Genomic DNA, 54519 nt, shown 5'->3' on the forward strand with positions numbered 1-54519 from the left:
GGCAGTCATGACCATGATCTCCGTTCAACAGTTCTGCAACCATGCCGTTTCGACTGGCGCGATCAGCGACGAGGACCTCCTGGTCCTCAAGCGCGAGGTGCTGCCGGAGGGGATCATGAGCCGCGACGAGGCGGACATGCTGATCGCCCTGGAGCGCGCGGTGATCGGCTCCGACGCTTTCGCCGACTTCCTGGTCGCTTCGGTGGTCGACTTCGCCGTGTGGGGCCTGCGCCCGACCGGCTATATCGACCGCGACGTCGCCGCCTGGCTCGCCAGCTCGCTCAGCGGCCGCGACGGCCCGACCCCGGTCGGCGCCCGGATCGCCATGGAGATCGTCCGCGAGGCGCAGGGCAGCGCCGAGGCCCTGATGGCCTTCGCCCTCGACGCCAACCGCTGGACCCGCGAGGCGACCCAGGCTCCGCGCGTCACCTTCGCCCTGGCCGCCTGAGACTACGACCAAGGCGCAGCTTCCGTCCGCGGCACATCTGATCTATCGGGACAGTCAAGCCGGTGTGCAATCCGGCGATCTCGAGAGCGATGCGCCAGCGATGTTCGATAAGATCCTGATCGCCAACCGGGGCGAAATCGCCTGCCGGGTCATCAAGACCGCCCGGAAGATGGGCATCAGGACGGTCGCGGTCTATTCGGATGCCGACCGCGACGCGGTGCACGTCGCCATGGCCGACGAGGCGGTCCATATCGGCCCCGCCGCCGCGGCGCAGTCCTATCTGGTCATCGAGAAGATCGTCGAGGCCTGCCGGCAGACCGGCGCCCAGGCGGTCCATCCCGGCTACGGCTTCCTGTCCGAGCGCGAGGCCTTCCCGAAGGCGCTCGAAGCCGCCGGCATCGTGTTCATCGGTCCCAATCCCGGCGCCATCGCCGCCATGGGCGACAAGATCGAATCCAAGAAGGCGGCCGCGGCCGCCAACGTCTCCACCGTCCCGGGCTTCCTCGGCGTAATCGAGAGCCCCGAGCACGCCGTCGAGATCGCCGACGGGATCGGCTACCCGGTGATGATCAAGGCCTCGGCCGGCGGCGGCGGCAAGGGCATGCGCATCGCCCATTCCTCGGGCGAGGTCGCCGAGGGCTTCGCCCGGGCCAAGTCGGAGGCCTCCTCGTCCTTCGGCGACGACCGGGTCTTCGTGGAGAAGTTCATCACCGACCCGCGGCATATCGAGATCCAGGTAATCGGCGATAAGCACGGCAACGTGATCTACCTCGGCGAGCGCGAGTGCTCGATCCAGCGCCGCAATCAGAAGGTGATCGAGGAGGCGCCGTCGCCGCTGCTCGATCCCGAGACCCGCCGGAAGATGGGCGAGCAGGCCGTCGCCCTCGCCAAGGCAGTGAACTACGATTCCGCCGGCACCGTCGAGTTCGTCGCCGGCCAGGACAAGTCCTTCTACTTCCTGGAGATGAACACCCGGCTCCAGGTCGAGCATCCGGTCACCGAGATGATCACCGGTCTCGACCTCGTCGAGCTGATGATCCGGGTCGCGGCCGGCGAGAGGCTGCCGCTGACGCAGGAGCAGGTGACGCTCGACGGCTGGGCCGTGGAGAGCCGCGTCTACGCCGAGGATCCGACCCGAAACTTCCTGCCCTCCATCGGCCGGCTGACCACCTACCGGCCGCCGGAGGAGGGCCGCCAGGGCACCGCGATCGTGCGCAACGATACCGGCGTGGAGGAGGGCGGCGAGATCGCGATCCACTACGATCCGATGATCGCCAAGCTGGTGACCTGGGCGCCGACCCGCGCCGAGGCGATCGCCGCGCAGGGCGATGCCCTGGACGCCTTCGCGATCGATGGCATCCGCCACAACATCCCGTTCCTCTCGGCGCTGATGGCCCATCCGCGCTGGCAGGAGGGCAATCTCTCGACCGGCTTCATCGCCGAGGAATTCCCGAACGGCTTCGTCGCGCCCGAGCCCGCGGGCGCGGTGGCGATCCGCATGATGGCCGCCGCGGCGGCGATCGACCACAAGCTCAACCAGCGCAAGCGCGGGATCTCCGGCCAGATGCGCGCCCCCGGCCTGTTCGCGTTCGAGCGGGACCGGGTCGTGATCCTGGCCGGCCAATCCTACCCGGTGACCATCGAGCCGGAGGGCGAGGACCTGATCGTCACCCGGGACGACGGCACCTCGCTCTCGGTGGCGAGCGCGTGGCGCCCGGGCGAGCCGGTCTGGATCGGCACGATCGGCGCCGAGCGCGTCGCCATCAAGGTGCGCGGCCTGCTGAACGGCGTGTTCCTGCAGCATGCGGGCGCGGCGGCCGAGGCCCGGGTCTACACCCGCCGGGAGGCCGAGCTCGCCGCGCTGATGCCCGTGAAGGAGCAGGCCGGCTCCGGCAAGCAGGTGCTCTGCCCGATGCCGGGTCTCGTGAAGCAGATCTTGGTCACCGAGGGCCAGGAGGTGAAGAACGGCGAGCCCATCGCGGTGGTCGAGGCGATGAAGATGGAGAACATGCTCCGCGCCGAGCGCGACGCGACGGTGGCGAAGATCCACGCCAAGGAAGGCGACAGCCTCGCGGTGGACGCGGTGATCCTGGAATTCGCCTGATCGTAGCCGACGGCCGTCGTGAGTGCGGTCCACAACGAGCAAACGAAGCTTCTGGCCACCGCGCTGAACAACATCGCGGTGGCTTACGTCGTCATCGGTTTCGTGACGCCGATGACGGCGGCGAGCTTCGGGGCCGCCACCGCTCCGATCCTGCAACTCAACCGAGCGATCTTCACGGTGGTTTGGTTATGTACCGGCGCGGCACTACATTACGGTGCGAGGCGCTGCCTGCGGAGCCTGAAGCCATGAACTACGATTGGCTTTTCATCACCTTCGGTATCCCGGCGATCACGCTTGCCATGGCGTATGCGGCCGTGCGCGCGAATGAACGTTCGGCGCGCCGCCTCGATCATCCGCCCGGCGAGTAGTGATCCGTCTGGCCGGATCCCGGACGCGTCTACAGAGAGCATGCCCCTCTACTTCGCCTACGGCGCGAACATGGATGCCGCCGCGATGGCCCTGCGTTGCCCGGTCTCGCGGCTGATCGGCGGCGGGCGGCTGCCGGCGCACCGTTTCATCATCATGCGCGAGGGCTATGCCTCGGTGCTGCGCGATCCTGGCCGGGCTGTTCACGGTGTCCTGTGGGAGCTGGCGCGCGACGATATTCCGGCCCTCGATCGCTACGAGGGCGTGGCCGGCGGCCTCTACACCAAGGCGACATTGCCGGTGACGACGGCCGGCGGGGTCAAGCGTGCGCTGATCTATCTCGGCCGGTCCACCGCGCCCGGCCGGCCGCGTCCGGGCTACCTCGAATCCGTGGTCGCGGCGGCGCATGCCGCGCAGCTGCCGCCCGCCTATATTCGCGAACTCAGGACCTGGATGCGCGGCCCGCCCGCCTGACCATCCGGCAATTGGTACGCAACCTGCTTGCTCGCGATCGACCGGGGCGGCGACACCATCATGCGCCTCGGCCAGCTGTGATGTTTGCGCAGCGTGCCATTCGGTCAACGGCGATCGGCGGCCGCGTGCGAGGGAGAGGTTCGCATGTCCTATCTGGCGCCCGCCGATTTCGTGAAGAAGGCCGTCGATGCCGGCGAGTCGAAGGTCTTCATGGCCACCAAAGACACGTTCATCCGGGCCTACATGGCCGGCGCGATCCTGGCGCTCGCCGCGGCTTTCGCGGTGACCATTAACCAGACCACCGGCCAACCCCTCGTCGGGGCGCTGCTGTTCCCGGTCGGCTTCTCGATGCTGTACCTGCTGGGCTACGACCTCTTCACCGGCGTCTGCGTGCTCACGCCCCTCGCCCTGATCGACAAGCGCCCCGGCGTCACCGTGGCCGGCATCGCCCGCAACTGGACGCTCGTGTTCTTTGGGAACTTCGCCGGTGCCCTCACCACCGCCCTGATGATGGCGATCGTGTTCACCTTCGGCTTCGCCACCGAGCCGAACGCCGTCGGCAAGGCGATCGCCGGTATCGGCGAGGCGCGCACCCTCGGCTACGAGAAGTACGGCGCGGCCGGCATGCTGACCCTCTTCGTGCGCGCCATGATGTGCAACTGGATGGTCTCCACCGGCGTCATCGGCGCGATGCTGTCCACCTCGGTCCCCGGCAAGGTGATCGCGATGTGGATGCCGATCACGGTGTTCTTCTTCATGACCTTCGAGCATTCGGTCGTGAACATGTTCCTGTTCCCGTCGGCGATCCTCATGGGCGGCCACCTGACCGTCATGGATTACCTGCTGTGGAACGAGATCCCGACGCTGCTCGGCAACATCGTCGGCGGTCTCGCCTTCACCGGGCTGATGCTCTACTCGACCCATGTCCGCACGGGTGAGACGCGCTCGGCCCCAATCGGTGCCGGCGTCCGTCGTCCGATGGCGGCCGAGTGAGGTTGAGCGGCCCGTGCTTCCGCACGGGCCTTTGGGGACGGTGCCGATCCGATGAGCGCGACGCGTACCGTCTCCGTGATCGTCAAGGGGCGGGTCCAGGGCGTTTCCTACCGGGCCTGGACCCAGGCCGAAGCCCGCGCCCGGGGCCTGTCCGGCTACGTGCGCAACCGGGACGACGGCTCTGTCGAGGCGCTGTTCAGCGGTCCGCCCGAGGCCGTCGACCACATGGTGGCCCTGTGCCGGTCCGGGCCGCCGGCGGCCCGGGTCACCGACGTCACTCTGCGCGAGGGCGGCGAGGCTCCGGAGACGGGCCGGTTCGAGATCCTGCGCGGCTGAGGCCGTCGCGAGAGGCAGGACGGGTTCTGCGGGGCGAACGGGACTGGTATGGCCTCGGGCCGCTACCGGTTCCGATCCCCGGCACTCCGAGACCATGACAGACCTGACCGCAGGCAGTGCCGCCTTCTCGCCCCTCGATCTCGGGGCGCTGGCCTATTTCATCGTCGCCTGGGTCGCGTACGGCCTGTCGGTCGGCCGCCTGCGCGGGCGCATGATCTCGCTCAGCCAGATCATGAACGTGCACCGGTCGAACTGGGCCCGGCAGATCATCGGGCGCGAGAACCGGGTCGTCGACACGCAGATCAACGCCTCCCTCCAGAACGGCACCGCCTTCTTCGCCTCGACCTCGCTGATCGCACTGGGCTCGGTGCTGACCCTGTCGCGCTCCGGCGACGACGTGCTCAACCTGTTCGCGACCCTTCCGTTCGGGACGGTGGCGAACCGCACGACCTGGGAGCTGAAGGTCGCTGGCCTCGCGGTGGTGTTCGTCTACGCCTTCTTCAAATTCGCCTGGGCCTACCGGCTGTTCAATTATGCGGCGATCCTGCTGGGCGCCGTGCCGCCGAAGGGCTCGGGCGTGAGCGACACCGAGGTGATGCGGGCGGTCCGCCGGCTCGCGGCGATGAATGTCAGCGCCGGCCGGCACTTCGCCCGCGGCCAGCGCGCCTTCTTCTTCGCGCTGGCCTATCTGGGCTGGTTCGTGAGTCCGTATGTGCTGATCGCCTCGACAAGTGCGGTGGTCGTCATCATGTGGCGTCGACAGTTCGCCTCGGAGATCCGCAAGGCGCTGCTGGAGGCCGGTGAGGGGCCGCACGAGGGACCGCTCCTGGCCCCCGCCGAGGAGGCACGGACATGAATACGACCAAGGCGGACGAGGCGGCGATCGAGGAGACTCTCCTCGGGCTGGTGGCCGAGCGCGGCGCCGGCAAGACCATCTGCCCGTCGGAGGTCGCCCGCGCCTTGGGCGGCCCGCACCCGGACGGATGGGGACCGCTGATGCAGCCGGTGCGGCGGGTCGCGGTGCGGCTCGCCCATGCCGGCCGGGTCGCGATCCTGCGCAAGGGCAAGCCGGTCGATCCGGACGATTTCCGCGGAATCTACCGGCTGACGCTGCCGGGCGAAGCGACCGGTTCTGGCCCGGGCAGCCAATCCGGCGTGTAGCCGGCGAGCCGGTAGACCACGAGGCCGATCCACTCCTTCACCGCGAGATCGAGCTGGAGGAGCCCGTCCGAGGCGAATCCGTGGAACCGGGCGGCATCGCCCCAGCCGCGGGTTCGGTAATCGACCGGGAAGGCGTCGACCGTGAAGCCGGCCTCCCGGAAGCAGCCGATCGCGCGGGGCATGTGCCAGGCCGAGGTGATCAGCAGCCAGCGCTCGCCCGGCTTCGGCTGGGCCAGAGCGGCGGTAAACGCGGCATTCTCCTGGGTGTTGCGTGACCGGTTCTCGAGGATCAGCCGGGTGCGGGGCAGGCCGAGGACGTCGGCATGGCGGCTGATGATATCGGCCTCCGCAATGCCGCCGCCGACGAAGCCGCTTCCGCCGGAGAAGACGAGCCGGGCCTGCGGAAACCGGCGCGCCAGGTGGGCGAGGTAGACCGGCCGCTCGCCGGCATCGTTGCCGAGCACCTGATCGCGCGCCTCGGACAGCCCGGCCTCGATGCCGCCGCCGAGCACGATGATGCCCGCGGGAGCCGGCCCATCCTCCGGGTAGGGCGGAAACCGCTCCTCCAGCGGCAGGAGGGCGATCTCCGATACGGGGGTCAAACCGCCGACGGCCAGTCCCAGCAGCCCGAGCGCGGCGAGCGCGAGGCCGGTTCGGCGCAGGCGCGTCGCAGCCAGGATGACGAACCCGGCAAGTGCCGAAAAGATGAACAGGTTCGACGGGGTGATCAGAAAATAGACCACCTTCGAGAGCGGGAAGAACACCGGGCCGCCTCAGGCCGGCTTTGTCTCGGCCTCGAACCGGGCCAGGGCGGCGGCGTCCGGCGGCAGCAGGCTGGCGAGGCTCTCGCCCCTCTCGACCTCGCGCTGAATCCAGAGATCCAGGCGCTGCTGCTCGACGGCTTCGAGGGCGATGCGCTCGGCGAGCTCGGCCGGCAGCGCGACGATCCCGCCGGATCCGCAGACGACGATGTCGCCGGGATGGATCGCGGCGCCCCCGCAGGAGACCCGTTCCTGGGTGCCGACCAGGGCCAGCGTCTCGCTCCCGGCCTCCGGCGCCGACCAGACCGGCAGACCGACCGCCTCCGGAAGGGCGCCGTCGGTGACGAGGCCGGCGACACTGCGCTGCGCGAGCCGCGCCGCCACGATTGAACCGAAGGGGAGGGCAAGGCCGGAACGGGCGGCGTCGATCACCAGGATGGCACCTTCCGGGACCGCATCGATGGCGGCAGCGAGGTCACCGGCCGCGTCGTTGCGGGCCGGGACCATCCGCATCGTGTAGGCCGGGCCGATGGCGCTCTCGCCGGGGCCAGTCAGACCGCGCGGGCTGAACGCCTTCACACCCGCGCGTGACAAGGCCCGGGCCAGGCTGGCCGGAGTCACGGCGGAGAGCGCGTCGCGCAGGGTCGGATCGATCGCCATCAGAGGCTCCGGGAAAGGCGGGCGCCGGACGGATCGGCGAGTTGGCTCAAGGTGGATCGCCCGGGCCCGCCGACAAGGCCGCGCTTGCCGCCTCGCCCCGAAAGATGCTCGCCAGCGTCCGGGGATAAGTTCGCGAACTCAGGAGATCGGCTCGCCCAAAGCCCGCGCCGCCCCGGGCCGGGCCGCGAGCCGGTCGTACCAGCGACGCAGGGCCGGCCGCTCGATGCGCTCGGCCGGCAGGTTCAGCCAGCGATGCGCCGCGCAGCCGAGGGCGATGTCGGCGATGCTGAAACCACCGCCGATTGCGTAGTCCCGACCCGTCAGATGCGCGTCCAGGATGGCGGCAAACGCCTCCGTGCGCTTCACCGAAGCGTCGATCACGGCGCGGTCCGGATTGGCCGACCGGTAGAGCTGCCAGAACGCGTCCCGCATCGCGGGCGTGAAGGAGGTGGCCTGCCAATCGAGCCATTGCTCGATATGGGCGCGCGCCCGCGGATCGGCAGGCGAAGTGAGCGACGGAGCCATCGCCGCGACGTAGCGGAGGATGGCGTTCGATTCCCAGAGGACGAACCCGTCCTCCTCCAGGGTCGGGACCAGCCCGTTCGGGTTCATGGCGCGATAGGCGGGATCGTGGACGACGCCGTGCGCACCGCCGGCATCGATCCGCTCATAGGCGAGGCCGGCCTCGTCCAGCGCCCAGACTGCCTTCTGCACGTTGACCGAGGTGAGCCGGCCCCAGAGTTTACGCATCGTCACGAACCGTCTCCGCTACGCCTTCGGCGGGTAGGCGTGCTCACACCCGTTGGGATCGGTCACCCGCGTCTCGCCGTCCGCGTCGCGCAGGTAGCCCGGCCCGACCGGCACTTTGCCGTGGCCGCCGGGGATGTCGAGCACGTAGGTCGGCTGCGCGAGCCCGGAGAGGCGCCCGCGCAGGGCGCGCATGAGCGCCTGCCCCTCGGTCAGGCTCGTGCGCAGATGGCCAGTCCCCGGGGCGAGGTCGCCGTGATGGAGGTAATAGGGCTTGATCCGATTCTCGACGAAGGCCCGCATCAGCGCCTCGAGGGTCGCGGGGTCGTCGTTGATGCCGCGCAGCAGGACAGATTGGCTGACCATCGGGATGCCGGCATCCACCAGCCGGGCACAGGCGGCGCGGGCCGCCGGCGCGAATTCGCGCGGGTGATTGGCGTGCAGGGCGACGAACACCGCCCGGCCGAAGCGCTTGAGCGCCGTCACCAGATCAGCGTCGACGAGATCGGGCTTCACCACCGGCACGCGGGTGTGGATCCGCATCACCCGGACGTGCTCGATGGCCGACAGGCGCTCGGCGATGGCGCCGAGGCGCCGGGCGGAGAGCGCGAACGGGTCGCCGCCGGTGAGCACCACCTCCCAGATCCGCGGATCCTGCGCGATGTAGGCCAGCGCGCCGTCGAGCTCGGCCTCGGTCAGCGAGCCGAGGCCGTCCGGCCCGACCATCTCGCGCCGGAAGCAGAAGCGGCAATAGACCGGGCAGATGTGCAGCGGCTTCAGCAGCACCCGGTCGGGGTAGCGGTGGACGATGCCTACCACCGGCGCGTGCGCCGCATCGCCGATCGGGTCGGCCCGTTCCTCCGGGGCGACCACGGTCTCCGCACCCTGCGGCACGAATTGGCGGGCGATCGGATCGGCCGGATCGGCCAGATCGATCAGCTCGGCCATGTCCGGCGTGACCGAGACGGCGTAGCGCGACAGCACAGCGTGCAGGGCGTCTGCCTCCGGGCCGGAGAGCAGGCCGGCGGCGGCGAGGTCGGCGGCGTTGCGCAGGGTGCGGTTCACGGCAGGGTCTCCGCGACCGGGGTCCAGAGGACGTCGTCGATCCGGTTCGCTCCGCAGGCCAGCATGGCGAGGCGGTCGAAGCCGAGGGCGATCCCGGAGGCGTCGGGCATCACCGCCAGCGCGGCGAAGAAATCCTCGTCGATCGGGTACGTCTCTCCGTAGACGCGCAGCTTCTCCGCCATCTCTCCGGCGAAGCGCCGGCGGAGGGAAGCGGGATCGGTCAATTCGCCGAAGGCATTGGCGAGTTCGACCCCGCACGCATAGAGCTCGAACCGTTCGGCCACTCGCGGATCGTCCGGGGCGGGCCTAGCGAGGGCGGCCTCGCTGATCGGGTACTCGCACAGGATGGTCGGGCGCCCGATGCCGAGATGCGGCTCGACCCGCGCCACCAGCACACGGGAAAACAGATCGGCCCAGGTGTCATCCGGCGCGACCCGGAGGCCGGCCTCCGACACCGCGGCAGCGAGCCCGTCGCGGTCGGTCTCCCCGGTGGGCGAGATCGTGGCCAACAGGTCGATGCCGGCAAAGCGCGTGAAGGCCTCGGCGAGGGTCAGGCGCTCCGGCTCGGCGAACGGGTCGGCCTCCCGGTCGCGATAGCGGAAGCGGCGGGTGCCGGCGGTCTCGGCGGCCAGCGCGAGCAGATCGGCGCAATCGGCCATCAGGTCGGTATAGGGTACCCCGGCGCGGTACCATTCCAGCATGGTGAATTCCGGATGGTGCAGCGGGCCGCGCTCGCGGTTGCGAAACACCCGGGCGACGCTGAGCAGCCGCGTCTCACCGGCCGCCAGGAGCTTCTTGCAGGCGAATTCCGGCGAGGTGTGCAGGTAGAGCGGTGTCCGCGCCCCGCTCGCGCCGATCGCCGCGGTGGCGAAGGCCGAGAGATGCGCCTCGTTGCCCGGGGAGACCTGCAGGCAGGCGGTCTCGGCCTCGACGAAGTCGCGCGCGGCGAACCAGGCCCGGAAGGCGGCCAGGATGCGGTTGCGCAGGAGCAGCCGCGGCCGCCGGTCGGCGTGGCGACCGGGCGTCCACCAGGGCGAGGGCGCGCCGTTCAAAGCCCGATCCCCGGGCGGGGGCGGTCTCGGCCGGGCAAGGCAATCCTCGGAGTCGTCATCGCACGATCCTGACAGGCTCCCGGTCGGGCCTCACGATGTCCGGGCCTCCGAACGGGCCACGGGTTCCCCGGATTGGGAGGCGCGCGCATCGAGCCCACGCGCTTCGGTTGAGGCCCGCCCGCTGGCAACGGCGCCGCAGATGCGATAGTGCCGGGGCCTAGATCCCGTGCACGCGCTTGGCGCGTGCCGACCCGCCTTGTCAATGCAGGACCTAATTCCGTGAAGGTGATCGCCTCAACGCTCCGTAAGGGCAACGTCGTCGAGAAGGACGGCAAGCTCTACGTGATCCTGTTCGCCGAGAACATCCACCCCGGCAAGGGCACCCCGGTGACCCAGCTCGACATGCGCCGCATCACGGACGGCGTGAAGGTGTCCGAGCGCTACCGCACCACCGAGCAGGTCGAGCGGGCCTTCGTGGAGGATCGCGAGCACACCTTCCTGTACAGCGACGGCGAAGGGTTCCACTTCATGAATCCCGAGAGCTACGAGCAGGTCGCCGTGCCGGCCGACGTGGTCGGCGACGCCGCCCCCTATCTCCAGGAGGGCATGGCCGTGATGCTGTCGAGCCATAACGGCGTGCCGCTGACCATCGAGCTGCCCCAGCGGGTGACGCTGGAGGTCGCCGAGACCGAGCCGGTGCTCAAAGGCCAGACCGCCTCCTCGTCTTACAAGCCGGCCACGCTCTCGAACGGAGTGCGCACCACCGTCCCGCCGCACATCGCCGCCGGCACCCGCGTCGTCGTGATGACGGCCGACGGCGCCTACGTCGAGCGCGCCAAAGACTGATTTTTTTGGGGGTTTCTCGCCGCGGGACGACAGTCGCGCGGGCGGGAAACTCCATCCCACCCGCGCTCTCAGCCTGACGGTCTGTGAGGCTTTCGATCGACAGGCGGGCCTGGATGGCTAGGACGAAGCGCGGGTCCCCTCTCCCGCACGGGAGAGGGGGCCTGTCACGCTCCATCCTCGACGGATTGGACTACTCACAGCCTCTCAGCTGCCGGAGCGACGCGGAGGCCTCGAAGGACGCCTCCAAGCATCGCGAGCGGCCTGAAGACCTCCTTCGCGGCACGCTGCCCTCGCAAGTCAGGATGAGGGCGTGGATGAAGGAAGGCGACGCAAACCCCTCCTTCACCGCGGCGCTCGAGACGCCGCCTCGATCGCCCCGTAGCAGCCCTGGGACACGGCCTGCGCCCGCAGCCGCTCCTGCGGGCTGAAGGGCCGTCCATCCTCCCGGAAAAGATCCTCTTGGATCAGCGCGTCCGAGGTGCAGCGGGCCGCGATTCGGCAGAGCGGTGGCTCGCCGCCGGTGCGGGTGCAGATCGTGACGTAATCGGCGCGGAAGGCCCGCACCCCCGCGCGGGGGTTCGGTCCGGTCAGGGCGACGAGGCCGGTGAACAGCGCCAGTAGCACCGGCTGGTGGACGAGATAGACGACGAGGCTGTGGCGTCCCGCGAAGGCTGCGACGCGGCCCAACGCCGAGCGCGGCGCCCAGGCGCCCAGGCGCGAGCGCGCCAGCCAGGGCAGGCCGAGCCGCCCGACTAAGATCCCCGTCACGACGAAGCCGAACCACGGGAACAGCGGCACGTAGTCGTTGGTCCGCGGCGTCCCGGCACCGAGCCCGAGGAAGTACAGGACCGGCGCGTCGAGCACCGGCGCATGCACCAGGACGGGGGCGGCGAAGATCGCGGCCGCGGCCAGGGCCGTCACCGGAACCGGCAGGAACAGGAACGGCAGGCCCAGCACGCTCGACACGGCGATACAGTGCAGGATCCCGAAGAACACGTAGGAATCCGGGAAGGCGAACCAGGTCCCGATCGTGACCAGCAGGGCCGCCCCGCCGATCCGTGCGAGCCGCATCAGGGTCGGGCGCAGGCGGATGCCGCGCCCGTTCATCAGCACCAGCCCGACGCCGACCAGCGTCAGGAACGTGCCGGCGATCGCCTCGGCCGCGCGATGCCCGGTCGGCGTCAGGGCGTAGTTCTCGGCGGTCAGCCGGAGATATCCGACGTCCCACAGCGAATGGTAGCTCGCCATCGCGAGCAGGGCGCCCCCCCGAACCGCGTCGATGATCGGGTATCGGGCCCGCGCGGCGTTCGGGGCGGCGTGTGACGGCTCGGAGCGGAGAACAGCTGACACCATGGCGAGGGCTCAAACCACGCCGGAGCCCGGGACGCCACCGGGGGGCGTCGGCGCCATGGTGGCGCCGGGCGGCATTCCCGAGAGCTCTCGAAAACGTGAAGGGGCGTCCGGGCCGGTCGCGAAAACCTGACTGGACGGCGTGGCTGAGGAAATCCAAACGGCTCCATCGGCGTGAAAACGTCGTAACCCCGCTCCCCCTGCGACCGATCGACTGTTGCGAGCCTGCCTCCCCCGGGCAAGATTGCAACTCGGGATGGCTCCGATGCCGGTCATATGGGCTTTCCGGGAATCAGGACTTCGTTAATCTTGCTGCGAGAGCGCGCGGCGTGATTCGGTGTAGGTTGCTCGGCCATGTCTGACGAACGCGCTTCCGGGCCGCAGAACCCCAGTCGGATCGAGGATGCCCGGACCGCCGACGGGGCGCCGGGCGACGACGAGGCGCTCGACCTCGTCGAGGTCTCCGGCCGCATCAAGTGGTTCGACGTGTCGAAGGGCTTCGGCTTCATCGTGCCCGATGACGGCGCCCCCGACATCCTGCTGCACGTCACCTGCCTGCGGCGCGACGGCTTCCAGGCCGCCAGCGAGGGTGCCCGCATCGTCGTGGAGGCGGTGGAGCGGCCGCGGGGCTGGCAGGCATTCCGGGTTCTCTCGCTCGACCAGTCGGCGGCCCTGCATCCCTCCGAGATGCCGATGCCGCGCACCCATGTCTCGGTAACCCCGACCAGCGGCCTCGAGACCGCGGTGGTGAAGTGGTTCAACCGGCTGCGCGGATTCGGCTTCCTCACCCGTGGCGACGGCACGCCCGATATCTTCGTGCACATGGAGACCCTGCGCCGCTACGGCATCGCCGAATTGAAGCCCGGCGACGCGGTGCTGGTGCGCTACGGGGACGGCTCCAAGGGCGTGATGGCCGCCGAGATCCGCCTGATCGACGACGCGCTGCCGACCTCGCACTGACGGCGCGCCGCGAACCCGCGCCGATCGGGTGGCCTCGTCTTTTTCGCAAAAGCCGGTCCCCCGCTCCGGGCGCGATGCGCTATCTGCACCCGCGGCGGATGTCCCCGTCCGCAATCGCGTTTCCCGAGAGGCCAGTGCCCGTGAGAATCCTGACCCGTGCCGCGCAGGCGGCCACGATCGCCTGCCTGGTCCTGACCGCGTCCGCGCCCCTCCGTCCCGCAATCGCCCAGGAGGCGGCACGCGAGAGCGCCGCCAAGACCGAGCCGCTCACCATCGTCACCAAGGCCGGTCCAAAGCGGTTCGACGTCGAGGTGATGCGCGACGATGCCGGGCGCACCCGGGGATTGATGTTCCGCCGCCACATGGCGCCCGATCACGGCATGCTGTTCGATTTCGAGCGCAGCGAGCCCGTGACGATGTGGATGAAGAACACCTACCTGCCGCTCGACATGCTGTTCATCCGCAAGGACGGCACCGTGAGCCGGATCGCGGCCGATACCGAGCCGCTGTCGACGGCGATCATAGCGTCCGGCGGCCCGGTCTCGGCCGTCCTGGAGCTCAATGCCGGCACCGCGGCCAAGCTGGGCATCCAGTCGGGCGACCGGGTCGAGCACCCTTTGTTCAAGGGGCGTTGAGTCGACGGGCCCTTTCGCGAACGCAGCGGGAACAATCGCCTTGACCGCTGCGATGTTCCGCGCCAATGTTCCGGCATTGTTCCGGTGCTTCGGAATGCCGGCACAGCGCGGAGGACCCGATGAGCGACGTGGCCGATGCCGAGCTGTTCGGCAATGACGATTGGTCGGTGAGCGCCGACGGGCTCGAGCACCGGGGGACGGGCTATTTCATCGGCCGGGACGCCGTGGCTGCGCGCCGGGCCGAGGGCCTTTGGGAATGGCCGCTCCAGATGGCGGAGAAGAGCTGGTGCCGGCCCAGCCTGTTCCGCGAGGCGTTCCTGAACGCGCTGGCACAGTTCGGCATCGCCCGCGATGCCGGCCTCACCCGCTCCTTCGCGCTGGGCTACGGTATCCGGGCCGTCGAGGCGCCGGCACCGGACACGTTCGTCACCCTGGCCGACGTGCTGAGGCCTCGCACCGCCCCGGAGACGGTCCGGGTCGCCGCCCGGGCTCCGGCGCGCGCGCTGGCCGCGGCCGGCGCCTGATCCGTCCGGTCATTTGACCGCGGCCGTCTTCGCCGGATAGCCCTCTTCGCGAGAATGCGGGAGAGATGATCATGGCGAATGCTGATAATGCCGGGCTGGACGGCCTGATCACGTCACCGCTGTCGCGACGCGGCTTCGTGATGACCAGCCTGATCAGCGGCCTGACCGTCGCAACGACCCGCGTCGAGGCGCAGGTGATCCACACCGATGCCACCGGGATCGAGGCCGGGGAGGTGAAGATCCCCGCTGCCGACGGCCCGATGCCGGCCTACCGGGCGGTCCCAGAGGGCGCCGGCCCGTTCCCGATCGTGCTGGTGATCGAGGAGATTTTCGGGGTCCACGACTATATCAAGGACATCTGCCGACGCCTGGCCAAGGCCGGCTACTGCGCGGTCGCCCCCGAGCTCTACGCCCGGCAGGGCGATCTCTCGACCATGACCGATCCCAAAATCATCATCCGGGACGTCATCTCCAAGACGCCGGACGCGCAGTGGATCGGCGATCTCGACGCCACCGCGGCCTGGGCGGCTTCCGCGGCCAAGGGCGATCCCGCCCGGCTCGGCGTTATGGGCTGGTGCCGAGGCGGCCGCGCTGCCTGGCTCTACGCGGCGCATCGTCGCGACCTGAAGGCGGCGGTGGCCTGGTATGGCCCGATCGGGGGCGAGCGGACCGACATCCAGCCGCGCACAGCCGGGGATGTCGCGGCCGAGATCCACGCCCCGCTGCTCGCGCTCTACGGCGGCGCCGATACCGGCATTCCGCCGGCCTCGGTGGAGGAAGCCCGCGACAAGGCGAAGGAAGCCGGCATGACCGTCGAACTGGTGATCTATCCGGATGCGCCGCACGGTTTCCATGCGGATTACCGGCCGAGCTACCGCAAGGAGCCGGCCGAGGATGGCTGGAACCGCGCGCTTGCCTTCCTGAAAGCCCACGGCGTCGGCTGATTCAGGGGCTCTCGCCGGTCTTGTCAGGATGTTCTCGGGTGGCTGTGCTTCCCGGGACACGGCCACAACTTGTCGAATATGCAAGGGTCGCGGGTGGATCTGTGCCCGCGCGGGTCCGGCCGATCGTCACGACCGGGGCATTGAACCGATCGTCGCGACCGCCGTTCAGCCCCTGTAGAGTGTCCCGGCCCATGAGCGATTCGGTACAGCCCGGACAGAAGCCCGTGATCCTCGTCGTGGAGGACCAACCCGACGAGCGCTTCCTCGCGGCCACGCTCCTGGAGGATACCGGCTTCACGGTGATCGAGGCCGAGACCGCCGACCGGGCGCTCGCCATCCTCAACGACCGGGCCGACGAAGTCAGCGTCGTGTTCTCCGACGTGCGGACGCCCGGCCCGATCGGCGGCTTCGAGCTGGCGCGGATCATCGGCGTGACCTGGCCGCGGGTCCGGGTGCTGCTCACCTCCGGGGATGCCGGCGACCAGCCGAGCGACCTGCGCATGTCGGCGACCTTCATCCCGAAGCCGTGGCGTGCCGAGGATATCCTGGCCTGGGTCGAGCAGGCGGCGGGTCGCCCCTCGGGGACGACGGGTCCTGCGGTGATCGGGCCGGGTGGTAAATTAATTACGCCGGGCCTGGAAACCTGAGGCCAACTCCGGGTTGTACGGCACTTCAAGGGCGCGCGACGCCCGAATCCCTGCAACGCCAACAACCCCGAAGACAATCATGCGCATCGTGGCTGCCAACCACGCCGATTCTCTGCGACGGAACCTCTCGGACGACCGGAACGCGATCCGCGTCGTCGATAGCGTGACCGATGAGCTGCGCATCCACTACGAGTCCGCGACCGACGACGTGCCCGCCGAGATCCTGGCTTTGGCGATGCGGCTCGACGGACACGTGGCGCAGCCGACCTTCGCCGGCTGAGCGACCCGGGCGAGTCGCCAAGGCGAGGGAATCTGCTATTCAGCGGGCCCTGACCTGCCGGCGCATCGCGTCTCTCAGCCGAGCCCCTCATGCGTCTCAACGTTCTTCGCGGTTCGCTCGCTGCCGGCCTGATCCTGGCGCTGGCCGGGATCACCGGCGCGCAGGCCGCCACACCGCCGGCGCAGCCGGCCGAGGGCCCCGGCGGCGTCGGCGACCGCAAGGCGACGATCGTGAAGCGCCTGCTCGGGCGCGGGACCGCGACCACCTTCGCGTTCCACGCGGGCGGCGCAGCGCCCGAGGCCGGCCGGCCCGTGGCGGTGTTCCTGCACGGCTGGGGCGTGGTCAATCCGCAGAGCTACGGCGGCTGGATCGACCACCTGACCCGCCAGGGCTGGCTGGTGCTCTATCCCCGCTTCCAGGAGGTGAACCGGACCCGCCCGGCCGACGCGCCCGGCATCGCGGACACCCTGGTCAAGGCCGCGCTCGCCGACCTCGCCTCCGATCCGGACGCCAAGCCCGATCTCTCCCGGGTCGCGCTGATCGGTCATCTCGCCGGCGCGCCGATCGCCTTCGACATGGCCGCCGGTGCCAAGCAGCAGGGGCTGCCGGTCCCGAAACTGATCTTCGCGGCTGCGCCGGGCGGCATCGCCAGCGGCCCGAAATCGCGGGGCATCACGCTCAGCGAGCTGTCCAGCATCGACCCGTCGACGCTGCTCATCACCATGGTCGGCGACAAGGACACGCGCGCGGCCGATCTCGCCGCGAAGCGTCTGCTGCGCGAGGCCAGCGCCGTCCCGATCGAGCGCAAGCTGTTCGTCCGCGCGCTCTCGGACGACCACGGCTTCCCGGCGCTCACCGCCACCCTCGCGGCGCCCGCCGGCACCGACGCGGCCTATGACGGCGGCGCGATCAAGCCGGGACCGGAGCCGAAGGACACGGCCAAGGATGCCCCCAAGCCGCCGCCGTTCCGCTGGTCGGCCGACATGGCGCTCACCGGCGAGCAGCAGACCCTGGTCTCCCAGATCAACATCGCCCGCGTCGACGCGCTCGACTATCTGGGCTTCTGGAAGACGTTCGACATCGCGGCGGCCGCGGCCTTCGCGGGGTCGGACGCGAATGCGATGAAGAACAACCCGCGGCTCGCCGACATGGAGCGCTGGAGCGACGGCTGGCCCGTGAAGCGGCTCTCGGTCGAGACGCCCCGGCTGGCGGCGCCCGCCGCCCAGGCCGGGACGCCGGCGGCGAATACCCGCAAGCGCTGATCGGCGCCCCGGGCGGGCTTCCCCCTGGCGCAGGGCTTGCTACGCTGCCCGTGTTCGACACGGGGGATGATGCCATGCCCGAGTTCGTCGCCAGCCTGCTCGCCGCAGCGGCCTTCTGCCTGACCCTGCTCGCGCTGAACGCGCTGACGCGGTTGCTCATCCAGGCGCATGGTGCGCCGCCGGATCTCGGTGAATCCGGCTTCCTTCAGATCGGCGGCGCCCTGGTCGCCGCCCGGGTGGCCTATCGCCGGGCTCCACATCGCCAGCTGGACTGACCGCGCGCCTCGCTCCGGCGAGCCCCGTGTCGCGCTTGCGGGCGCTATTCCGACGCCTCGGCGGCCTCTTCGCCGTCCTTCACGCCGAGCGCGGCTTTCTCGGCCAGCAGGGCAGCGAGGGCCGCGCGGATCCGGTCGCCTTGCGCGCGATGCGGGTGATCGAGGGCGGTGATCAGGGCTCGGCGGTAGCGGTCCTGGATCGCGGCCAGCTGCGTGGCCTTGCCGACCTTGGCGGGCGCTTTCTCGACCGGCTTCGGCTTGGCCGCTCGTTTCTTCTTCGGGGGCTTCGTCTCGGGCATGGCGGAGCAAGCGGCCCGACGGTTCCGCGGTTCCCGAAATCGCCATGACGACCGCTCGCGGTCGCAGCCTTGCCGATCGTCCTGGCACGACATCTCGCCCTTGTGAGGTGACACCCGGTGCCGTCGCGATACGATCCGCGCATTGGGATCGCCCGATCCGATCCACCTTCAGCCCGCCCGGTTCGCCGGCGCGGGTTTTTTCGTTGTGTGCGACGCCTGCCTCCCGAGACGGGCAGTCAATCCGGTGCGCCGCAGCGGAGGCGGGATGGAAAACGCGGCTGGAGCCGGTGCTATCGTTGGCCGTTACTGGCGGCGGGTCCCGCCTGATCTCTCAAGGTTGCTAATGGCGGTGCGTTACATTGCTTTTGTCCGCGCCTGTTGAGCATTTACGACAGTATAAAATCGAGTTGCCGCGCCATCCAAGTTGGAATATGGGAGCGATAAGCTTGAGGGGCATCGCATGAGACGCATCGGGGCCGCACTTCTTCTTTCGCTGGCATGCGGGACGGCCGCCGCCCAGAGCGACGGCAAGAAGCCTTCGGCGCCGCGGCCTGTCTCGAAGTTCCTCCCGTTCTCGGAAGGCTCCATCGACGGTGTCCCCTCGGTCCAGATCGACGGGGTTCTGAAACTCACCCAGAGCGGCAACCAAATCACGGCATCGGGTCTCGATGTCTGTTTTCCGTCCGACGGCCTGTCCCTCAGGCTCGACCGGCTGGCGATCCCGCTGCAGGTGCAAGGTTCGACCCTGTCGGGCTCGGGGGTCAGCGCCGGCGGGCGTCAGGTGGCGGTGGCGTTGAAGCGCACCGGGCAGAAGGACTCTCTCGGCCTTGAGGGCACCCTGACCCTGCCCGGGCATACGATCCGGATCGCGCAATCCGATCTCGTCGCGCTGAACGAGGATCCCACGGCGTCGACCGCCCAACCGGATGGGACCGGGGAGGAGGATCCCGACGATGGTGCTTCCGTCACCGATCCGAGCAAGGTCCTCGCGACGGTCAAGATCGCCAACCTCACCGATCTGATCCGGACGGTTCGCGCCGAGGGCGGACGGCTCGATCCGGTCGGCCTCATCCCCCAATGCAGTACGTTGAGATCGGGACGCGCGACGGCCTCGATCGAGGTCGATCCGAGCCGCTCCGCCGCCCTGTTGGACAAGGTCCGGGCCGGCCCGGGCGTCACCAACGCGGAGTTCGGGACGGTGCTGGATCATGCGCTGCTGATCCGGCTCAAGGCGAAGCCGAACGAGGCCGATTTCGCGTCGATCCTGAGCAAGGCGGCGCAGAAGGCGATTCCGGGCCTGTCGACGGTGTCGTCGGAGAAGGATCCCAACCGGGGCGAGGTCCGCGTGGCGTTCCGGAGGGCGCTGCCCGACTTTGCCGCCGTCGGGATCCAGGAGGCCATCACGCTGCGTGCCTTCGTCTGGCAGGACGTCCGCGACACATCGAAATACTACATCCGGCTGCGACCGCTCGATGCGAAGCTCGTCGACGCCGATCCGAAGCCGGTCCTGCTCTCGGGCCGCGCCGATACGGAAGGCGAGGACGACAGCACCGCCTCCGATCTCAACACGGAGGCGGCGCAGCAGGCCATCGGCAATGCTTTGGCGTCCGAACTGCACGGGGAGGTCTGGGCCGACGAACGCTGGATTGCGAAATAGCGCCGCCCCCGCCGAAACCCCGATCGTTACCGCAGGAAGTCGCCGAAGGCCCGCGGGCCGTTGCCGGTGGGGATGGTCGTCAACACCTTGAGCGTGCGGCCGTCGAGGACGCTGAGCGAGTTGTCGCCCCAATTGGCGACGTAGAGCCGGCCGTCCGCATCGGCCGCGATGCCCTCGGGATGGTCGCCCACATCGATGTCGGCGATCGGCTTGAGCGTGGCGAGGTCGAAGGCCGTGACGCTGCCGGCATATTGGTCGGTGACGAAGCCGCGGCCTTGCGTCAGCGCAATCACGTAGGGCCGCCGGCCGGTGGGGATCCGGGTGATCTCGCGCCCCGCCGCGAGGTCGATCACCGAGACGTCGTCGCTCGTGACGTTGGCCGTGTAGGCGCGCCCGGCCGCGGCATCGAGCGTGATGCCGAACGGGTGCTGGCCCACCGGGATCGTCTTCGTTTCCTTGCGGGCCTTGGCGTCCACCACCGAGACCGTATCCGCCTCGCGGTTCGCGACGTAGAGCGTCGCCCCATCGGGCGAGACCGCGATGCCGGAGGGCGAGGCGCCCACCGCGATCTCGCCGTCGGGCACCAGCGTACCGTCGCGCTCGGTCAGCACGAACAGGCGGTGGCCGTACCAATCCGCCACGTAGACCGTGCCGCCCTTCGGATCGGCGGCGACGCCGAGCGGTCCGCCGGGCAGGGGCACCTCGGCGACGACCCGGCCGGCCTCGAGGTCGAGCACGGCGAGGCCGTGGCCCTCGGGCCGGGTGACGTAGGCGCGCCTGCGGTCCGGCGACAGGGCGATCCCGGCCGGGGCCCCGTCGAGCGCGATGCTGCGCACCACCTTGCCGGCGGCGAGGTCGACGATCTCGACCGTGCCGCCGAGCTGGGCCGTCACGATCGCCTCCCGCGCCGGTTCGGCGCGGGCCAGCGTCGCGACGAGGGCGAGGGCGGCGGCGAGCGCCGCGCCGCGCCTGTTCAGGCTCACGAGCCCTTCTCGACCTTGGCCTTCAGGTTGGCGAGGCTCGCCTTGATCCAGGCGCCGACGCCTTTCTCGGAGGCCTCATCGTTCAGCTCGGGCGGCGGATCGTTGTTCATGTAGCCGCGGTAGAAGGCGGCCTTCCACTCGACCTTGGACTTGGCGTCGCCCGCCGGCTCGACCGTGATCGTTGCGGAATAGTCGTTGGCCGGCAGGTCCTTCACGTCGACCTTCTCGATGTAGTACGAGAACAGCTTCTCGTCCGGCTTGTACTTGTTGCTGGTCTCTTGGATCTGGTTGCCGTTCTTCAGCGTCAGAGTGCGCTTGAACTTGGTCGGCACGTCGCCGCTGACCTCGGTCTTGGTGACGTTCTCCATCCAGTCGGCGTTCTTGACGTCGCCGACGACGGCCCAGACCTTGTCGGCCGGCGCGTTGATCTCGATCGACTCGGTGATCTTGCGCCGGGTCGGGCCATGGGCCTGCGCGGTCGCCGCCACCAGGGCAGCCGTGGCCGCCAGGGCCAGGGTTATTTTCTTCATCGTGTCCTGCTCCTCCCGCCTCCAGGGCGCATTCCGGTCAGGGGAATACCGGTTTGGCGCTCCAGAGCGTGTCACAAGTGAGTGTCAGGCCCGCATCCGAACGCCCGGATACGGGTCTAGCGTGCGTCCCGATCGAGAACCCGTGCCTCGGGGCCGAGAGCCTCCGCGACCTTGTCCTCGATCCAGCCCCAGGCCTCGCGCTCGCGCGGGCCCGCGGTCTTGGCGATGGCGATGGCGAGGTAGGCCATCTCCGTCAACACCTTGTCCGGCTCAAGCATGTGGAGCCGGGTCGAGAGGATCGCCGCCTCCAGCACCGCGGCCTGGGCGCGGTTGTAGCCGATGAACGGCGCGTGGGCGGCGGAATGGACCATGCGGCCGCGGAAGCGCGGCCTCGTCTCGCGCTCCTCCACCGAGGCAACCGCGAACTCGGCATGGCCGAAGCTGTCGGCCAGCCGCCGGCCGGGAATGGCCGTGCAGGCCACGGTCGGCCAGTCGCGCCGCCCGGTCACCGCGCCGGCGATCACCCGGATGTCCCGCGGGCTCGAGGCTGCAAAGCACGGGTTGGCCTCGAGATTGGCGATGGTCGGCGAGGGCCGGAACGGCGCCAGCACGTAGCCGTCCGCCTCGCCGATCAGCCCGAACGGCACGAGGTGCAGCTCGCCAGAGGGCGCGAGGGTGGTGACGATGGTCTCCAGGATCAGCGGCATGGCTCAGGCCTCGTCCGCCGGCACCAACCGGCCGCAGACCAGCTTGGTCGCGGGCTGGGCCGTCTCGGGCGCCACCTCGTCCCGGGCCTCGGATTCCGTGATCGTCTCGGGGGCGTCGGCATCCGCCTCCGGCTTCACCAGCCGGGCGTCGCGGGTGCCGGGCGGCGGCGCGTCGGGGCCGGAATGGCGGGTATGGCCGGCCTTCTTGAAGGCGGTGGAATCCTCGACATCGGAATCGGCCGCGCAGCCCCAGTCGAGGGGCTCGTCCTGGACATAGCGCTTGCCGAGCCGCCAGGCGGTCTCGGCCTTGGCGAGCTCGGCCCCGAGATAGAAGGCGTGGGCGCCGTCGCTCTTCACGTCGAGGTCGGGGAAGAAGGCCATCGCGTCGGTGCCGACCCTGTGGACGTCGCGGTTGTAGACGTGGATCCCATCCTCGGCGACGGCGATCCGGTAATTCGGGTCGCGGATTTCGGCGGCGGCCTGGGCGACCTCCGCGGCGGTCTGCACGAAGGGGCGCTTGTCGTGAAGGGCGAGCAGCGCGCGTCCGTAGCCCTTGGGCAGGGCGGAATCGACTTTCGCCGCGTACATCACCCGGCGGGCGGCGTCGTGCTCCTCGACGGTGCGGCGGGTGTGGTTCGAGACCTGCACGATCAGCACGTTGCCGATCGACAGTTCCGAGCACATCCCGACCAGAAGGGCGGTGACGCCGAGCGAATCCGCCTCGGTCAGCTCCGTGAGGTTGCCGGTGCCCATCATCATCTGGATGTCGGGCCAGCGGGCGCGGGTGTCCCGGTAGCGGCTGATCGAATCCACGAAGCCGTGGTGGATCGGCTCCAGGATCGGATCCGCCAGGAACGGACGCCCGGCCTTCAGCATCCGCTCGATCGCCCGGTCGAGCGACGGCAGGTCGTCGGGGCGCAGGGGCACCAGGATCGGCACCGCGTCGGTCTCGAAGGCGAGATCGAGCGTGTCGATATTCAGGCTGAGCAGGTAGTCGGCCCCGGCGCGGGCGCCCCGGGCCAGCTCGTCCCGGTTGAAGGAATCGACACTGACCTTGAGGCCCGCGCCCTTCAGGGCCGCGACGGATTCTTCCAGATGCGGGAAGGTCGTGTCCGGAAGGCCGCCGAGGTCGATCACGTCGGCGCCGCGGCGGGCGAGGTCGAGGCCCTTGGCCAGGATCTCGTCGGGCGTCATCTTCGACGCGTCGACGATCTCGGAGAAGATCCGCAGATCGTGCTTCGACAGATCGACCTTGCGGCCGGCGAGGCCGAGCCAGGCCGGCAGATCCACCACCTCGTCGGGCCCGCGCTCCACCGGCAGGTGGAAATGCTCGGCCAGCCGGGCGGTATCGGCCCGGCAGCGGCCCGGCAGGACGATCCGGGTCGCACCTTCGGGGATCTCGACCCGGCGGCGGATGATCTCCTCGGTCATCAGCGCGGCGACCTTCACGCCGGCATCCGCGATGCTCCAGCGGATCGTTGCCGGCAAACCGGCCGCGACCTTCTCCAGCCGCGCCCGGGCGAGGCGGCCGGTGACGAAGACGATGTGCTCGGGGGCGCTCACGCGGCCACCCGCTGCTGCAGCGTCACCCGGCGGGTCGGCCCCCAGATCGCGATCGGGCCACCGTAGCGCAGCGCGAAATCCGGGACGGCGGCATCGACCAGCCCGCGGCCGGCCAGCGCGTCCAGGGTTTCCTCCGGCGCGGCATCGGCGGACTTCACCAGCACGCAAAGGCGGGCAGGCAGGCGCGCGGCCAGCCAGAGCGCGAGGCTGTCGGAGGTGACGTCCCAATTCTCGGGGATATCGGGATGGCCGGCGCGCAGGCTCGCCGGGTCCCAGATGCAAGCCGCGGCATCGTCGGTCCAGGGTTCGATGCTACGGATCAGTCGCGGCTCCTGCTCACAAAAAAACCTGGCCATGCGGCTCATCGCGTCGAGGGCGCGGCGGTGGGCCTCCGCATCGTCGAAGCCGTCGCGGATCTGATCCGCCCGCACGGCATCCGCGAAGGTCCCGCCGCCCGGCACGACGACGCAGCGCCCGTGGGCGCCGTCGACCGCTTCCGCCAGCAGGGCGCGCAGCCGCGCCGGATCCGCCTCGAGGCTGCCGCCGATCTTGAGGACCGTCGTCACGCGGCGTCCCGATGGTTCGGCCGCAGGGCGCGCACGGCCTCGGCGACCCGCAGGGGATCGATGCCGTTGCGCCGGTCGAAGTCCCGGCACAGTCCGCCGCGGAAGCCGAAATAATCCGGTCGGTGGGCGCTCAGGACCGGGATGTCGGTGATCCGGAGGGAGCCCGCCAGCCCGCTCATCAGCCCGTGCGTCCGGCAGGCCGCCGTGAACGCCGCCAGCGCCTCCGGCTCGGCGAGATCGGTCAGCCGCGCGCCGGACTTGCCGGCGGTGTCGATCATCGCCCCCGCGAAGCCGGCCTGGGCCAGGGCCGGGACCAGATCGGCCGCCGGGCCGTCCTCGGCGAACAGGACCGCGATCAGGCGGCCGGGGGCGGCCGCCGCCAAGGCGGCCATCGCGGCCTTGTCGCGCCGGTCCCGGGCGTCGAGGCCCGTCTTCACCCAGTCGATCCCGGTCGCGGCCATCGCGGTGACGGCGTCGGGCGCCGGGTCGGCCACCGCGCTGGTCACGGCCGCGCCGGCAATCCGGGCGACGATCTCCGTCACCACGCCCACGTCGAGGGCGCCGAGCGCCCCGCGCTCCGGATCCTTGGCGTCGATCAGGTCGGCCCCGGCGAGCTGGGCCGCCTCGGCTTCGGCCGGGTCGCGGACGCTGACGAGGAGGCTGGGCAGGGGGGCTGGCGGAACGGGGAACGCGGACACGGATCTCTCGAAGATGTGCGGCACGCAATCACGACTTGCCGGGCAGCGGCTCGGCGAGCAGGCGGTTCTTCACCACCCAGCGCATGGCATGCGCCCAGGTGTCGTCGGTATCGGCCCGGATCGTCACCTGGCCGCCGCGCACCATCTTGCCGGTCTCGGCCTCGGCGATGGTGACGTTCAGGTTGAAGATCTGACCGGATCCCTTCTCCACATAGCCGGTCACGACGAGATCCGCACCCAGGCTCTTGGCGATGTCGGCCGCGCAGCCGTTGCACTTGTAGAGCGGCCCTTCCTTGGCGACCACGTCGGCCTTCGGGGCGGTATCGACGATCTCCAGGCCGGCCTGATTGTGCAGGGCGTTGCGCAGCTCGTCAGTCACCAACGCCAGCTTCTTCGTGTCCACCGGCCGAACCCGCGTGCCGTAGCTGGCGCCGGGGTCGAACAGCTCGACGGGGAAGATCGCAGCCTTCTCGGCGGCGACGGCGGGGCCGGCGAGGAGGCAGGCGGTCACCGCACAGGCGAACAGGTGGCGCATCCTCGGGGCTCCCTCACGATGATCGATGCCGTGTCATCCGGCGCATTCGCGTCCCTATAGCTCGGGCGAAGGGACAAATTGGCAATGTACATCGTCGCGTGCTTGGCCCACGACGCGAACGTGATCATTCGCCAAGAAGCCGCGGTTGAGCGGCCGGATCGGAAGCTGCTAGAGCCCGCGCACATGCACGATCCTGCACACGCCCCGGTCCAGCGCATCACCCGGCCCGCCCGGTATCGGGCCCGCCTCCGGGCCGTTCTCGCTGGTTGCGGGGTGCTGGCGCCGCTCGTGGCCCTGGCCCAGCAGCCCGCGCCGCCGCCGATCGACACGCATATCGGGCTGATCTACCGGCCCCAGCCGGCGCCGTCCTCCTACGATGCCGAGGCCGCCCCGGAGGACGAGGGGCTGGCCGGCGCCAAGATGGGCATCGCCGACAACAACACCACCGGCCGCTTCACCAAGCAGACCTTCGCGCTGGACGAGATCGCGCTCAGCGACGAGAAGCCCGACGCCGTGGCGGCCGCCAAGGAGCTCATCGCCAAGGGCGTGAACTACCTCGTGCTTGCCCTGCCGGCCGACGCGGTGCTGGCGGTGGCCGACGCGGTCAAGGAGACCGGCGCGGTGGTGCTCAATGCCGGCGCCCCGGACGACCGTCTGCGCGGCGCCGATTGCCGGGCCAACGTGTTCCACATCCTGCCGTCCCGGGCGATGCTGACGGATGCCGTCGCGCAGTACCTGACGGTGATGCGCTGGCGGAAGATCTTTCTGATCGTCGGCCCGACCGACGCCGACAAGGCCTATGCCGACGCGGTACGAAACTCCGCCCGCAAGTTCGGCCTCAAGATCACCGCGGAGAAGCCCTGGACCTTCGGGCCGCTTGCCAAGGCGCGCGGCGATACCCCGACCCGGGCCGAGGCGATGGTCTTCACCCGGGGCCTCGACTACGACATGGCGATCGTGGCCGACGAGGAGGGCGACTGGGGCGACTACGTCTCCTACCGCACCGTCGATCCCCGCCCGGTGGGCGGCACCCAGGCGCTCACCTCCACGAGCTGGTCGCCCGTCCTCGAGACCTGGGGCGCCGCGCAGGCCCAGAACCGCTTCCGGCGGCTCGCCTCCCGGCTGATGCGCCCGCTCGATTACCAGGTCTGGGCCGCGGTCCGCACCGTCGGCGACGCCGTCACCGCCAAGAAGACCAACGATCCGGCGGTTCTGGCCCCATACCTGGTCGACCCGGCCTTCAACCTGCCGGCCTACAAGGGCGTGTCGCTGACCTTCCGCCCCTGGGATCACCAGCTGCGCCAGCCGGTGATCGTGGTCCAGCCGAAGGCCCTGGTCTCGGTCGCGCCCGAGCAGGGCTTCCTGCACCAGCGTACCCCGCTCGACACGCTGGGGGTCGACCTGCCGGAGACCACCTGCAAGTTCAAATGAGGCTTGGCGCCGCCTGCGGCGTTGGCGAGGGGCCCGCGCCCTCGCAACGCGCGGGCGATGCTCTACAATCCACCTCCGAGAACGTCCTCCGAGGACGCCGGGACGTCACAAGGGAAGGAATGCGTATGCGCCGCCGCGTCGAGGCAGGTCTGAGTGTGGTCGCCCTCGGAGCGTGGTTCGCCCTCAGCGGGCCGGCCGTCGCCTTCACCGCCTACGTGACCAACGAGAAGGGCAATTCCGTCAGCGTCATCGACACGAATACGATGGCCGTGACCGCGACCTGGAAGGTCGGGCGCCGGCCGCGCGGCGTCACCGTGTCGAAGGACGGCAAGGAGGTCTTCGTCTGCGCCAGCGACGACGACCGGATCGACGTGCTCGATACCAGCACCGGCAAGGTCGTGCGCTCGCTGCGCTCCGGCCCCGACCCCGAGCAGTTCATCCTCGATGCCTCCGGCAACCCGCTCTACGTCGCCAACGAGGATGACAGCCAGGTCACGATCATCGACATCGAGAAGAATAAGGTCCTGGCCGAGGTGCCGGTCGGGGTCGAGCCGGAGGGGATGGGCCTGTCGCCGGACGGGAAGATCCTGGTCAACACCTCCGAGACCACCAACATGGCGCACTTCATCGACACCAAGACGTTCCAAGTCATCGACAACGTGCTGGTGGATGCCCGGCCGCGCTTTGCCGAGTTCACCGCCGACGGCAAGTTCCTGTGGGTCTCGGCCGAGGTCGGCGGCACGGTCAGCGTGATCGATGTGGCCCAGCGCCGGGTGATCAAGAAGATCACCTTCAAGATCCCGAGCGTGAACGACGAGGCGATCCAGCCGGTCGGCATCCGCATCACCAAGGACGGTACCAAGGCGTTCGTGGCGCTCGGCCCGGCCAACCGGGTCGCGGTCATCGACGCCAAGTCCTACGCGGTCGAGAAGTACCTGCCGGTGGGCCAGCGCGTCTGGCAGCTCGCCTTCACGCCCGACCAGAAGATGCTGTTCACCACTAACGGCACATCGAACGACGTCTCGGTGATCGATGTAGCCGCCGAGAAGGTGGTGAAAAGCATCCCGGTCGGCCTGCTGCCCTGGGGCGTGGCCATCTCCCCGAACTGATTGTCACGCGAGGACGGGCGGCAGATCGGGGCCTGTAACCCGATCGAAGGCCCATGACGCAAGGCATCGCCACGTGAACGGCGGCACAGGGATAGGAACGACATGACGCGAACGCTTCGGATCGCAACCCTCGCCCTGGCCGGCCTGTTCGCGGCCGGTCCCGCCGCGGCCCTCGACCTGACCAAGAAGCGGGAGAACCTGCCCGACCTCGTCCTCGGCGACGATCAGGGCAACGATTTCGCGGTCGAGAACAAGGATATCACCCTCGAATCCGGCAAGGCCTACCGGCTGCGGATCGTGGCCAAGGGCCGCCAGGAATACAAGTTCTACGCGCCCGAGTTCTTCCGCTACATCTGGCTCAACCAGATCGTCATCGAGCACAAGGAGATCCACGGCGGCGGCGCCCCCGATCACCTGGAGTTCGACGATCCCGGTGAGATCGCCGTCGAGTTCGTCGCGATCAAGCCGGGCGCCTACAAGTGGGAGGCCCGCGGCTTGGAGGCGAAGGGCATGACCGGCACCCTGACGGTGAAGTGATGGGCGCCGAATTCAGAATTTGGCGCGAGGCTGCCGCCGCATCTCCCGCCCCCCTCTGCGGGGGGAGGGGGTTCGCGCTCGCACTCCTCAGCATCTTTCTAACCACGCCCGCCTACGCGGCCGATGACGCGTCCTCCTGCGCGGAAGGCATCACGATGATCCGCGATGCGCTCGCGGCGAACCCGTCCGAGGCTGCTCTGCCAAAACTGAAAAAAGCCCTCCGGGTCGCCGAGCGCGAGCAGAAGGAGGGCGAGTTCGACGAGTGTCTCGACGCGGTCGCGGATGCCCGCCGGGCGCTCGGCCGATGAGCGAGGCGGCGCTGCTGGTCGAGCATGTCGGCCACCGCTTCGGCGCGCGGGCGGCGCTCGATGACGTCTCGCTCACCGTCGAGCGCGGGCGGTTCGCGGCCCTGCTCGGGCCCAACGGCGCCGGCAAGACGACGCTGTTCTCGGTGATCACCCGGCTCTACAACAACCAGAGCGGCCGGGTCTCGATCTTCGGCCACGGGCTCGACCGCGAGCCCTCCCGGGCCCTGGCTCGGCTCGGCGTGGTGTTCCAGGCCCGGACCCTCGATACCGACCTCACCGTCGAGCAGAACCTGCTCTATCACGCCAGCCTCCACGGCATCGCCCGCAAGGCAGGAAAGCTCCGAGTGGGGGAGTTGCTCGACCGCGTCGGCCTCGCCGACCGGCGCCACGACAAGGTCCGCACGCTCTCGGGCGGCCAGTCGCGCCGGATCGAGATCGCCCGCTCGCTGATTCACCGGCCGGACCTGCTGCTGCTCGACGAGCCCACGGTGGGGCTCGATCTCGAATCCCGGGCCGACATCGTCGCGATCGTCCGCGCCCTGGTGCGCGAGGAGGGCCTATCCGTCCTTTGGGCGACCCACATCTTCGAGGAGATCGCGCCGGAGGACGACGCCGTGGTGCTGCACCGGGGCCGCATTGTCGCCCGGGGCCGGGCCGGGGATATCGGCGCGCCGGGCGAGAACCTCGCCGACGCCTTCCGCCGCCTCGTCGCCGAGCCGGGGAGGGCGGCGGCGTGATGGACGACCGGACGATACGCGCGCACTCCCTCCCCCCTCTGCGGGGGAGGGTGGGCCGGCCCCCGCAGAGGGGGGAGGGGCAGGCGCGTGTTTCCGGCCGTAGCCCTCGCTACGAGATCGAAGGCGCCTGCCTGTGCATGGGTCAGCTCACATGACGCCTCCCCTCGCCACGGCCGTCCCGGCAACCCCGTCCCAGAAAACCGCCCGGATGGGCCGGCTCGATGCGGTCGGCTACCTGATCTGCCTCGGCGGCATCGTCCGGCGGGAATTGCTGCGCTTCTTCAATCAGAAGGAGCGGTTCTTCTCGGCCCTGGTCCGGCCTTTGGTCTGGCTGTTCATCTTCGCGGCGGGGTTCCGCAACACGCTCGGGGTCTCGATCGAGCCGCCCTACCAGACCTACGTGCTCTACGAGGTCTACGTGGTGCCGGGGCTGGCCGTGATGATCCAGCTGTTCAACGGCATGCAATCCTCGCTCTCGATGGTCTACGACCGCGAGGTCGGCTCCATGAAGGTGCTGCTGACCTCGCCCTATCCGCGCTGGCTGCTGCTGCTCGCCAAGCTGATCGCCGGTGTCTCGGTGTCGATCGTGCAGGCCTACGCGTTCCTGGCGGTGGCGTATTTCTGGGAGACCGACATTCCGCCGCTCGGATACCTGGCGGCGCTCCCGGCCTTCCTGGCCTCGGGGCTGATGCTGGGCGCGATCGGCCTGTTCCTGTCGTCGCTGGTGCGTCAGCTCGAGAACTTCGCCAGCGTGATGAACTTCGTGATCTTCCCGATGTTCTTCGCCTCCTCGGCGCTCTACCCGCTGTGGCGGATCCGGGAATCCTCGGAAACGCTCTACTGGATCTGCGAGTTGAACCCGTTCAGCCACGCGGTCCAGCTCGTGCGCTTCGCCCTCTACGTCCAGTTCGAGCCGGTCGCCTGCGCGGTGGTCGTGGGCGTGGCCCTCGCGTTCTTCGGGATGGCGGTCGTCGCCTACGATCCCGGTCGCGGCATCATGGCCCGCCGCGGCGGTCCGGCCGGCGATAACACCTAGCTCCCATGATCGCGTGATGATTTTGGAAACCCTTCGATGACCCGTATTCCCGCCCGCCTTCTCGCCACCGCCCTCGGCCTCGCGCTGACGGCCGGGCCGGTCCTCGCCCAGCCGCGGCAGGACCCGGACTGGCCCTGCGTCCAGCGGAAGGTCGCGACCCTGAGCCCCGGCCAGTTCTGGACCGGGCCGGATATCGCCGCGGCCGGCGATTGGGGCAGCGACAACGACGCGGCGGTGCTCGCCCAGAAGATCGCGTCCCGCCGTACCGAATTGTCCGAGGTCGGGCCGCTGCTCGATGCCTTCGTGGCGAAGCTCGGGGCCGACAAGGACGCGAAGGCCAAGTCGCTGACCCATGTCTACGCGGGCGTCTTCGAGGTCATCAACGGCGAGCGCGACAAGGTCATGGGCGGGATCGCCCGCTACGCCCAGGGCCAGCGCCGGATGGCCGAGCGGATCCGCGACGAGGCGGACAAGATCAGCCAGACCAAGGACGCGCCGAGCGCCACCGACGCCACCGAGCTGCCCAAGGACCAGTCGGAGCTGGAGACCAAGTTCGCCTGGGATCGGCGGATCTTCCAGGAGCGCAGCCAGTCGCTGACCTATGTCTGCGAGGTGCCGCAGCTGCTCGAGCAGCGGCTCGGGGAGATCGCCCGGATGATTCAGGCGCGGCTCTGAGGGCGGCGCCGGACCGGCATGCGCGGATTGCCGATTCATCCCAGGATGCTTGCCGAAACTTCCCTAAGCCTCTGAAATCGTTATCGAAACTGTTGCCGTTAAATCACGTGCACCGGCGTTCGATATCGGTATTTCCGAAAGGTTGCTGAAACCGGCCGCGCGTGGTGTCCGATCAATTGTGTCCTTTTCCTTTGCCCGCCAAGAGTGACCTCAAGCTCGGCTGAAACGAGCGCGGGTTCACGGCAAGGGGATTGGGATGTCACTGAGGGCGCTTCGGAGCAGCCTGGTCGCGTCGGCGTCGGTTCTGGGCGGGGCGATGCTGCCCTGCGCCGCGCAGGCGCAGAATGCCGTGACGCTGGGTGAGATCAGTGTCGTCTCGACCACGCCGGTGGGGTCGGGCGGCGGCAATTCGAGCCGCGTCCAGAACCTGAACGGCCCGGGCGGCCTGGAGCCCGCCGGCTCGGCCCCGCCGCCGATCGGCCCGGTCCGCCTGCGCGGCAGCGAGCAGCCGCTCTACAAGATCCCCAGCACGGTCGAGACCGTCACGGCCAGCGACATCACGGTCGATCGCGGCACCGACAACGTCGTGGCGACCCTCGCCCGGCGCACCCCCGGCCTCAACCTGTCGGATTCGCAGGGCAACTCGAACCGCCCCGACGTCACCTATCGCGGCTTCACCGTCTCGCCGGTCCAGGGCGTGCCGCAGGGCCTGGCCGTCTACCAGAACGGCGTGCGCATCAACGAGGCCTTCGGCGACACGGTCAATTTCGACCTGATCCCCCCGCAGGCGATCCAGCGGATCGACGTGGTGACCGGCAACCCGGTCTTCGGCCTCAACGCGCTCGGCGGCGCGGTCAACATCCAGATGAAGAACGGCTTCACCTGGCAGGGCACCGAGATCTCGGCCTGGGGCGGCTCGGATGCCCGCACCGCCGGCTACGTGGAGTACGGCAAGGTCTCCGGCCCGTGGAGCGTCTACTTCACTGGCGACGGCCTGAACGACCGCGGCTGGCGCTACGAGAGCCCGAGCACGATCGGCCGGCTCTACGGCGATATCGGCTACCGCTCGCAGGATTCGGAGTTCCACCTGATCGGGCTCGCCGCCCGCAGCTTCTTCGGCGCCGCCGCCGCGACGCCGGTGGACTTCACTCACCGCGACCCGCGGGCGATCTTCACCTACCCGCAGACCACCACCACCGAGGTCGGCACCCTCCAGCTCACCGGCCGGGTCGACGTGTCGCCGACCTGGGATCTCGCCGGCAACGCCTATTTCCGCCGCTTCAGCCAGACCTATGTCGACGGCAACGACGGCAACTTCGAGAATTGCAGCACCCGCTCCAGCTTCCGCGGCAACCTCTGCTTCGAGGATGACGGCTTCAGCCCGGCCGCCGGCCAGACGCAGCTCGCCTTCCGCAATCAGTTCCTGATGCTGGGCCAGCAGAATCAGCGCATCCCGTTCCGGTCCGGCATCCCGTACGGCACGCTCGACGTGACCAACACGGAGGCCACGGGCTTCGGCGGATCGATCCAGGCGGCCAACCGCGACCGGGTGTTCGGCCTGCCGAATTCCTTCGTGGTCGGCGGCAGCATCGATGCCGCGAACTACTCGTTCAAGTCGTCCAGCACCCTGGGCGTGATCAATCCGAACCTGTCGATCACCACCGATCCGAGCAACCCGTTCTACGGCAACATCCCGGGCCTGGGCACGACCCAGCTCCGGACCGCCGGGGCGCTCGGGATCGCCCCGAGCTCGGTCAACGGCTCGAACCTGTATATGGGCCTCTACACCCTCGACACCCTCGACGTGACCGATCGGCTGTCGCTGACGGCGGGCGCACGGCTCAACTTCGCCCGCATCCAGAGCGAGGACCTCACCGGCTTCTCGCCGGACGTGACCGGCACGCATTACTACAACAAGATCAACCCGGTCGCCGGCCTGACCTACCGCTTCACCGACGCGCTGAACCTCTACGGCAGCTACTCGGAATCGAACCGCGCGCCGACGCCGCTGGAGCTGGCCTGCTCGAACCCGGACCGGCCGTGCCTCCTGCCGAATTCGCTGGTGGCCGATCCGCCGCTCAAGCAGGTGACCGGGCGGACCTACGAGGTCGGCTTCCGCGGCGCGCTGCCGAACACCTATGACGGCGGTGTGATCAGCTACAAGATCGGCGCCTTCCGCACCGACCTGTCGAACGACATCCTGTCGCTCGCCACCCCGGGCAACACCGCCCGCGCCTACTTCGTGAACGTGCCCTCGACCCAGCGTCAGGGCATCGAGGTCGGCAGCGAGTACACGGCCGATTACCTGCGGGTCTACGCCAACTACGCGCTGATCGACGCCACCTTCCAGTTCAACGGCACGCTCTCCTCGCCCAACAACCCGCTCTCGGATGATGGGGCGATCGAGGTCCGCAAGGGTAACGTCGTGCCGCTGGTGCCCACGCACCAGTTCAAGGCCGGGTTCGATTACTTCATCACCCCCGACTGGCAGTTCGGCCTCTACCTCCAGGCCTTCTCGTCGTCCTACTTCCGCGGTGACGAGTCGAACCTGAACCGCAAGCTGCCGCCCTACTACGTCATGAACTTCCAGACGAAGTATCAGGTCACCAAGAACCTCGAGGTCTTCGGCCTCATCACCAACCTGACCAACAACCGCTACGCCACGTTCGGCACCTTCGCCGAGCCGGGCGCGGTGGCCGGCAACCTACGGATCAGCGATCCGCGGACCACGACCCTGTCGCAGCCCTTCTCGGTCTATGCCGGCATCCGCTACGCCTTCGGGGCCGACCCGGTGCCGATGTCGGCAGAGCCGATCATCCGCAAGTACTGACGCACCATTCCATCAAAGCAGGGCGCTTCGCGCGGTCTTCGGACCGGGCGGGGCGTCCTTCGCGTTTCCGGGGCCCCGAGACCGAACGCCGTGCGGCCTCACGTCTCAGGAACGCGCCTTCGCCCCCCGCGTCTCTTCCGGGAGCGATCGACGCTCCGGCCGGCCCCCGGCGATCCCCGCGGGTCGCGGCCGGGCGCGCCCTGAACGACGTGGAGAAACGCCCCGATGATGATGAGATTCGCCGTCGCCGCCCTGGCTCTCGCAGCCGCCACCCCGGCCTGGGCGACCCCCTGCGCCGACGAGGTGTCCACGCTGCAGAAGCGCCTCGACAGCGCGGGCGCCGCCTCGGTGACCGGCACGACCCCGCCCGGCGGCACGACCTCGTCGCATTCCGACAAGGCGCTCGCGACCCCGCCGGCCCTGACAAAGAGCGACGCCGCCGTGAAGCCGACCGCCTCGGGCGTCGACGAGGCCAAGCGCCTGGTTGCCAAGGCCGCGGAAGAGGACAAGGCCGGCAATGCCGAGGCCTGCCGCAACACGATCATGCAGGCCAAGGAGAAGGCCGGCGCCCTGCCGTAGTCTGTCTCAGAGTCCATCTGGCAGCGGTCTTGGCTGAACGTCAGGCGAGGCCGCGCTATCTTCCGACCTCTCACCCCATCCCGGGGTGAGAGGTCGGAAGTACGGGTGTAAGACCCGCGTTCAATACGCGTTCTCGGTCCTGAACAGCGCGAACGGCGTCGTGATCAGGATCTGCAGGTCGAGCAGCACCGACCAGTTCTCGATGTAGAACAGGTCGTGCTCGACGCGCCGCTGCAGCTTCTCCGACGTGTCGGTCTCGCCGCGCCAGCCATTGACCTGCGCCCAGCCGGTGATGCCGGGCTTGACCTTGTGACGGGCGAAATAGCCGTCGACCACCTGATCGTAGAGCGTGTTGGCAGCCTTGGCCTGCAGCGCGTGCGGACGGGGCCCGACCAGCGACAGGTCGCCCTTCAGCACGTTGAAGAGTTGCGGCAGCTCGTCCAGCGAAGTCTTGCGGATGAAGCGCCCGACCGGGGTGACCCGAGGGTCGCCGCGGGTGACCATCCTGTCGGCGCCGGCGTCGCACTGGTCGACATACATCGACCGGAACTTGAAGACCTCGATCAGCTCGTTGTTGAAGCCGTGGCGCTTCTGCCGGAACAGCACCGGCCCGCGCGAGGTCAGCCGCACCGCCAGAGCCACCGCGATCATGAGCGGCGACAGGGCCAGCAGCATCATCAGGCCGACGCAGCGGTCGAACAAAGCCTTCAGCACCACATCCCAATCGGCGATCGGCCGGTCGAACACGTCCAGCACCGGCACCGAGCCGAGATACGAGTAGCTCCGCGGGCGGAGCCGCAGCTTGGCGGCGTGGGCCGACAGGCGGATGTCGATCGGCAGCACCCAGAGCTTCGCGAGCATCTGGAGGATCCGCGCCTCGGCGGTGATCGGGATCGTGAACACGATCAGGTCGAGCCGGGCATGCCGAGCATAGGTGACGAGATCGTCGACCGTTCCCAGCTTCGGATAGCCGGCGACCACGTCCGAGGACCGGTCGGCGTTGCGGTCGTCGAACACGCCGACGATGCGGATGCCGCTGTCGCTCTGCTTCTCGAGGGCGGCGATCAGCTCTTCGGCCGGCTTGCCGCCGCCGACGATCGCGGTCCTGCGGTCGAACCGGCCGGCCCGGGTCTGGACCTCGATCACCCGGGCGAACGCGAAGCGGCCGGCTAGGAGGGCGGCGAGCCCGGTGCCGTAGAAGGCCGCGAGCCACAGGCGCGAATAATGATCGGCGACCTTGGCCAGCACCAAGATGGCGGCGACCATCAGGAAGGTCATCGACCACGCCGCGACCAACCGGATCGCCGCTTTGGGGAAGGCCCGGAAGGACGAGATCCGGTAACCGCCGGCGGCCTGGACCAGCGCCACGGTGAGGCCGGCGACCAGCGCGATCACGCCGGCATAGGTCAGCCCGAACGGCACCCGGCCACGCAGCATCAGCAGGTGCAGCAATGCGCCCAGACCGAAGATCAGGGCGAGTTCGGCGGCCCGCACCAGCCCGGCCACGACGACCGGTGAGATCGCCGTCGGCGCGTGCGTCTGCAGGTCCGCGGGCGGAACCGAACCGCCAAGGCGCGCCACGGCGGCCTGGCCGTCCAGCGGGCCGGTGGCCTCGAGAAGGTCGCGGATGTCGAACGCGCTCATCGATCGGTTCCTCCCGAGGCAAGGCCCCCGGGTCTGTAGGAGTCTCACCGCTTTCCGATCATCGGAAACAGATGAGTTACTGAGCCTGGACCCTGGCACGGGCCGGTATAGAAAACTGTCAAGGCGAGCTCGCCCGGGTCTACGTCCCGAGACGCGTTCTCGCCTTGGGGATCACGTTCGCGTGGCTCGCATCGCGGCGGCCCGTTCCTGCGTGGCCGCGCCCGATCCGACCCTGAGGCGGGTCTCGCGGGCCTGGAACGCCGCGGCGTAGCCCGAGATGACGTCGGCCCCCATCCGCTCCAGGGAGAAGCGCTCATGGATGGATTCGCTGAGCGCGCGGACGCGCGCGGCCAGCACGTCCGGGGCTTCGTCGAGCACCCGGCGGATCGCGCCGGCCAGCGCGTCCGCGTCGCGGGACGGGACGAGATCGCCAGCCATGGCGCCGAAGATTTCCGGAATGCCGCCGACCCGGGTGGCGACGAGGGGCTGGGCAGCGGCCGCGGCCTCCAGCACCACGTAGGGCAGGGATTCGGCGAGCGACGGCACGACCAGGATGCGGCCCCGGGCCAGGACCGAGCGGATCGCCTGCGGCGGCTCGAAGGACGCCGCGTCGGACAGGCCGAGCCGCTCGACCATGGCGCGCAGGCTCTCGGCATCGGGACCCGAGCCGACCATCAGCAGCCGCAGCGGCCGACCTTCCTGGCGCAGCCGGACCAGAGCGTCGAGCAGGTAGGGCAGGCCCTTCGCCTCGCGCAGCTCTCCGACATAGAGCAGGTCGGCGGCATCGGCGGCCAGGGGGACCGGGGCGAACTCCGCCTCGGCGATGCCGTTATGGACGATGCGCGTCACCTGCTCCGGGCCGCCCACGAAGGCCCGGTGCCGCTCGGCGACATACGCGCTCTCGAACAGGAACGCGTCGGTGCGGCGGGCTAGCACGGCCTCGGCGGCCATGTAGGTCCGGTGCAGCGCGCTGCCCGGCCGGTAATTGTAGCTGCCGCCATGGGGCGTGTAGGCGCGGATCGCCGAGGCCGGCGCGAGCCGCGCATAGGCGCCCCCCTTGGCGCCATGGCCGTGGAGCACCGTGGCGCCGACCTCGCCGGCCCGGCGCGCGACCGCGCGCAGGCAGGTCCAGTCCGACAGGTGCGGGTTGCGCCGCATCGGGATCCGGAGAAGGCCGAGATCCAGCGACGGCGCCAGGTCGGCCAGGGCGCGGGCACCGCGCTCGCCGCCCGTGGTCGCGTCGCACACGATGCCGACCGCGTGCCCCGCCGCGGCCTGGAGGCGGGCGAGGTCCAGTACGTGGCGGAACAGCCCGCCGACCGGCGCGCGGAACACGTGCAGGATGCGGTGGCGCTGGGCTGGTCGGGTCTCGGTCGGCTTCGCAGCCACGGTATCGCTCCCGGGAATAACAGTCCCAGGAGTGTGGTGCAGCAACCGTCGCAGTAAACTTAAACGGAACTCCGCTCAACCGGCCTTTTCAGAAGGAAGGTAAGCGGAGTTTTACTGCCGTGTATCAATTCACGTCAGCGCGAGGCCGTTCAAGCTGGCCCAGATCGTGCCGTAATGGCAGGCCGTCGCGGCGAGCACGAAACCGTGCCAGATCGCGTTCTGGAACGGCAGCGTCCGCCAGACGTGGAACAGCACGCCCACCGAATAGAGCATCCCGCCGATCGCCAGCAGCCAGAGGGCGGTCGGCTGCAGGGCGGCGATCACCGATTCGTAGGCGAGCAAACCGCTCCAGCCGAGCATCAGGTAGAGGCCGATGGACAGGCGATCGTACCGGCCGGGCATGAACAGCTTGATCGCGATCCCGACCAGGGCGACCAGCCAGATCACCGCCAGCAGCAGGTAGGCGCGTGTCCCGGAGCCGACCAGCGCCACGAGCGGCGTGTAGGTGCCGGCGATCATCAGGTAGATCAGCGCGTGGTCGGCCCGGCGCAACAGCCATTTCCGCGGGCTGACCGGATAAAGGTTGTACACGGCCGAGACGCCGAGCATCAGCACCAGAGCGGTGGCGTAGAGCACGACGGCGGCCCGCTCGCCGAAGCCCAGATGGGCCGTGAGGGCCGTGGCCACCAGCGCCACCGCGCCGGAGAGGCCGAGGACGACACCGAGGCCGTGGATCACACCGTCCGCCACGATCTCGCGCGGCGTGTAATGCCACGTCAGGGTCAGCGGGCGACCATCCTCCGCGAGAGACATCATGAAGCCTCCTGCTACGCCTGCATCCTAAAGCTTAAAAGCGCTCAACCGTTCCCTATGCAAAGTGCTGATGCGGAGTTTATCCCAAGGTTCTAGTGCCGCGTGGTAAAAGTGTTGTTGCCCGCGGCTACATCGCCACAGCCAACCTCACGCCCCGCGGCCGACTAATCCCTCGAAACCGAGCGCCGGCTCCCGCGCGGCCGGCCGGGCGAGGCCGGTGCCGCGGCTCAGCCGGGCATGGACCACCGCCATGGTCAGCACCGCCATGGCGAGGATCTGGTGCGCCAGCGCAGCCCAGAGCGGGACGGCCAGAAGCAGGGTCGCGATGCCGAGCCCGGCCTGGGCCAGGGCCAGGACCGCGACGCCGGCGGCGCGCCCGGCCGCGCCGGCCGGTCCGCTCACCCGGGCGTCGATCGCGTGCAGGACAGCGACGACCACGATCAGGTAGGCGGTCACCCGGTGGTCGAACTGGACCAGGGCGTGGTTGTCGACGAAGTTCTCGATCCAGGGTTGGATCGCGAACAGGCTGTCTATCGGCGGGATCAGGGCGCCATCCATGCTCGGCCAGGTGTTGTAGACGAGGCCGGCATGCGACCCGGCGACCAGGCCGCCCAGGAAGATCTGCGCGAGCACCAAAGCCGGCAGCAGCAATGCGACGACGCGGATGCGGTCGGGCGCCGGATCGATGGTGTCGTCGCGCTGACCGGCCGCGAGCCAGACCAGGCCGGCCAGGATCAGGCTCGCCATGGTGAGGTGGAGCGCCAGCTTCAGCGGCGCCACCGCGGTCATGCCGGGCTGGAGGCCCGAGGCGACCATGATCCAGCCGATCGCACCCTGGAACCCGCCCAGGATCCCAAGGCCGAGCAAGCCGAGTCCGAGGCGACGGCTGATCATGCCGCGCCACCAGAAGACGACCAGCGGCAGGAAGAACACCAGGCCGATCAGCCGCCCGAGCAAGCGATGGCCCCACTCCCAACCGTACAGAACCTTGAACGACGACAGCCCCATTCCCTGGTTGAGGATGTTGTATTGCGGCGTGTCCTTGTACTTGGCGAACTCGGCGGCCCAGTCCGCCTCCGACAGGGGCGGGACGATCCCGGTCACGGGGCGCCATTCGGTGATCGACAGGCCGGACCCGGTCAGGCGCGTGGCGCCGCCGACCGCCACCATGGCGACCACGAGGGCGGCCACCAGGTAGAGCCAGGCCCGCACGGTGCTCGATCGATGGTCGCCCGAGACTCTCATCACCACGCGCATCCCTTCCGCGGTTGCCGGGATGTCCCGGCCCTCGCGACGCGTTAGGGGAAGCGCGGGATGCGGGCAACGTCGGCGGCGCCGCAGCCCGCGGCGCTGCGCGCGTTGCCAACCGGGCCTGCGAGCGGTAGCCGTCTCCCGTCAGGGAGAGACGAGGCTGTAGAAGTGATGCGCCGCCGCACCCGCACGTTGATCGGCACGGTCGCGATGCTGGCCTTCGTCTGCCTCTACGGACCGCTGGCGATGGCGCTGGCCGACAGCCGCATCGCCGAGACGCCGGCGGCCATTCAGGCCGTGCTCTACTCGATCCTCGGCATCGCCTGGATCTTCCCGCTGATGCCGCTGATCCGCTGGATGGAACGGCCGGACAGCTGAGCAGACCCCTCGATTTCGCCGCACTCGGTCGCCAGAAGCGTCCGACCCGATTTCGAGATCCCCCGTTCGTGTATCGCTTGCCCATGCGTCTCAAGCATCTGGCCGCACTCGTCGTGCTGGTCGCGCCGTTTCCCGCCCTCGCGCAGGGCACGCCGCGCTCGATCGGCGAGTGCGAGCGCCTGAAGAACGATCTGGCCTACAACCAGTGCCTGGCGATGTTCGGACCGGCTGCCCGGAACGTGGCGGGCGGTTACGCCTCGGCCGACGCGGCCGCCGCCCCGGCCCTGGCCGAGGCGCTGCCCCAGGCCGAGGACGCCGTCGAGAACACGCCCAGCCGGAAGGGCCGCTACCGCTCGCGCCGCGGCGGCCGGCAATACGCTTCGTTCTCGACCAGCTATCGGCACCGCCGGCGGCGTTGAATCGCAACGCAGCCACTGACGCGCCGTACGACCTCGATAGCGATTGTCAGGCGACGTTGAGCCGGCGCCCCCGGTTCCAGGCCAGAAACGGCACGCCGGACAGCAGCCCCGCGAGTGCCGCCCGGGATTGATGGCAGCCGTTGATCGAGACGCGCGGCAGGGCGTGCAGATGGCCGGCATGCTCGGCGAAGAGGTGCCCGGGCCGGGTCGTCACCGCGGTCGCGAAGCCCTGCGCCTGCGCCAGCGCGAATTCCCGGGGACCGGCCGAACTCGGATCGCCCACCGGATAGGAGAGATGCCGGATCTCCCGGCCGAGTTCGGCCGCGATCCGGGCGCGGCCCTCGACGATCTCGCGCGCGGCCGTCGCCGCATCGTGCTTGGCGAGCATCGGGTGGCTGACCGTGTGGGCGCCGATGGTGACTGCCGGGTCCCGGGCCAGATCGCGCAGCTCGGCCCAGGACAGGCACAGCTCGGACGCCACGGCGCCCGGCGCAAGGCCGGCTTGCCGGCACAGATCCGCGATCCGGTCCAGCAGGTCGGCCTCGGTGCCGCGGCGCAGGTCGCGGTAGAGCGCCTCGAAGGCCAAGGCCTTCTCCTGCGGGCTGCGGGCCGGGAGGTCGAGGCTCCGTGCCCCGATGGCGATCCGCACCCGGTCGAGCCGCGCGATCGCCCGCTCCAGCTCGATCCACCACAGGCGGCCGCTTTGGTCGGCGTAGCCGCTCGTGACGAACAGGGTCCAGGGGACGCTGTGGCGCGCGAGGACGGGGCGGGCATGCTCGACATTGTCGCGATAGCCGTCGTCGAAGCTCAGGACCGCGAAGGGCGGCCCGTAATCCGGCGCAGCGAGCCGCTCCGGCACCGCGTCGAGCCCGATCACCTCGAAGCCGCGGGCGTCGAGCTCGCGCAGGGTCCGGTCGAGGAAGTCCGGCGTGATGCTCAGAAGCCGGTTCGGCGCGAAGGCCGGGACGGGGTCCGGGCTGACATGGTGGAAGGTGAGGATCACGCCGAGCCCGCGGGCGGCGGGCGCGAGCCAGCGGTCGGCGCCGAGCGCCTGGATCGCGCGGAAGCCGGACGCGAAGACCCGATGCTTGGCACGCGACGAGATCATGACTCGGACCCGATCGGGCCGCTCGGCCCGGGCGGGTACAGCGATCACCGGCCGGGGTAAAGAAACCCACAATCGCCGCCCGATCAGAAGTTCCGCCGGAAGATTGTATTAGCCAAAGCCACGATTTGCAGTGTTGGGTCGGGATACTCTGCTCCGCGAGTCACGGCTCATTCAGCGCGCCTCCGGCAAGGTCGGCGCTTGGCTCCGGGCTCGGCCCGGTTCGGCGGAGAGATCCGGGTATGGCGACCGGCGTCCAGGTGGCGGGAACGGACATGATCGGTGCACGCGCGTCCGGAACGCTGACCGCGGAGGTCTTTTCCGATCTCGCCGCCGTGGAAGCCCTGTGGCGGCGGCTCGAATCCAATCCGGCGAGCTTGCACACGCCCTACCAGCGGTTCGACTGGGTCTCGGCCTACCTGCGGGCGACCGGCACGGCGGCGGCGGCGCGCATCCTGGTCCTGCGGGACGCGGAAGGCCGCGCCAGGATCCTGCTCCCGCTGGTGCTCACGCAACGCTTTGGCCAGACGGTGGCCCGGGTCGTCGGGGACACGCATGCGAACTACCACCTGCCGCTCTTCGCCACCCGCGACGCCGCCGCAATCGCCCCGGGCGAGATCACGGCGGCGCTGATCAGCGCCGGGCGCCCGGCCGGCATCGACGTCTACGCGCTGCAGCATCAGCCCCGGATGTGGGACGGCGCGGCCAATCCGTTCGCGGAGACCGGTGAGCCGGAAGCCAGCGATGCCTATGGGCTGATGCTCGGTCCCGATGCCGACGCGACCGTGCGTCGTGTGTTCAGCGCCGATGCGCGCAAGAAGCTGCGCTCGAAGGAGAAGCGCCTGGTCGAGGCCAAGGGCGCCCTCGCGTATCGTCGTGCCGAGACCCCCGAGGAGGCGGCCCGGTATCTTGCGGCGTTCTTCGGCCACAAGGCTTTGCGGTTTGCCGGGATGGGCGTCGCCGACCCCTACGCCCCCGAGCCGATCCGACAATTCCTCGCCGCGGCTGCCTCCGGTGCCGACCCGGCGATGGAGATCTACGCCCTGTGCCTGGCCGAGAGCGGGCGTGTGCTCGCGACCTTCGGGGGCGCGGTGAGCGAGCACCGCTTCAGCGGCATGATGACGGCGTTCGATCCGGACCCGGAGATCGCCCGGTTCAGCCCGGGGGACCTGCTGCTGCAGCATCTCGTCGGCGACCAGACCGCAAGGGGCCGCCGGGGCTTCGATCTCGGCGTCGGCGAGGCCCGCTACAAGGCGAGCATCTGCGACGAGACGATCGGGCTGGTCGAGACGATCGTGCCGGTGAGCCTGCGCGGCCGAGCCTATGGCGTCGCCAGGATGGCGCTCACTCGGACGAAGCGCCGGATCAAACGCGATCCGCGGCTCTACGCGGTCGCGGCGCGCCTGCGGAAGCTGACGCGCCGGTCGTGATCTCAGGCGGCGTTGAGCCGGAGCTCGGGACCGGCCAGATCAGCCGTTGTGACGTGCTCGGCTGAGCGATCCTGCGCGACCAGGATCTGGCCGGCACCGGCATCCTCGGCAATCGCGTAGAGATCGGCCAGGGCCGGATCCTCGGCGGCGGCGTTCGACGCGATGATGACGCTGTCCATGTAGCCGGCGACGAGTTCCAGCAGGTCGACGGCGCCCGGCGCGGCGTGAAGCCGGCAGACCACCCAATCATAGGCCTCGGCCATGGCCTCGAAGGTCAGGCTCAGCGCATCCGGCCCGTCGAACAGCACCTCGGACGGGGCCCGGCCGGCGCCGATCCGGTGGAGGCCGGTATCGCGCGCGGGCTGAATCACATCCAGGAAGGCCGCATCGCCGGCGATCAGATCGGTGAAGCCGCGCTCGTCGGAGCGACCGCGCGCAGCGTTCAGATCGACCGTGACCAGGCTGGCCTTGCGGCCGAGCGCGCGCACCAGCGCATCGTGGAGCGCTTGGTCGCCGTGCGACGCTTCCGTCTCCATCACCAGGACGCTGCGTCCGGAGCGGTCACCGGGCTCGCGCACCACCGCGGAGATCCGGGCGATCAGCGGCGCCAGATCGTAGGCCTCGGCGGGCGGGCGTGTAGGGGCGGGTGGCGCGGTGGGCCCGGCCGGCTCGGCGCCCTCGGCGGTCTCGGACCAATGGGCCGGGGGCATCGCCTCCGGGAAGGCGAAGCCCGGGCGCGCGAGCTCCGGCTCGAGGCGGGTCCGCCGGTCCGAGGTGTCGAAGGCGGTGTCCGAGTCCCGCTCGCTGCGGCTTCCTTCCGCCAGGAGGGCGCTGGCGAGCACGCCGCCGACCGCCAGCATCAGCGTCACCAGGGTCGCGAAGCCGACGATCGGCAGCTTCTTCGGGAAGGACGGCAGTTCCGGGGTCACGGCGCGCGAGACGATGCGGGCATCGGCGGGCGTGGCGCTCTCGCCGTCGCGGGCGGCGGCCTCACGATAGCGGGACAGGTAGGATTCGAGCTGCTCGCGCTGCGCCTTGGCCTCGCGCTCCAGGGCCCGGAGCTGGATCTCGCTGGCATTGCCCTTCACCACCACGTCCTGCTGGCCATCGACGGCGGCCTGCAGGCTCTCGACCCGGGAGCCGGCGATCTTCGCGTCGTTCTCCAGGGTGCGCACGACGCGCTCGGCCGAGGTCTTGATCTGGGCGTCGAGGTCTTCGAGCTGGGCGTGCAGCTCCTTGATCCGCGGATGGGCCGGGAGCAGCGTGCGCGATTCCAACGCCAGCTGCGCCCGCACGGCGATTCGGTTGTCGACGATCCGGCGGATCATCTCGTTGTTGGCGACCTCGGTGATCTCGAAGGCGCGGCCGTCCTTGATCAGGTCCTTGATCGCCTTCACTCGGCCGGCGAGGTCGGCCTTCAGGATCCGGGCCTGGGAGAGCTGGCTCGACAGCTCGCCGAGCTGCTGGGTCGTCAGCGGCTGGCCGGTGGCACCGCCGCTGCCGACCAGGCCGTTCTTGGCGCGGAACGCCTCGACCTTCGCTTCGGCTTCCGCGACGCGCTTGCGCAACCCGTCGATATTGCCGCCCAGCCAGGAGGAGGCGTAGCGCGCGGTATCGACCTTGTCGGCCTCGAGCGAGGAAATGTAGAGCTGCGCGATGGTGTTGGCGCCCTCGGCGGCGAGCTTCGGGTCCTTGGCGCGGAACTCGATCGTCAGGATCCGCGACTTGCCGGCCGGATAGACCAGCAGGTGCTCGAAATAGGAATCGAGCACGCGGTCCTCGGCCGGACGGTCGAGAGGGTTGGCGCCGATGCCGAGCATCATCATCACGCGCTGGACCGGGCCGATGCTGCTAGAGCCCGGGTCGAATTCCGGATTGCCGACCAGCTTGAGCCGCCGGATCGCCTCGCGGGCGAGGTCGCGCGACATCACCACCTGGACCTGGCTCGCCACCGCCTGCTCGTCGATCGGCGCAAGCTGGTCGGTGCGCTCCTGGGCGGTGCGGGCGAAGGCCGGATCGCGGCTCTCCAGGATCAGCTTGGCCTCGCCGGTGTAGCGCGGGCTGACCACGTTGACGAAGATGCCCGCGCCCAGCGCGACAACCAGGGCCGGGCCGACGATCCAGCCGATCGACCGGCGCAGGATCTGCGGGACCTGCGCCAGGCCGACGCCGTCCCGGGCGCTAGACCGCGTGGCAGGTACGGCGTGGGGCGAGCGCAGGCTGATACGGGACATGAGACGCTCTGAACGCGAAGGCCGACGGGACGGCACGCGATGCCATCCGGGCGCTATTAGAGGTCGTTAAGGTTGCTTGGACGTTAAGAAAGCTTGCGCACCGGCCCGACGGGACTGGTCATCGGAATGATCAAGGTTCGTTAACCTTAACAGCCTACACCACGCCGACTTGGCACCCATGACGGCGATGGTGATGAACCGGCGCGCTCTGCTCCTCGCTCTTGGCTCGACTCTGACGCTCGGCGGCTGCCTGCGTCCGAGCTTCCGCACCGACCAGCTCGATGCCACCGGCACCGGATCGATCGGCGCGCGCTATCCGCTCTCGGCGGGCGACAAGCTGCGGGTGATCGTGTTCGGGCAGGACAACCTGTCGAACATTTACGCGGTCGATGGCGCCGGCAAGATCGCGATGCCGCTGATCGGCACCGTCCAGGTCGGCGGCCAGACCACCGGTCAGGCGGCCCGGGCGATCGAGGTGAAGCTCGCCGCCGGCTTCGTGCGCGAGCCGCACGTGACCGTCGAGGTGGATACCTATCGGCCGTTCTATATCCTCGGCGAGGTCACGACCTCGGGACAGTACCCGTTCGTCAACGGCATGACCGTGGAGACGGCGGTGGCGATCGCCGCCGGGTTCGGGCCGCGGGCGGCCCGGGACTACGCCGTGCTCACCCGCGATACCGGCAGCGGGCTCGTGTCGGGCATCGTGCCGATGACCTATTCGGTCCGGCCGGGCGACACGATCGTGGTCAAGGAGCGCTTCTTCTGAGCCGAAGGCCGCAACCGATTACTGCGCGGTCTTCCAGACGTTGATCACCCGCATGGCGGTCTGCTGCGGCGGGATCGGGGTGGCGATCGGCGGCGTCGATTGCGGTCCGCGCGCTACGACCCGGCGTGCCTCGCTCGCGGGCGTCGCGCCGACGGGCGTGAACAGGCCGGCGAGCTGCTTGCGTGTGCCCTTGCTGACGAAGCGCGACGTCTGCACGGACTCGAAATCCCGCAGGGCGTGGCGCTTGTCCGGATTGCCGGTGAAGACCTTGGCGCCGGTGTTGAGCACGACGATGTCGCCGGGCAGCAGGGTCTCGTCCTTCAGCAGCGCCGCAGCCGCGCCACCCTTCATGTCGATCGCGGTCTGACGGGGGCTGACCTCCAGCTCCTTAATCTCCTTGACGCGGATCCGGACCGGGAGCGCCGCGTAGCGCGTCTGCAGACGGTGGCGGGCGCTGCCGAGGCGGGGCGTCGCGCGCCGGTACACGGCGCGGTCCTGCGCCGGCTGGGGCGCTTGCGCTTGCGGCGCCTGCTGGGGCGCGGGCGCCGGCCGGGCTCCGAACAGCATCTCGAGAAACCCGACCTCGGCCGCCTGGGCCTGGATCACGGTTCCGGCGAGAAGCCCGGCGGCGGCGATGACGGCCAACGTGCTGCCCGTACGAAACCTCATAACATCCTCCGGCACCGGCGCCGATCTCGACCGCCGGACCTTCAACCGCAAGCTGCGCGAGAGGGTTCCGGAATATTGGAGGTTTGTAAGCGTAGTTCGAAGAACCACGCTGTGCGTGTCATTTAAGACCGAATCACCACCGGATCTATTGTGCAAAACCGGTTCGGCCGGCTCGCCCGTCGTCCGACGACCACAACCGGTCCGCAGGGAGATTCCACACTGTCCGGAACACACGGACCGGTCGGGACCACGCCCGATGCCGCGCGTCGCCAAGCTGCCGCCGCACCGAAGGCCTGGGCAGCGCTACGGCACGATGGTGCCGCTCAGGCCGGCGCCATCTGCTCGCCCTCGCCGATGCAGTCGAGGGCGCGCTCCACGGCGCTGACCGCGTCGAGGAGGTGCTGAACCGTGCGCTCCACCTCGAGCGTGGGACGGCCCATCGCCGCGGCGCGGGCACTCACATCCTCGAGCTGCTCGAGCAGGGCGAGGAGGTCGCCGGCCACGGTCACCACCTCGCAGCGGGCGAGGCGGGTGACGGTCGGGCGCGGCCGGAAGGGCAGGACGTTGCTCATCGCCGACGGTTCTGGCCCGAAAGGACCCGGATTCGCCAGGGGGAGGGGCCGCACTTCCGCCAATTGGCGGGCCCTATCCGCCGCTAACGCGTGGAAAGGTAGATTTTCCGTGGCCGCCGCGCATCGGAGGCGGCAGAATCGGTTTACGCCTCGCCGCCGGTCTTGACGGACTTGTCGCCGCCCTGACCATGCCCTCACCGGCCTTTCAAACTGCGATTCGGCGGCGGATAGTAATCCCTCGCCCGGCTCGGGATCGCCCAGGATCAATCATGCGCTTTACCCTTCTCGCGGTCTCGTTCCTGGCGGTGGGCGGGCTCTGCGCCTGCAACACCGACAGCCCAGACGGGCGCAGCGGCCTCGCCGAGAGCTTCCGGCTCGACAATTACCGGGCCTCGAACGACACGAACGGCACCCAGACCCGGCGCGACGTGAACCGGGCCTACACGCAGCCGACCCTGCCTTCGATCGGCAATCGCGGGTTCTGATCCCCGGCCCGGAAAGCCGCGTCCGGGATCCGGGACGCGGCGCTCGCGACGATCAGCGCTTCGCCATCGCGTCGGCGAAGGTGGTGATCCGGTTGCGGGCGTAGACCGGCAGGCCGGCGCTGATCGAGTTGCCGGTGTTGAAGCTCGAATTGCCCATCAGCACCTGGGCGGGGAGCAGGTTCTTCAGCACCGGCACCCGGGCATATTCGGCCTTGCGGTCCAGGACATCCGCCTTGATCGCCAGCGCCATGTAGGTGGTCACCACCGTCTTGGTCGGATCGTTCGGCATCGGCTGGAACACGGCCAGGAACTTGCCGAAGCGCAGGATCTGGTTGACCCAGAAGATCGTCTGCTCCAGCCCGCCGGTCACCGGCGTGTCGATCTTGGTCAGGGCCTTCAGCGGCGCGCCCTGGTCGGGGCCGAGCACCCGCAGCTCGCTCTGGAACGAGACATACTCGGCGATCTTCTTGGCCGAGCCTTCCTCGAGCTTGTTTGCGAGCTTCACGCCGAGCGGCAGCTTGCCTTCGAGATCGTAGCGCGATTCGATGCAGGCGCCGGCGCCCTCGCACCAGGGCCGGTCCGGGCGCTTGGCGAAGGCGGCGGCCGGGTCCTTGTTCGGCGTCACCTCGCCGGCCGTGATCGCCTTGTGCTTGATCGCCGGGTCCATCTTCTGGACGAAGCCGAGATTGGCGAAAGCCTGGAGGTCGATCGCCTCGGCCGGCCGCGCAACCACGAACCGCCCCTCGGCCACGTAGACCTTCAGGGTCTCGTGCCGCGGCTTGGTCACGCCGTTCACCGTCACCGTGTAGTCCGGCTCCTTGTAGCCGGGGAAAGGCGCCAGCACCGCGGCCTCGGCCGGGCGGGCCTTCAGCCAGTCGAGATACGGGATCAGCCCGTTCTCGGGCGCCGTGGGGTTGTCGCGGTGATCCGTGAACAGGATCTGCCCCGGCTTGAGCGTCGCCGGATCGAGGGCGGTGACCGAGGGCACCTCCTTGATCCGCTCCGAACCCGGCGCCGGGCTGGCGGCGGGCGTCTGCGCGCAGACCGGGTGGGCGGCCGTCAGGGCGAGGGCGAGGGCGGCAGGGAACGGCTTGCGCAACGGGTATCTCATCGATCGAGGGGCGGTCAGTAGCCCGGGTCTTCGCCGAACAGGTAATCCGGGTCGCGGCGGCGCGGCCGGCGCACCTCCTCGTCCCCGAAGGGCGAGCGGGCGGTCTGGCCGGGCCAGGGCCTGTAGGCGTCCTGGCCGTAGGAATCCAGATCGCCCTGCGCACGGCGGCTGCGCGGCGGCTGGCGCTCGCCGAACGGGTCGAGGGGATCAGGCGCCGGGCGCTCGCCGGTCATGGTGCCGTAGTAATCGCCGGCGACGCTGGCCCCGTCCTCGGCGCCGTTGAGGTCACCGTCCTCCGCATCGGGCCGCATGGCGTAGAGGGTCTCGCGCGGCACCAGGCGGAACTGGGTGTCGGCCATCTTGCCGTCGCCGCTCGTGCGGAAATGCTCGAGGAAACCGCCGCCCGCGACCCGCTGGCCGCTATGGGGATCGATCGGCAGGTCGGCGATGAACGGACGGGCCTCGGAGGAGGGGCCCCGCAGCGGCGTCTTCGGGACGCCGTTCGCCCAGGCTGCCTGGAGGATGTTCGACGCGATCGGCACGGAGACATGGCCGCCGGTCTGGCCGCGGCCCAGCGTCTTGCGGCTGCCGTCGGCGTTGTCGTAGCCGACCCAGACCACGACGGTGATCTCGTTGGTGAAGCCCGCGAACCAGGCGTCGTTCTCGTTCTCGGAGGTGCCGGTCTTGCCCGCGACATAGGCCGAGACCTTGGAGAGCGCCGCTGCGGTGCCGTGCTGGGTCACGCCCTGCAGCATGGTCTTCAGCTGATAGAACGCGACCCGGTCGGCCGAGCCGATCCGCACCGGCTCGCGCGGGGCGTGGGTGTAGAGCGCCTTGCCGTCCCGCTCGACCGATTCGAGGGCGTAGGATGCCGGGCGGGCGCCCTCGTTGGCCACCGCCGCGTAGAAGCCGGCGAGATCCAGCATCCGCACCGGCTGGGCGCCGAGCACGAACGGGTAATAGGGCTCGCACTCGGCGTAGATCTGCGCTTCGAGGGCGATGTCGCAGACGCGCTTCAGGCTGGCCGGCGCCTTCGGGGCGATGCCGCCCTGGAGCAGCCGGGCGGTCACGAGGTTCTTCGAGAATTCCAGGCCACGCCGCAGGGTCGTCGGGCCGGAGCCGCCGCCCTCGTAATTCTTCGGCGACCAGGAATCCCCGGCGCCGCCGATCGGCGGCAGCGTGACGGGGGAATCGAGGACCAGGGTGTTGGGCTGGAGCCCGGCATTGAGCGCGGCGAGATAGGTCAGCGGCTTCAGGGTCGAGCCGGGCTGGCGCACCGCCTGGGTGACCCGGTTGAGCTGGCTCATCGGATAGGAGAAGCCGCCGGCCATCGCCAGGATGCGGCCGGTCTGGTTCTCCAGCACGAGGGCCGCGCCCTGAACGTTGGGTCGGACCCGCAGCTGCGCCCGGGCCGCCCCGCGGCCCTCCGTCAGCTTCACCCGCACCACGTCGTAGAGCTGCAGACGGTTGCGGGCGATGCCCGGGTCGAGGATGGCGGTACGGCCGTCGGCGAGACCGACCTTCACGGGCCCGCGGCCGGCCTCCAGCACCACCGCGACCGGCCAGTGCACGTCGTACAGGGTCGGCCGGGAGCTCTCGAGGGCCCGCAGCCAGACGGGCTTGGCCTGCGGAGCGGCCGCGACCTTCGGCCGGGTCGCCTTCGCGCCCGGCTTCACCTCGGGTTTGGCGGGCTCCACCCGGGCGCCGGTCACCCCGGGGGCGGCCTGGACCGCACCTTCCGGGGCGGGCGTCGCCGCCTGGATCCGGCGGATGCTGTCGGCGAGGTTGAGCTCGGGGCCGGTATAGCTCTGCCGTCCGGTGGACCGCTCATAATTGGCCAGCCCGTCCTGCAAGGCCGACTCGACGGCGCGTTGGAGCCCGGCATTGATGGTCGAGCGCACGGTGAACGACCCGGCGGTCAGCGAATCCACCCCCGCGAAGGTGCGCGCCTCGCGGTTCAGGTAATCGACCACGTAGAATCCGGAATCCCGCCGTGTCGCGTCGACCGGCTTCAGCCCGAGATCGGCGTTCACCGCCGCGTTCATCTCGGCTTCCGTGATCGTGCCCTCTTCCTTGAGGCGGGCGAGCACGTAGGCGCGCCGCTCGCGCGCCCGCTCCGGGTACTTGTCCGGGCTGTAGAAGTTCGGCCCCTTGGGCATGCCGGCAAGCAGGGCCGCCTCCGGCAGGGTCAGCTGCCCGACCGATTTGCCGAAATAGCTCTGCGCCGCCATCTCGATGCCGTAGGCGCCGCGACCGAGATAGATGCCGTTGAGGTAGAGCCCGAGGATCTGCGGCTTCGTCAGGATCCGCTCCAGGCGGGACGCCACGATCATCTCGCGGATCTTGCGCTCGTAGGTGACGTCGTCGCCCACCGAGAGGTTCTTCACCACCTGCTGGGTGATGGTCGAGCCGCCGGCCGGGCGGCCGGGCGAGGCGAGGTTGCCGATGAACGCGCGGATCACGCCGCGCTCGTCGATGCCGTGGTGGCTCTCGAAGCGCTTGTCTTCCGCCGCGATGAACGCCTTCTGCACCAGGTTCGGCACCGCGGTGATCGGCACGACGAGGCGTCGGCCGTTCGGCTCGAAGGTCTCGGCGAAGGGCTTGCCGGCGCCGTCGAGGATCCGGGTCATGCCCGGCAGGGCCTTGTCCCGGAGCGCCTCGGCGGTGGGCAGGTCCTTGGTGGCGTTGTCGTAGAATTCGATGACCTCTCGGGCGTTGAACGGCGAGATCGCCGGGTTCTCGCCCTTGCAGAACTGCTTGTAGCTCGTGTTCAGCTCGTCGAGGTTCAGCCCGTGCAGGATCTTCGGCGCGGCCGGCCCGGCCACGCTCGACGGATCCTCCATGGCGGTGGTGATCAATTCATCGAGATTGATGTCCTCGATGTCGAACGCCTTGCGCATGTGGGCGCAGCCGTCGCGCAGCAGGCGCACGACCTCGGCCTGGTCGGTGAACGGATCGAACTGGGTCCGCACCGCGTCCGGCCGCGTGGTGACCTGGCTCAGCGTCAGGGCCGTCGCGAACAGCTTGATCAGGATGGCGTTCATGCGGTCCGGATTCGAGGGGCGAGTCAGGGCCCGGCCGGGATAGCGCTACGCCGGGGCTGGTGGATAGGCGCTCCACAACGCGGCTGATTTGAGACAGCCCACGGCAACGCTTTCGTGAGGCTTGACGTTCGTCGTGCGCGGCAAAGACGAGGACCGGCATGATCACCGATCTCTGGTACAAGAATGCGGTCATCTACTGCCTGTCGGTCGGCACCTTCATGGATGCCAACGGCGACGGCATCGGCGACTTCGCCGGGCTGGAACGGCGGCTCGACTACATCCAGGGATTGGGCGCCACCGCGATCTGGCTGATGCCGTTCCAGCCCTCGCCCAAGCGCGACGGCGGCTACGACATTGCGGACTATTACGGGGTCGACCCCGATTACGGCTCGCTCGGCGATTTCGTCGCCTTCGCGCACGCGGCCAAGCAGCGGGGCCTGCGGGTGCTGATCGACCTCGTGGTCAACCACACCTCCGACAAGCACCGCTGGTTCCAGTCGGCCCGCTTGGACCCGAACTCGCCCTACCGCGACTGGTACGTCTGGTCGAAGGAGCGCCCGGCCACCACCGATGAGGGCATGGTCTTCCCGGGCGTGCAGGAGACGACCTGGACCTACGACGAGAAGGCCGGCGCCTGGTACTTCCACCGGTTCTTCGACTTCCAGCCCGATCTCAACACCGCCAATCCCGAGGTGCTGGCCGAGATCCTGAAGATCATGGGCTTCTGGATCGAGCTCGGCGTCTCGGGCTTCCGCATGGATGCGGTGCCTTTCGTCATCGCCGAGAAGGGCGCCGATGTCGGCGGCAAGCCGCGCGAGCAATTCGACATGCTGCGCGACTTCCGCGAGTTCCTGCAATGGCGCAAGGGCGACGCGATCATCCTGGCCGAGGCCAACATCCTGCCAAAGCAGGATCTCGACTATTTCGGCGACGACGCCGACCGCATGCACATGATGTTCAATTTCCAGGTCAACCAATCGACCTTCTACGCCCTGGCCGCGCACGATGCGCGACCGCTGGTGAAAGCGATCGAGCGGACCAAGCCGCGCCCGCTCTCGTGCCAGTGGGGCATCTTCCTGCGCAACCACGACGAGCTGGACCTCGGCCGGCTCACCGAGAAGCAGCGCGAGGCGGTGTTCGCGGAGTTCGGCCCCGAGAAGCGGATGCAGCTCTACGACCGGGGCATCCGCCGCCGCTTCGCCCCGATGCTGGCCGGCGACCCGCGCCGGATCCGGCTCGCCTACTCGCTGATGTTCACCCTGCCGGGGACGCCGGTGCTGCGCTACGGCGACGAGATCGGCATGGGCGACGACCTCGCCCTGAAGGAGCGCGACTGCGCCCGCACGCCGATGCAATGGACCGCCGAGCACCAGGGCGGCTTCACCAAGGCGGAGCGCACGGTGCTGCCGCCGATCGATCACGGCCCCTACGGCTACGCCCATGTCAACGTCGCCGACCAGCGCCACGACCCGGGCTCATTGCTCAACTGGATGCAGAGCCTGATCCGCCAGCGCAAGGAGGCGCCGGAGATCGGCTGGGGCGACGTGACCGCGGTCCCGACCGGCCTGAACTCGGTCCTGGCCCTGCGCTACACGTGGCGCGGCAATGCCGTCCTGTGCGTGCACAACCTCGCATCCGAACCGGTCGAGGTCGCGCTCGAATCCGGCGCGGCCGAGCCGGAGCACGACATCCTGATCGACGTGCTGACCGGGTCGCGCAGCGAGGTCGGCCCCGACGGCAAGCACTGCCTGTTCCTCGAGGGCTACGGCTACCATTGGTTCCGGGTCGGCGGGCTCGACGCCCTGCTGAGGCGGACGCCGGGCTGACGGGCGGCGCCTCGCCCTGGCCCGGCCGGCGCGGTAAGGCTCGCCCCGAAGCGAGGTTGCACATGGTTCGGTCGAAGCACTACCCGTCGGACGCGACGATCGCGGACGTCCTGCCCAGCCTCGAGGATGCCGAGGGCTATCTCCGGCAGGTGCTGGTGACGATGCGGATGTGCCAGAAGCATTACGGCGATGCCTGGGTGCGGATCGGCGTCACCGGCAAGGCGACCGCGCCCTCCTACCGGATCGACCGGCCGGACGCGTCCGCGACGCCCGCGGAGGACGGCGCGACCGAGGCCGGTGTCGCGATCTTCGGCGCCTATGGCGGGCGGTCCCACGACCGGTTCACCAAAGTGAACACCGCCGAGACCCGCTGGAGCAGCCGATCTCTCGGCATGGCCGAGATGCTGGCGCTCCACGACAGCCTGCGCCGCCCGAAAGATGGATCGGCCTGACCGCGCCGCGATGGTGCCGCCCGGACGCTTCTGCGCTAGAACCGGACCGAGAGCGCCGGCGGCGGCGCAGCCAACTCGCGGAACCCCATGCCAGGAACGCCCCGCGCCGGGATCATCCCGGTCACGCCCTTCCAGCAGAACTGCACGCTGATCTGGGACGACGCCACCAAGGTCGGCGCGGTCGTCGATCCCGGGGGCGACCTCGACCGGATCGAGGCCGCCATCCGGGAGCAGGGCGTGCGGGTGGAGAAGATCCTGCTG

General features: G+C 69.6%; 60 protein-coding genes (1 of these 60 running past the window's edge). 36 read left to right on the forward strand and 24 right to left on the reverse strand.

Annotation, left to right across the window (positions count from 1 at the left end):
* The first annotated feature begins 7 nt into the window (after positions 1–7).
* The 9 genes from LGR69_RS01035 (at position 8) to LGR69_RS01070 (ending at position 5882) form a co-directional block, all read left to right on the forward strand.
* A complete protein-coding gene (locus LGR69_RS01035; protein WP_007563785.1) occupies positions 8–448 on the forward strand; it encodes a hypothetical protein in 441 nt (146 codons plus the stop codon).
* A gap of 100 nt (positions 449–548) precedes the next feature.
* Positions 549–2552: an acetyl-CoA carboxylase biotin carboxylase subunit gene (locus LGR69_RS01040; protein WP_230364933.1), complete on the forward strand. Its 2004-nt coding sequence runs from the start codon at positions 549–551 to the stop codon at positions 2550–2552.
* An 18-nt stretch (positions 2553–2570) separates the two neighbouring features.
* Positions 2571–2801, forward strand: a complete 231-nt coding sequence (locus LGR69_RS01045) for a hypothetical protein (protein ID WP_230364934.1) — start codon at positions 2571–2573, stop codon at positions 2799–2801.
* Entirely contained in the window at positions 2798–2920 is a 123-nt protein-coding gene (locus tag LGR69_RS31755; protein ID WP_268868313.1) for a hypothetical protein, read from the forward strand. Before LGR69_RS01045 ends, LGR69_RS31755 begins: the two co-directional genes overlap by 4 nt.
* A 40-nt stretch (positions 2921–2960) precedes the next feature.
* Positions 2961–3392, forward strand: coding sequence for a gamma-glutamylcyclotransferase family protein (locus LGR69_RS01050; RefSeq protein ID WP_230364935.1), 432 nt, complete (start codon positions 2961–2963; stop codon positions 3390–3392).
* A 144-nt stretch (positions 3393–3536) separates the two neighbouring features.
* The gene (locus LGR69_RS01055; protein WP_007563794.1) at positions 3537–4385 is read left to right on the forward strand and encodes a formate/nitrite transporter family protein; all 849 of its coding nucleotides are present in this window, start codon (positions 3537–3539) and stop codon (positions 4383–4385) included.
* Between the two features lie 51 nt (positions 4386–4436).
* A complete protein-coding gene (locus tag LGR69_RS01060) occupies positions 4437–4721 on the forward strand; it encodes an acylphosphatase (protein ID WP_230364936.1) in 285 nt (94 codons plus the stop codon).
* 94 nt (positions 4722–4815) lie between these two features.
* The gene (locus LGR69_RS01065; RefSeq protein ID WP_007563798.1) at positions 4816–5577 is read left to right on the forward strand and encodes a DUF599 domain-containing protein; all 762 of its coding nucleotides are present in this window, start codon (positions 4816–4818) and stop codon (positions 5575–5577) included.
* Positions 5574–5882, forward strand: a complete 309-nt coding sequence (locus LGR69_RS01070) for a DUF3253 domain-containing protein (RefSeq protein ID WP_122160923.1) — start codon at positions 5574–5576, stop codon at positions 5880–5882. The genes LGR69_RS01065 and LGR69_RS01070 overlap by 4 nt, the downstream gene beginning before the upstream one ends.
* Here the strand turns inward: LGR69_RS01070 and LGR69_RS01075 are convergent.
* The 5 genes from LGR69_RS01075 to epmA all read right to left on the reverse strand — a co-directional run bounded on the left by LGR69_RS01075 (position 5819) and on the right by epmA (position 10167).
* Entirely contained in the window at positions 5819–6646 is an 828-nt protein-coding gene (locus LGR69_RS01075) for a YdcF family protein (RefSeq protein WP_230364937.1), read from the reverse strand. The two genes, LGR69_RS01070 and LGR69_RS01075, sit on opposite strands and share 64 nt — an antisense overlap.
* Positions 6647–6655: 9 nt before the next feature.
* Positions 6656–7303 (reverse strand): RraA family protein, encoded by a 648-nt coding sequence (locus LGR69_RS01080; protein ID WP_230364938.1) that lies wholly within the window; start codon positions 7301–7303, stop codon positions 6656–6658.
* Between the two features lie 138 nt (positions 7304–7441).
* On the reverse strand, positions 7442–8053 hold the full coding sequence (locus tag LGR69_RS01085; RefSeq protein ID WP_230365207.1) for a glutathione S-transferase family protein: 612 nt from the start codon (positions 8051–8053) through the stop codon (positions 7442–7444).
* Positions 8054–8071: 18 nt separating this feature from the next.
* Entirely contained in the window at positions 8072–9115 is a 1044-nt protein-coding gene (locus LGR69_RS01090; RefSeq protein WP_230364939.1) for a lysine-2,3-aminomutase-like protein, read from the reverse strand.
* Positions 9112–10167, reverse strand: a complete 1056-nt coding sequence (epmA, locus tag LGR69_RS01095; protein WP_230364940.1) for an EF-P lysine aminoacylase EpmA — start codon at positions 10165–10167, stop codon at positions 9112–9114. Before epmA ends, LGR69_RS01090 begins: the two co-directional genes overlap by 4 nt.
* 279 nt (positions 10168–10446) lie before the next feature.
* Here epmA and efp point away from each other — a divergent pair, with 279 nt between their 5' ends.
* Complete coding sequence (gene efp, locus LGR69_RS01100; RefSeq protein WP_007563812.1) at positions 10447–11013, forward strand: elongation factor P; 567 nt, start codon at positions 10447–10449, stop codon at positions 11011–11013.
* A gap of 342 nt (positions 11014–11355) precedes the next feature.
* Here the strand turns inward: efp and LGR69_RS01105 are convergent, their stop codons facing one another.
* A complete protein-coding gene (locus tag LGR69_RS01105) occupies positions 11356–12366 on the reverse strand; it encodes a DUF1624 domain-containing protein (protein WP_230364941.1) in 1011 nt (336 codons plus the stop codon).
* A gap of 351 nt (positions 12367–12717) precedes the next feature.
* Here LGR69_RS01105 and LGR69_RS01110 point away from each other — a divergent pair, with 351 nt between their 5' ends.
* From LGR69_RS01110 to LGR69_RS01145, 8 genes are all read left to right on the forward strand, one after another.
* Positions 12718–13323, forward strand: coding sequence for a cold-shock protein (locus LGR69_RS01110; protein WP_007563815.1), 606 nt, complete (start codon positions 12718–12720; stop codon positions 13321–13323).
* A 140-nt stretch (positions 13324–13463) separates the two neighbouring features.
* Positions 13464–13958: a DUF192 domain-containing protein gene (locus tag LGR69_RS01115; RefSeq protein WP_230364942.1), complete on the forward strand. Its 495-nt coding sequence runs from the start codon at positions 13464–13466 to the stop codon at positions 13956–13958.
* A 119-nt stretch (positions 13959–14077) separates the two neighbouring features.
* Positions 14078–14482 (forward strand): hypothetical protein, encoded by a 405-nt coding sequence (locus LGR69_RS01120; RefSeq protein ID WP_230364943.1) that lies wholly within the window; start codon positions 14078–14080, stop codon positions 14480–14482.
* A 71-nt stretch (positions 14483–14553) separates the two neighbouring features.
* The gene (locus LGR69_RS01125; protein ID WP_230364944.1) at positions 14554–15426 is read left to right on the forward strand and encodes a dienelactone hydrolase family protein; all 873 of its coding nucleotides are present in this window, start codon (positions 14554–14556) and stop codon (positions 15424–15426) included.
* A gap of 191 nt (positions 15427–15617) precedes the next feature.
* Positions 15618–16073 (forward strand): response regulator, encoded by a 456-nt coding sequence (locus tag LGR69_RS01130; protein WP_007563823.1) that lies wholly within the window; start codon positions 15618–15620, stop codon positions 16071–16073.
* 79 nt (positions 16074–16152) lie between these two features.
* Positions 16153–16353, forward strand: coding sequence for a hypothetical protein (locus tag LGR69_RS01135; RefSeq protein WP_007563825.1), 201 nt, complete (start codon positions 16153–16155; stop codon positions 16351–16353).
* An 89-nt stretch (positions 16354–16442) separates the two neighbouring features.
* Complete coding sequence (locus LGR69_RS01140) at positions 16443–17615, forward strand: alpha/beta hydrolase family protein (protein ID WP_230364945.1); 1173 nt, start codon at positions 16443–16445, stop codon at positions 17613–17615.
* A 74-nt stretch (positions 17616–17689) separates the two neighbouring features.
* Complete coding sequence (locus LGR69_RS01145) at positions 17690–17890, forward strand: hypothetical protein (protein ID WP_007563829.1); 201 nt, start codon at positions 17690–17692, stop codon at positions 17888–17890.
* Between the two features lie 44 nt (positions 17891–17934).
* Here LGR69_RS01145 and LGR69_RS01150 read toward each other — a convergent pair whose 3' ends face one another.
* Positions 17935–18189 (reverse strand): hypothetical protein, encoded by a 255-nt coding sequence (locus tag LGR69_RS01150; RefSeq protein WP_230364946.1) that lies wholly within the window; start codon positions 18187–18189, stop codon positions 17935–17937.
* Positions 18190–18649: 460 nt separating this feature from the next.
* Here LGR69_RS01150 and LGR69_RS01155 point away from each other — a divergent pair, with 460 nt between their 5' ends.
* On the forward strand, positions 18650–19846 hold the full coding sequence (locus LGR69_RS01155; RefSeq protein ID WP_230364947.1) for a hypothetical protein: 1197 nt from the start codon (positions 18650–18652) through the stop codon (positions 19844–19846).
* A gap of 26 nt (positions 19847–19872) precedes the next feature.
* Here the strand turns inward: LGR69_RS01155 and LGR69_RS01160 are convergent, their stop codons facing one another.
* From LGR69_RS01160 to LGR69_RS01190, 7 genes are all read right to left on the reverse strand, one after another.
* Entirely contained in the window at positions 19873–20829 is a 957-nt protein-coding gene (locus LGR69_RS01160) for a YncE family protein (protein ID WP_230364948.1), read from the reverse strand.
* The gene (locus LGR69_RS01165) at positions 20826–21359 is read right to left on the reverse strand and encodes an SRPBCC family protein (protein ID WP_091861642.1); all 534 of its coding nucleotides are present in this window, start codon (positions 21357–21359) and stop codon (positions 20826–20828) included. The genes LGR69_RS01160 and LGR69_RS01165 overlap by 4 nt, the downstream gene beginning before the upstream one ends.
* A gap of 116 nt (positions 21360–21475) precedes the next feature.
* On the reverse strand, positions 21476–22066 hold the full coding sequence (locus tag LGR69_RS01170; RefSeq protein WP_230364949.1) for a DUF447 domain-containing protein: 591 nt from the start codon (positions 22064–22066) through the stop codon (positions 21476–21478).
* 3 nt (positions 22067–22069) lie between these two features.
* Positions 22070–23629: a DUF6513 domain-containing protein gene (locus tag LGR69_RS01175; protein WP_230364950.1), complete on the reverse strand. Its 1560-nt coding sequence runs from the start codon at positions 23627–23629 to the stop codon at positions 22070–22072.
* Positions 23626–24195 carry an amino acid kinase family protein gene (locus tag LGR69_RS01180; RefSeq protein ID WP_230364951.1) on the reverse strand — a complete coding sequence of 190 codons (570 nt, stop codon included), beginning with the start codon at positions 24193–24195 and terminating at the stop codon, positions 23626–23628. Before LGR69_RS01180 ends, LGR69_RS01175 begins: the two co-directional genes overlap by 4 nt.
* Entirely contained in the window at positions 24192–24893 is a 702-nt protein-coding gene (locus LGR69_RS01185; RefSeq protein WP_230364952.1) for a (5-formylfuran-3-yl)methyl phosphate synthase, read from the reverse strand. The genes LGR69_RS01180 and LGR69_RS01185 overlap by 4 nt, the downstream gene beginning before the upstream one ends.
* 28 nt (positions 24894–24921) lie before the next feature.
* Positions 24922–25428 carry a DUF3280 domain-containing protein gene (locus tag LGR69_RS01190; protein WP_122160908.1) on the reverse strand — a complete coding sequence of 169 codons (507 nt, stop codon included), beginning with the start codon at positions 25426–25428 and terminating at the stop codon, positions 24922–24924.
* Positions 25429–25611: 183 nt separating this feature from the next.
* On the opposite strand from LGR69_RS01190, the gene LGR69_RS01195 reads away from it, so the two are divergent.
* The 9 genes from LGR69_RS01195 (at position 25612) to LGR69_RS01235 (ending at position 34670) form a co-directional block, all read left to right on the forward strand.
* The gene (locus LGR69_RS01195; RefSeq protein WP_230364953.1) at positions 25612–26859 is read left to right on the forward strand and encodes an ABC transporter substrate-binding protein; all 1248 of its coding nucleotides are present in this window, start codon (positions 25612–25614) and stop codon (positions 26857–26859) included.
* 125 nt (positions 26860–26984) lie between these two features.
* Positions 26985–27968, forward strand: a complete 984-nt coding sequence (locus tag LGR69_RS01200; protein ID WP_007563852.1) for a YVTN family beta-propeller repeat protein — start codon at positions 26985–26987, stop codon at positions 27966–27968.
* A gap of 102 nt (positions 27969–28070) precedes the next feature.
* Positions 28071–28505, forward strand: coding sequence for a cupredoxin domain-containing protein (locus tag LGR69_RS01205; RefSeq protein ID WP_230364954.1), 435 nt, complete (start codon positions 28071–28073; stop codon positions 28503–28505).
* Positions 28505–28813, forward strand: coding sequence for a hypothetical protein (locus LGR69_RS01210; RefSeq protein ID WP_230364955.1), 309 nt, complete (start codon positions 28505–28507; stop codon positions 28811–28813). Before LGR69_RS01205 ends, LGR69_RS01210 begins: the two co-directional genes overlap by 1 nt.
* Positions 28810–29550 (forward strand): ABC transporter ATP-binding protein, encoded by a 741-nt coding sequence (locus LGR69_RS01215; protein ID WP_091861627.1) that lies wholly within the window; start codon positions 28810–28812, stop codon positions 29548–29550. Before LGR69_RS01210 ends, LGR69_RS01215 begins: the two co-directional genes overlap by 4 nt.
* Before the next feature lie 151 nt (positions 29551–29701).
* Positions 29702–30586 carry an ABC transporter permease gene (locus LGR69_RS01220; RefSeq protein WP_007563860.1) on the forward strand — a complete coding sequence of 295 codons (885 nt, stop codon included), beginning with the start codon at positions 29702–29704 and terminating at the stop codon, positions 30584–30586.
* A gap of 36 nt (positions 30587–30622) precedes the next feature.
* Positions 30623–31261 (forward strand): hypothetical protein, encoded by a 639-nt coding sequence (locus LGR69_RS01225; RefSeq protein WP_230364956.1) that lies wholly within the window; start codon positions 30623–30625, stop codon positions 31259–31261.
* Positions 31262–31517: 256 nt separating this feature from the next.
* A complete protein-coding gene (locus tag LGR69_RS01230) occupies positions 31518–34091 on the forward strand; it encodes a TonB-dependent receptor (protein ID WP_007563864.1) in 2574 nt (857 codons plus the stop codon).
* A gap of 225 nt (positions 34092–34316) precedes the next feature.
* On the forward strand, positions 34317–34670 hold the full coding sequence (locus LGR69_RS01235; RefSeq protein WP_007563866.1) for a hypothetical protein: 354 nt from the start codon (positions 34317–34319) through the stop codon (positions 34668–34670).
* Between the two features lie 120 nt (positions 34671–34790).
* Here LGR69_RS01235 and LGR69_RS01240 read toward each other — a convergent pair whose 3' ends face one another.
* The 4 genes from LGR69_RS01240 to LGR69_RS01255 all read right to left on the reverse strand — a co-directional run bounded on the left by LGR69_RS01240 (position 34791) and on the right by LGR69_RS01255 (position 39761).
* Complete coding sequence (locus LGR69_RS01240) at positions 34791–36314, reverse strand: undecaprenyl-phosphate glucose phosphotransferase (protein ID WP_230364957.1); 1524 nt, start codon at positions 36312–36314, stop codon at positions 34791–34793.
* A gap of 171 nt (positions 36315–36485) precedes the next feature.
* A complete protein-coding gene (locus LGR69_RS01245; protein ID WP_230364958.1) occupies positions 36486–37703 on the reverse strand; it encodes a glycosyltransferase family 4 protein in 1218 nt (405 codons plus the stop codon).
* Positions 37704–37832: 129 nt separating this feature from the next.
* Positions 37833–38516, reverse strand: a complete 684-nt coding sequence (gene trhA / locus LGR69_RS01250; RefSeq protein WP_039903029.1) for a PAQR family membrane homeostasis protein TrhA — start codon at positions 38514–38516, stop codon at positions 37833–37835.
* A gap of 147 nt (positions 38517–38663) precedes the next feature.
* Entirely contained in the window at positions 38664–39761 is a 1098-nt protein-coding gene (locus tag LGR69_RS01255; protein ID WP_307354565.1) for a COX15/CtaA family protein, read from the reverse strand.
* A gap of 177 nt (positions 39762–39938) precedes the next feature.
* On the opposite strand from LGR69_RS01255, the gene LGR69_RS01260 reads away from it, so the two are divergent.
* Complete coding sequence (locus LGR69_RS01260; RefSeq protein WP_007563876.1) at positions 39939–40145, forward strand: DUF2842 domain-containing protein; 207 nt, start codon at positions 39939–39941, stop codon at positions 40143–40145.
* Positions 40146–40228: 83 nt separating this feature from the next.
* A complete protein-coding gene (locus tag LGR69_RS01265; RefSeq protein WP_007563878.1) occupies positions 40229–40564 on the forward strand; it encodes a hypothetical protein in 336 nt (111 codons plus the stop codon).
* Between the two features lie 46 nt (positions 40565–40610).
* Here the strand turns inward: LGR69_RS01265 and LGR69_RS01270 are convergent, their stop codons facing one another.
* Complete coding sequence (locus LGR69_RS01270; protein ID WP_230364960.1) at positions 40611–41672, reverse strand: polysaccharide deacetylase family protein; 1062 nt, start codon at positions 41670–41672, stop codon at positions 40611–40613.
* Between the two features lie 239 nt (positions 41673–41911).
* Between LGR69_RS01270 and LGR69_RS01275 the strand changes: the two genes are divergently transcribed.
* On the forward strand, positions 41912–43099 hold the full coding sequence (locus LGR69_RS01275) for a GNAT family N-acetyltransferase (RefSeq protein WP_370881342.1): 1188 nt from the start codon (positions 41912–41914) through the stop codon (positions 43097–43099).
* A 2-nt stretch (positions 43100–43101) separates the two neighbouring features.
* On the opposite strand, the gene LGR69_RS01280 is transcribed toward LGR69_RS01275, so the two are convergent.
* Complete coding sequence (locus tag LGR69_RS01280; protein WP_230364962.1) at positions 43102–45333, reverse strand: GumC family protein; 2232 nt, start codon at positions 45331–45333, stop codon at positions 43102–43104.
* A 187-nt stretch (positions 45334–45520) separates the two neighbouring features.
* Between LGR69_RS01280 and LGR69_RS01285 the strand changes: the two genes are divergently transcribed.
* Positions 45521–46099, forward strand: coding sequence for a polysaccharide biosynthesis/export family protein (locus LGR69_RS01285; protein WP_230365208.1), 579 nt, complete (start codon positions 45521–45523; stop codon positions 46097–46099).
* Between the two features lie 18 nt (positions 46100–46117).
* On the opposite strand, the gene LGR69_RS01290 is transcribed toward LGR69_RS01285, so the two are convergent.
* Complete coding sequence (locus LGR69_RS01290; protein ID WP_230364963.1) at positions 46118–46768, reverse strand: hypothetical protein; 651 nt, start codon at positions 46766–46768, stop codon at positions 46118–46120.
* Positions 46769–47091: 323 nt separating this feature from the next.
* Positions 47092–47340, reverse strand: coding sequence for a hypothetical protein (locus LGR69_RS01295; protein ID WP_007563890.1), 249 nt, complete (start codon positions 47338–47340; stop codon positions 47092–47094).
* Positions 47341–47609: 269 nt separating this feature from the next.
* Here LGR69_RS01295 and LGR69_RS01300 point away from each other — a divergent pair, with 269 nt between their 5' ends.
* Entirely contained in the window at positions 47610–47825 is a 216-nt protein-coding gene (locus LGR69_RS01300; RefSeq protein WP_007563892.1) for a hypothetical protein, read from the forward strand.
* Positions 47826–47877: 52 nt separating this feature from the next.
* Here LGR69_RS01300 and LGR69_RS01305 read toward each other — a convergent pair whose 3' ends face one another.
* On the reverse strand, positions 47878–48924 hold the full coding sequence (locus tag LGR69_RS01305) for a hypothetical protein (protein ID WP_091861596.1): 1047 nt from the start codon (positions 48922–48924) through the stop codon (positions 47878–47880).
* Between the two features lie 26 nt (positions 48925–48950).
* Positions 48951–51980: a penicillin-binding protein 1A gene (locus LGR69_RS01310; RefSeq protein ID WP_230364964.1), complete on the reverse strand. Its 3030-nt coding sequence runs from the start codon at positions 51978–51980 to the stop codon at positions 48951–48953.
* A gap of 158 nt (positions 51981–52138) precedes the next feature.
* Between LGR69_RS01310 and LGR69_RS01315 the strand changes: the two genes are divergently transcribed.
* From LGR69_RS01315 to LGR69_RS01325, 3 genes are all read left to right on the forward strand, one after another.
* Complete coding sequence (locus LGR69_RS01315; RefSeq protein ID WP_230364965.1) at positions 52139–53806, forward strand: alpha-amylase family protein; 1668 nt, start codon at positions 52139–52141, stop codon at positions 53804–53806.
* A 62-nt stretch (positions 53807–53868) separates the two neighbouring features.
* The gene (locus LGR69_RS01320; RefSeq protein WP_230364966.1) at positions 53869–54258 is read left to right on the forward strand and encodes a hypothetical protein; all 390 of its coding nucleotides are present in this window, start codon (positions 53869–53871) and stop codon (positions 54256–54258) included.
* Between the two features lie 87 nt (positions 54259–54345).
* A protein-coding gene (locus LGR69_RS01325; RefSeq protein ID WP_230364967.1) for an MBL fold metallo-hydrolase crosses the window boundary here: on the forward strand, positions 54346–54519 show its 5' portion. 471 nt of this gene lie beyond the right edge of the window; 174 of the gene's 645 nt are visible here — the first part of the coding sequence; it begins with the start codon at positions 54346–54348; the stop codon falls past the right edge of the window.

The organism is Methylobacterium brachiatum (assembly GCF_020523825.1).
GTDB classification, from domain to species: domain Bacteria; phylum Pseudomonadota; class Alphaproteobacteria; order Rhizobiales; family Beijerinckiaceae; genus Methylobacterium; species Methylobacterium brachiatum.

Coding starts and splice junctions, on each gene's coding strand:
- LGR69_RS01035 (WP_007563785.1), top strand. CDS start 8: ATGACCATGATCTCCGTTCAACAGTTCTGCAACCATGCCGTTTCGACT.
- LGR69_RS01040 (WP_230364933.1), top strand. CDS start 549: ATGTTCGATAAGATCCTGATCGCCAACCGGGGCGAAATCGCCTGCCGG.
- LGR69_RS31755 (WP_268868313.1), top strand. CDS start 2,798: ATGAACTACGATTGGCTTTTCATCACCTTCGGTATCCCGGCGATCACG.
- LGR69_RS01050 (WP_230364935.1), top strand. CDS start 2,961: ATGCCCCTCTACTTCGCCTACGGCGCGAACATGGATGCCGCCGCGATG.
- LGR69_RS01055 (WP_007563794.1), top strand. CDS start 3,537: ATGTCCTATCTGGCGCCCGCCGATTTCGTGAAGAAGGCCGTCGATGCC.
- LGR69_RS01060 (WP_230364936.1), top strand. CDS start 4,437: ATGAGCGCGACGCGTACCGTCTCCGTGATCGTCAAGGGGCGGGTCCAG.
- LGR69_RS01065 (WP_007563798.1), top strand. CDS start 4,816: ATGACAGACCTGACCGCAGGCAGTGCCGCCTTCTCGCCCCTCGATCTC.
- LGR69_RS01070 (WP_122160923.1), top strand. CDS start 5,574: ATGAATACGACCAAGGCGGACGAGGCGGCGATCGAGGAGACTCTCCTC.
- LGR69_RS01080 (WP_230364938.1), bottom strand. CDS start 7,303: ATGGCGATCGATCCGACCCTGCGCGACGCGCTCTCCGCCGTGACTCCG.
- LGR69_RS01085 (WP_230365207.1), bottom strand. CDS start 8,053: ATGCGTAAACTCTGGGGCCGGCTCACCTCGGTCAACGTGCAGAAGGCA.
- LGR69_RS01105 (WP_230364941.1), bottom strand. CDS start 12,366: ATGGTGTCAGCTGTTCTCCGCTCCGAGCCGTCACACGCCGCCCCGAAC.
- LGR69_RS01110 (WP_007563815.1), top strand. CDS start 12,718: ATGTCTGACGAACGCGCTTCCGGGCCGCAGAACCCCAGTCGGATCGAG.
- LGR69_RS01120 (WP_230364943.1), top strand. CDS start 14,078: ATGAGCGACGTGGCCGATGCCGAGCTGTTCGGCAATGACGATTGGTCG.
- LGR69_RS01125 (WP_230364944.1), top strand. CDS start 14,554: ATGGCGAATGCTGATAATGCCGGGCTGGACGGCCTGATCACGTCACCG.
- LGR69_RS01130 (WP_007563823.1), top strand. CDS start 15,618: ATGAGCGATTCGGTACAGCCCGGACAGAAGCCCGTGATCCTCGTCGTG.
- LGR69_RS01135 (WP_007563825.1), top strand. CDS start 16,153: ATGCGCATCGTGGCTGCCAACCACGCCGATTCTCTGCGACGGAACCTC.
- LGR69_RS01140 (WP_230364945.1), top strand. CDS start 16,443: ATGCGTCTCAACGTTCTTCGCGGTTCGCTCGCTGCCGGCCTGATCCTG.
- LGR69_RS01145 (WP_007563829.1), top strand. CDS start 17,690: ATGCCCGAGTTCGTCGCCAGCCTGCTCGCCGCAGCGGCCTTCTGCCTG.
- LGR69_RS01150 (WP_230364946.1), bottom strand. CDS start 18,189: ATGCCCGAGACGAAGCCCCCGAAGAAGAAACGAGCGGCCAAGCCGAAG.
- LGR69_RS01155 (WP_230364947.1), top strand. CDS start 18,650: ATGAGACGCATCGGGGCCGCACTTCTTCTTTCGCTGGCATGCGGGACG.
- LGR69_RS01165 (WP_091861642.1), bottom strand. CDS start 21,359: ATGAAGAAAATAACCCTGGCCCTGGCGGCCACGGCTGCCCTGGTGGCG.
- LGR69_RS01170 (WP_230364949.1), bottom strand. CDS start 22,066: ATGCCGCTGATCCTGGAGACCATCGTCACCACCCTCGCGCCCTCTGGC.
- LGR69_RS01190 (WP_122160908.1), bottom strand. CDS start 25,428: ATGCGCCACCTGTTCGCCTGTGCGGTGACCGCCTGCCTCCTCGCCGGC.
- LGR69_RS01195 (WP_230364953.1), top strand. CDS start 25,612: ATGCACGATCCTGCACACGCCCCGGTCCAGCGCATCACCCGGCCCGCC.
- LGR69_RS01200 (WP_007563852.1), top strand. CDS start 26,985: ATGCGCCGCCGCGTCGAGGCAGGTCTGAGTGTGGTCGCCCTCGGAGCG.
- LGR69_RS01205 (WP_230364954.1), top strand. CDS start 28,071: ATGACGCGAACGCTTCGGATCGCAACCCTCGCCCTGGCCGGCCTGTTC.
- LGR69_RS01210 (WP_230364955.1), top strand. CDS start 28,505: ATGGGCGCCGAATTCAGAATTTGGCGCGAGGCTGCCGCCGCATCTCCC.
- LGR69_RS01215 (WP_091861627.1), top strand. CDS start 28,810: ATGAGCGAGGCGGCGCTGCTGGTCGAGCATGTCGGCCACCGCTTCGGC.
- LGR69_RS01220 (WP_007563860.1), top strand. CDS start 29,702: ATGACGCCTCCCCTCGCCACGGCCGTCCCGGCAACCCCGTCCCAGAAA.
- LGR69_RS01225 (WP_230364956.1), top strand. CDS start 30,623: ATGACCCGTATTCCCGCCCGCCTTCTCGCCACCGCCCTCGGCCTCGCG.
- LGR69_RS01230 (WP_007563864.1), top strand. CDS start 31,518: ATGTCACTGAGGGCGCTTCGGAGCAGCCTGGTCGCGTCGGCGTCGGTT.
- LGR69_RS01235 (WP_007563866.1), top strand. CDS start 34,317: ATGATGATGAGATTCGCCGTCGCCGCCCTGGCTCTCGCAGCCGCCACC.
- LGR69_RS01240 (WP_230364957.1), bottom strand. CDS start 36,314: ATGAGCGCGTTCGACATCCGCGACCTTCTCGAGGCCACCGGCCCGCTG.
- trhA (WP_039903029.1), bottom strand. CDS start 38,516: ATGTCTCTCGCGGAGGATGGTCGCCCGCTGACCCTGACGTGGCATTAC.
- LGR69_RS01255 (WP_307354565.1), bottom strand. CDS start 39,761: ATGAGAGTCTCGGGCGACCATCGATCGAGCACCGTGCGGGCCTGGCTC.
- LGR69_RS01260 (WP_007563876.1), top strand. CDS start 39,939: ATGCGCCGCCGCACCCGCACGTTGATCGGCACGGTCGCGATGCTGGCC.
- LGR69_RS01265 (WP_007563878.1), top strand. CDS start 40,229: ATGCGTCTCAAGCATCTGGCCGCACTCGTCGTGCTGGTCGCGCCGTTT.
- LGR69_RS01270 (WP_230364960.1), bottom strand. CDS start 41,672: ATGATCTCGTCGCGTGCCAAGCATCGGGTCTTCGCGTCCGGCTTCCGC.
- LGR69_RS01275 (WP_370881342.1), top strand. CDS start 41,912: ATGGCGACCGGCGTCCAGGTGGCGGGAACGGACATGATCGGTGCACGC.
- LGR69_RS01280 (WP_230364962.1), bottom strand. CDS start 45,333: ATGTCCCGTATCAGCCTGCGCTCGCCCCACGCCGTACCTGCCACGCGG.
- LGR69_RS01285 (WP_230365208.1), top strand. CDS start 45,521: ATGGTGATGAACCGGCGCGCTCTGCTCCTCGCTCTTGGCTCGACTCTG.
- LGR69_RS01290 (WP_230364963.1), bottom strand. CDS start 46,768: ATGAGGTTTCGTACGGGCAGCACGTTGGCCGTCATCGCCGCCGCCGGG.
- LGR69_RS01295 (WP_007563890.1), bottom strand. CDS start 47,340: ATGAGCAACGTCCTGCCCTTCCGGCCGCGCCCGACCGTCACCCGCCTC.
- LGR69_RS01300 (WP_007563892.1), top strand. CDS start 47,610: ATGCGCTTTACCCTTCTCGCGGTCTCGTTCCTGGCGGTGGGCGGGCTC.
- LGR69_RS01310 (WP_230364964.1), bottom strand. CDS start 51,980: ATGAACGCCATCCTGATCAAGCTGTTCGCGACGGCCCTGACGCTGAGC.
- LGR69_RS01315 (WP_230364965.1), top strand. CDS start 52,139: ATGATCACCGATCTCTGGTACAAGAATGCGGTCATCTACTGCCTGTCG.
- LGR69_RS01320 (WP_230364966.1), top strand. CDS start 53,869: ATGGTTCGGTCGAAGCACTACCCGTCGGACGCGACGATCGCGGACGTC.